The organism is Cellulophaga sp. F20128, from assembly GCF_023015805.1.
Classification (GTDB): Bacteria; Bacteroidota; Bacteroidia; order Flavobacteriales; family Flavobacteriaceae; genus Cellulophaga.
The window spans coordinates 1-57671 of the sequence record NZ_JALKBA010000021.1 but is presented as its reverse complement, the minus strand read 5'-3'; the positions used below and the strand labels follow the sequence as shown (position 1 = coordinate 57671).

The window sequence follows — 57671 nt, the reverse complement described above, 5'->3', positions numbered from 1 at the left end:
TTGTCTGTAGTCGAAAATGGACTCATTGCTTCTCCAATTTTTAAGAGCGTTGCTATTTCTTCCGTTGTAAAATCATAGGACGTTGGCTTTGCAATACCTAAAGTACCATACAATTGACCCTGTAGCAGCATAGGAACAGCAATAGAGCCTTCTACCTTAGTTTCTTTGGCAGCCGGACGGGCAACGCCAGAGTTATCTGTTTGCAGGTTACACATCTCTACAGCTTGTTTGCGTTCGGCAGCGATACCCGCCATTCCTTTTCCTACGGGTATTTCTGATAGTTTTGGAAGTAAAAAATCGGGGATACCTACCTGTGCTTGAAGCTTTAAAAGCGTAGTTCCTGCTTCTAAAAAATGAATCGTGCCTGTAGTACAATCAAAAGAAGAAATAATTGTTTCTAATAGGTGTTGCCAATTTATGGTTGGTGCATTTAAAAGTTTAGCAACGGCTTCTAATTGTAATTTGTTTATGTTTTCCATAGTATAATTTCTAATTGCGTAAAGCTATTAATTTACTGACGTATTTTCCAATAACATCAAACTCTAGGTTTACCACACTGCCTTTTTTGTAGGTGTTAAACACAGTATGTTCAAAAGTATAGGGTATTATGGCAACGCTAAAGGTGTTTTTTCCAGAATTCACCACGGTTAAACTGGTGCCGTCTATAGTTATTGATCCTTTTTCAATGGTGATATTGTTGTATGCGGCATCGTACTCAAAACTAAAGATAAAACTCCCATCCCTTGTATCAACAGAAGTACATACCGCAGTTTGGTCTACATGGCCTTGTACTATATGTCCGTCTAATCGGGTTCCTAGGACCATGGCTCGTTCTAAATTAACAGGACTGCCTTCTTTTAAAAGTGAAAGATTCGTTTTTTGCAAGGTTTCGTCTATAGCTGTAACCGTATAGCTAGTATCATCTAAGGCAATCACAGTTAAACAAACGCCATTGTGGGCAACGCTTTGGTCTATCTTTAATTCAGAAGAAAGTGAAGATAGTATGGTAATATGTAAGTTGCTATCTTCTTTACGTAATGTAGTTACTTTCCCTAAAGTTTCTATAATCCCAGTAAACATATCGTTTTTATTAAGTAGTTTTGTGCTGTAAATTTAGACATTATACAGTTGAATTATGCAAGAAGGCAAAAAAATTAAAGTAGGTATTTCCATTGGCGATTTAAACGGAATTGGCTGCGAAGTTGTGTTAAAGACTTTTGAAGACATTCGCATGTTAGATTTTTGTACGCCTGTAATTTTTGCATCGAATAAGACGATTTCCTTTCAGAAGAATGCATTGAATTTAGAGTTGAATTACAATGGCGTGAATGATGCGGAAAACGCATTGGAGAATAAGATAAACGTTGTTAATGTTTGGAAAGAAGTGCCAAGAACAAATTTTGGTGAAGCTACCAAGGAATGTGGCAGTTATGCCTTAAAATCTTTACAGGCAGCGACTCAGGCGTTAAAGGAAAACAAAATAGATGTTTTGGTTACAGCCCCAATTAATAAAAACAACATACAGTCTGAAGAATTTAATTTCCCAGGTCATACGGATTATCTGGCGAAGGAGTTAAACGGAAAAAGTTTAATGTTTATGATAACAAACAGCCTAAAGGTTGGGTTGTTAACAGATCATATTGCGGTTAAGGATGTTGCCGCAGCAATAACGCCGGCGCTTATAAAAGAGAAAGTGGCCACCATAGAAAAATCCTTGATAGAAGATTTTGGAATATCGAAACCTAAAATCGCCTTATTGGGTATAAACCCGCATAGCGGAGATAATGGTGTTATTGGCAAAGAGGATGATGTGGTTTTAAAGCCAACAATAACAGAACTGGCTAGCAAAGGTAAATTGGTTTTTGGCCCCTATTCCGCAGATAGTTTTTTTGGTTCAGATGCCCATTCTAATTTTGATGCTGTTTTGGCAGCCTATCACGATCAAGGTTTAATTCCATTTAAGACCTTGTCTTTTGGAAAGGGGGTGAATTATACAGCTGGATTAAGCAAAGTACGTACATCACCAGATCACGGAACAGCTTATGAAATAGCAGGGATGGGAAAAGCAGACCATAGTTCGTTTAAAGAAGCCGTTTTTACGGCAATAGAAATCTATAGAAATAGGGAGGAATACAAAGAACTTACTCAAAATCCGTTAAAAAAGCAACGAATTAAGAGAAAGGAATAACGTTAAAAGTCTTGTTTTTATTAATAAATACCAGTAATTTAAGGCAAAATTGAAGCTTAATTTTAATGATGTAATATATTTATCATTAATAGTTGGGTTTTAGTAAAATAATAATATCTTTGCACCCGCCTTTGAGTAGGCTGGTACTTTTAAATTTAGTGTTGTTATGATGAAGCTAAAGGAGTTTTCCATTCCTTTTTCGGGATTAAAACAAGGAAAACACAATTTTGAGTATAAAATTGATAATACGTTCTTTGAATCTTTTGAGTACTATGAGTTTAATGCTGCTGCTATTGATATAACGGTAGAATTAAATAAAATGAGTACTTTGTTGGAGTTTGGAATGAAAGCAAAAGGCATTGTAAATGTAATTTGTGATATTTCTAGCGAACCTTATGACCAAGGCATCAATTCTAGTTTAGAGTTAATGGTAAAGTTTGGGGAAGAATTTAATGACGAGAATGAAGAAATATTGATAATTCCCAATGGAGAATTTCAAGTAAATATTTCGCAATACCTTTATGAAATGTTGGTGTTGGCCGTTCCGTTAAAAAGAGTACATCCAGGAGTTTTGGATGGCACTTTAAAATCGAAAGCTGTAGATAAGTTAGAAGAACTACAACCAAAAGAAGAAAAAGAAAACAAAGAAGATAATGATCCCAGGTGGGACGCATTAAAAAAGTTAATAACGGATAAATAAAGTTTCATAATGGCACATCCTAAGAGAAAAATTTCAAAAACCAGAAGAGACAAGAGAAGAACGCACTATAAAGCGGTTGCTCCTACAATTGCAAAAGATTCTACAACAGGAGAAATTCACTTGTATCACAGAGCACATTGGCACGAAGGTAAATTATACTACCGTGGACAAATTTTAATTGACAAGACAGAAGAAGCTGTAGCATAATTCTGTTTTTATATAATATTTGAAACTCTCACTTGATAAGTGAGAGTTTTTTTATTTTTTATCAAATTTTATCAAAAACATCAAATTTTGACAAAAAGTCGTAAAAAATGACTAATTTTCCATTACATTTAGACTTTTTTCTAACTTTTTGATTCAAAAATCAAATGTAGTATGAGTAAGATATCAGCGGCAATTACCGCAGTAGGTAAATATGTTCCTGACTTTGTTTTAACCAACAAGGATTTGGAAAAAATGGTAGAGACTAATGATGAGTGGATTACGTCAAGAACGGGAATTAAGGAGCGCCGAATATTAAAAGAAGAGGGTAAAGGAACCTCTTTTATGGCAATAAAGGCCGCGGAAGATTTACTGCAAAAAAGCGGTACAGATCCCAAAGAAATAGATCTTATTATAGTAGGAACAGCAACACCAGACATACAAGTTGCGGCTACGGCCGCCTATGTAGCATCAGAAATAGGAGCAAGTAATGCTTTTGCCTATGATTTGGAAGCGGCATGTTCTAGCTTTTTATACGGGATTTCTACGGCTAGTAGTTATATAGAGTGTGGAAGGTATAAAAAAGTACTATTAATTGGTGCAGATAAAATGTCTTCCATTTTAGATTATACAGATAGAACTACATGCATCATTTTTGGGGATGGTGCTGGAGCGGCACTTTTTGAACCAAATGAAGAAGGATTAGGATTTCAAGACGAATACCTTAGATCAGATGGTATTGGACGAAATTTTCTAAAAATAGATGCCGGTGGATCTCAGTTGCCAGCTTCGGAAGAAACGGTTAAAAACAAACAACATTTTGTGTATCAAGATGGTAAAACCGTATTTAAGTTTGCAGTTTCTAATATGGCAGATGCTGCTGCAAAAATAATGGAACGGAATAACTTGGAAGAAAAGGACGTAGATTGGTTGGTGCCTCATCAAGCCAATAAACGTATTATAGATGCTACCGCTAAGAGAATGGGCGTGAATCCATCTAAAGTTATGATGAACATTCAGAAATATGGAAATACAACATCAGCTACCTTGCCCTTATTATTGGCTGATTATGAAAAGGAATTAAAAAAAGGAGATAATCTTGTATTCGCCGCTTTTGGAGGTGGTTTTACTTGGGGTTCTATTTATTTAAAATGGGCCTATAACTCTTAAAATTATATAACTACAATTAAACAAAATCTAATTTTTATGGATATTAAAGAAATTCAGAATTTAATTAAGTTTGTTGCCAAATCTGGGGCTAGCGAAGTTAAATTGGAAATGGAAGACATTAAAATTACCATCAGAACAGGTGCATTAGGTTCTTCTAGCGGCGAGACAACCATTTTACAACAAATTCCTATGGGGCAACCTCAAATGGGGCAACAACCTGCGGCAGCGGCACCTACTGAGGCGGCACCTGCTAAAAAGGAAAGTGAAGATGATAAATACATAACTATAAAATCACCTATTATTGGAACATTTTATAGAAAACCATCTCCAGACAAACCATCTTTTGTAGAAGTAGGAGACACTATTAACCAAGGCGATGTACTTTGTGTAATAGAAGCAATGAAACTTTTTAATGATATCGAATCTGAAGTTTCAGGGAAGATTGTAAAAGTGTTGGTTGATGATTCTTCTCCGGTAGAATTTGATCAACCTTTGTTTTTAGTAGACCCATCATAAGAAGTTTTAAGCGCTAAATACAATGAAGGTATTTAGAAATTAGAATTTTAATTTTAAATTTCATTAGATGTTTAAGAAAATACTTATTGCAAATAGGGGAGAAATAGCGTTGCGTATTATTAGGACCTGTAAAGAAATGGGGATTAAAACTGTAGCGGTATATTCAAAGGCAGACGAAGAAAGTTTGCACGTTAGATTTGCGGACGAAGCCGTTTGTATTGGCCCTCCTCCAAGTAGCGAATCTTATTTAAAAATACCGAATATTATTGCTGCAGCAGAAATTACCAATGCCGATGCAATACACCCAGGATATGGATTTTTATCTGAAAATTCAAAATTTTCAAAGATCTGTGCAGAGCACGAAATTAAGTTTATTGGAGCCTCTGGCGAACATATAGACCGAATGGGAGATAAAGCCAGCGCAAGAGAGACTATGAAAAAAGCAGGGGTGCCAACCATTCCTGGTTCTAAAGGCTTGTTAAAGGATGTGGCTGAGGCTAAAAAAGTAGCTGCAAAAATGGGATATCCTGTTATGGTAAAAGCTACTGCTGGTGGTGGAGGTAAAGGAATGCGTGCTGTTTGGTCTGAAGATAAAATGGAATCCCTTTATGAAAGTGCTGTAAAAGAAGCAACAGCAGCCTTTGGTAATGGAGGAATGTATATGGAAAAACTCATCGAAGAGCCTAGACATATCGAAATTCAAATCGTTGGTGATCAATACGGGAAAGCCTGTCATTTGTCAGAAAGAGACTGCTCTATTCAACGACGCCATCAAAAGTTAACAGAAGAAACTCCTTCTCCATTTATGACAGATCAGCTGCGTAAAGATATGGGAGAAGCGGCAGTTAAAGCAGCGGAATTCATCCAATATGAAGGAGCTGGAACCATAGAATTTTTGGTTGATAAACATCGAAACTTCTATTTTATGGAGATGAATACCAGAATCCAGGTAGAGCATCCTATAACTGAACAAGTGGTAGATTACGATCTAATTCGTGAGCAAATATTAGTTGCTGCTGGTGTTCCAATCTCTGGAAAAAATTATTTTCCAAAATTACATTCAATAGAGTGTAGAATTAATGCGGAAGATCCTTATAACGATTTTAGACCCTCACCAGGTAAAATTACGACTTTGCATACGCCAGGCGGACATGGAATACGTTTAGATACTAATGTATATAGTGGGTATACCATTCCTCCGTATTACGATTCTATGATTGCGAAGTTAATTACTACGGCACAAACCAGGGAAGAAGCGATAAATAAAATGAGACGTGCCTTGGATGAATTTGTAATTGAAGGTGTAAAAACTACCATTCCTTTTCACAGGCAATTAATGGACCATCCTGATTATTTAGCAGGAAACTATACAACTGCTTTTATGGAAACCTTTGAAATGAAACCAAAACCGGTAGAATAGGTTTATAAAACGCTTAAAAAAATCCATTTTTGTGTCCTATTAAGGTACAAAAATGGACTTTTTGATTTTAGGAGGAGGAACTACTAGTTCTTGGCAATATAGATGGTAATATAGTTATAAGCTGGTAACCCAATTTGAAATGCATAGGGTAAGGTGGTGTTGGGAACCGAAAGAATCTTTTAATTTCTTTTCCTGGAAATTGAATTCAACGGATTAGTCCCTATTTTAGTAGTATGAATTTTAGTTATTGGGAATATAAAACCTGGTTGTCGGCTATAGATTTTACTATTGTTGGTAGCGGTATTGTAGGGCTACACTGTGCTTTGTACCTAAAGGAACGTTTTCCTAAGGCCAAGGTTTTAGTACTAGAAAAGGGAATGTTACCACAAGGAGCTAGCACTAAAAATGCCGGATTTGCTTGTTTTGGGAGTCTTTCAGAGATCTTATCAGATTTAGAAACCCATTCAGAAGCATCAGTTGTTGCCTTGGTGAAAAGGAGATTAAATGGCATTGATTTGTTGCGTGACAACCTAGGCGATGCTGCAATTGGCTATAAAAATTACGGAGGTCACGAGCTGTTTTTAGAACATAGGACTGATTTGTACGAGCATTGCTTGGATCAAATGGGGCGTGTAAATAAGATGTTACAAGTTGTTTTTAAAAATGCACCTTTTAGTACAAACGCCAATAGTTTCAATTTTAAAAAAATACAAGATAATTATATTACCCATGCCTTTGAGTCGCAAATTGACTCAGGTAAAATGATGCAAAATTTATTGTATAAAGTACAACAACAAGGCATATTTATTTTAAACAATATTCAGGTACAGGCGTTTACAACCCTAAATAATAGTGTAGCAATACAAACGGATGCCTTTACCTTACAGACAAAAAAGTTACTGGTTGCCACTAATGGTTTTGCAGCGCAATTATTAGAAGAAAATGTGAAACCGGCACGTGCACAAGTTTTAATAACAAAGCCTATAAAAAATTTACATATTAAGGGGACTTTTCACTTGGATGAAGGTTATTATTATTTCAGAAATATAAATAATAGAATACTACTAGGAGGCGGAAGAAATTTAGACTTTGAAGCAGAAGAAACGGTAGAATTTGCACAAACTAAAGTAGTGCAAAATAAACTTGAAGAACTGCTTAAAAATACGATTTTGCCCAATACAACTTTCGAAATAGATCATAGGTGGAGTGGAATAATGGGTGTTGGAAAACAAAAAGATCCGATTGTAAAACAAATTGACCCTCATGTTTATTGTGGAGTTCGGTTAGGAGGTATGGGTATTGCCATAGGGAGTTTAGTAGGTAAAGAATTAGCAGCGATAGTAGAATGGTAGATAAAAGAGCACTTTTACAGTTTTGTGAAAGTTTTATAAACAATAGGGTTTCTAGAATTCAATTAAATATTTCAGGAATACAAGAGTCCCTTACTTCGGAAACAAAAAGTAGTGCTGGCGACAAGCATGAGACGGGTAGAGCTATGCTACAGTTAGAACGCGAAAAATTGGGGCAACAGTTGCTAGAAGCGGAAAAGATTAAGCAAAACTTATCTAAAGTAGTTTTAAAAGTAACAACTGAAACAATTGGTTTGGGCAGTTTGGTTGCAACCGCAAAAAGTAATTATTTTTTAGCCATATCTGCAGGAGAATGTAAGGTGGGAAACTCAAAAGTTTACTGCATTTCTCCAGACACTCCAATTGGCAAATTAATCCGTGGTAAACGCAAGGGAGATCATTTTATTTTCAATGGTGAAAGTATTGGCATTACCGCTGTTCATTAATGTAAAAACCCCTACTTACCAATGAGGTTAGTAGAAGATCTTTACAAAAAAGAGGAACCATTAATTTACAGAAATTGTGTTGTTGGTAGCTGTAGGATTTAAAGGGCAAAAGTAAACATAGTCTCCTTTTTCTAAAACAGTAGCCTTAGATTTTTCAGATGTACCAGTAGCAACTGCTTTTGTAACATAGGCTGTTTTAATATGGTTCTCTGGTTTACTAATATCTTCTCCCTTTTTCACCAATACAAAACCAACATCATGGCCTACGTTTTTGTTTGTAATTTCAAATACATATGTACCTTGTTTAAGGGTTAATTTTTTCTGAATAAACTCACCTTTAACTTGCGCTAAAGAAACTACTTTAGAAGTGCTTTGGTCTATTTTTGCTTGCGCATTACTTGTAAATACAGTGCCCAGTACTAATGCTACTACGATTGCTATTTTATTTTTTAAATTTTTCATCTTTTTTTTATTTAATTGTATGTTGGTATCTATTAAGCTTCTATTGTATTTAATGGCTGTGCTAATGGAAAATCTATAGGTACTTGGGTAGTACTGTGAACATAATTAGAGATGGTTTTATCGCCAACTAAAACGATGGTATCTATTAGGTTTTCTTTGGTGTAACCCGCATTTAAAAAATTTTCTAAAACTGTAGCATCTGTTGCTCCTCTTTTTTCTGTAATGTTTTTAGCGAATGCTGCTAAACCATTTAACTTGGTGTTAAAAGAAGCTTTGCCTGCCCTAAGTTCTAATATTTCTTCATCTGTAAACCCATTCATTTTAGCTATTGCTGTATGTGCAGACAAACAGTAAAAACACTGGTTAACTTCGCTAACTGCTAAGTTTACTGCTTCTTTTTCTTTAGCAGATAAAGTGGTTTTTGCACCACTTAAATTGAGGTAGTTTTCTAATGCATTATTAGAATGTGCGTACGCCGCGTAGAGGTTTGGCACAAAACCTACTTTCTTCTCTAGGGAGTCAAAAATATTTTGATTTTTTTCACTTACTTCTGCTCTTGTTAATACGTTGAATTTGCTCATAATTTTTGATTTAATGTCATTTTAAAGAATGACGTTTTGTATTATTTTTAGTTATTGAAATCTTGAATAAAGGATTCTTCCGTATCACAATAGAAATCATGATGGAATTTTTTTTCACAATGATCTGTGGCTAACACAGCTTGTTGTTGGCTTTTTTTCTCTGACCGAAATATTTCGATTAGGTTAAATAAAGAAGTATGTATCGAATTCATCTTTGCGTTGTTTTTAATTACAATGCAAAGATGCGTCCTATTACAAAGTTTTTGTTAATAGTAATTTCCCGACGGCTTGTAGAAATTTCCCGAAGCTTAGTTTTTTTGTAATTCGCGATACTGAGTAGGTGAATAGGTAGTCATTTTTTTAAAGAAAGAACTAAAATGAGCTGGGTCATTAAAGCCTAAATCATATGCAATTTCTTGGTTTTGCTTATCTGTAAAATTCATAAGTCGTTTTGCTTCTAAGGCAATCCTACCTAATATTATTTGTTGCGGTGTGTTTTGTTGGTATAGGGCAAAGATATTAGAAAGTGTTTTAGGGCTTTTAAAGAGTAGTTCTGCGTAATCGCTGACTTTTCGCTTGGTCTTATAATGCTCATCAACCAAAACATTAAATTTACGAACCAGGTCTATTTGTTCGTTGTTTAGGTTCTTTAAGGTAAGTTGGTCTTTAGCCAAACGTGTACAGATAATTATAAGTCTTTTAAGGAGCATTTGAAGCATATCTCCTTGTATCTTATCAGAGGTGCTAAATTCATCTATAAAGATCTCGTATAAGGTGTTAAACTTTCGTTGTTGTTCTTTTGGTATTGTGATTATTGGAAGCTCTTGTGTGCCAAAAAATAAAATCCCGTTACAAGACACTTCACTATCATGATCTCGTATACAGTAAAAAGGTCTGTTAAACATAAAGGCGGTTAATGGCTTTTCTGTTTTTTGATAAGAAATGTAATGTAAATAGGTGGTTGTTATTAATTGGTTGGGTTGTAATGCAATAGGCGTATTGTCTAATTCTATAAATATTGGAGTGTTATTTTTGTTCCATAAAATACTAATAGTGTCTTTATTGGTATTAAAATATGTTTGGTGTTTTTTTATATCGTCCGTCATTCCAAAAACAGAACCAATTTTAGTATCAGTGTATGCAAACTTCATAAGGGTGTATTTATAAATACCATATAAGTTAATAGTCTTATATTTTCTCATAGACTTACATTGCCAACTAAAAACAAAAAAACCCCAGACATAGTCTGGGATTTTATAACCTTGATGGGTTATTAAATATTATAAATCACTAGATTCTATTTCTGTAATTCGCAATGTATTTACCATTCCTTTATTTTTTATTGGCATAGCAGCTAGACTAATCAGCATATCACCAACATCTAGGAATCCTTTTTTACAAGCAATAGCATTTACATCGTCTATAGTTTCATCTGTTGAAACATATTTGTCATAATAGAAAGCTTTAACACCCCATAAAAGGTTTAATTGTGTTAATATTCTTTTATTAGAAGTAAATACTAATATGTGTGCACTTGGTCGCCAAGCAGAAATTTGAAAAGCAGTATACCCACTATTGGTTAAAGTAGAAATTGCCTTGGCTTTAATTTCATTGGCCATTATAGCAGCATGGTAACACACAGATTTTGTGATGTATCTATTTGTTCTAATATGCGGTGGGTTAAGTGGTACGGTAATTAAATCGGAATTTTCTACACTCATTAGAATGCTGCTCATTTTCTCGATTACTTGTACGGGATAATTACCTACAGAAGTTTCGCCAGAAAGCATCACAGCATCTGCACCATCCATTACGGAGTTGGCAACATCATTAACTTCCGCACGAGTGGGAGTAAGACTTGTAATCATTGTTTCCATCATTTGGGTGGCAATAATTACAGGAATACGAGCTTTTTTGGCTTTTAAAACCAATTGCTTTTGTATTAACGGCACTTCATGTGCAGGAACTTCAACACCTAAATCTCCACGAGCAACCATTAAACCGTCGCAATAGGCAATAATTTTATCAATGTTTTCTACAGCTTCAGGCTTTTCAATCTTGGCTATAATAGGAATTTTATATTCTGAATGTTCTTTAATTAAATTTTGCAAATCAATTAAATCTTGACTGAAACGAACAAAAGAAAGAGCTAACCAATCTACATTTTGAGAAATGGCAAAAATGGCATCTTTAATATCTTTTTTGGTTAAAGCAGGCAAGGAAATGTTTGTGTTAGGTAGGTTTACCCCCTTTTTAGATTTTAATGGGCCTCCTTGAACAACTTCTGCTTTTACTTCGTCTTTTCTATTTGTTGTAAGCACTTTAAACATAAGCTTACCATCATCTAAAAGTATATGTTCCCCTGGATTTACATCTTTAGGAAAGCTATCATAGTTCATGTAAACTCTTTCTGCTGTTCCTTCAAAAGGTTTTCCAGTTATAAAAGAAATTTTATCGCCAGGGGCAACTACAACTTCACCAGCCATTACGCCTACTCTAAGTTTTGGCCCTTGTAAATCTGCTAATATAGAAGTGTTAGAGTCTAGCTCATCACTTAATTCACGTATCATTTTTATACGCTCTGTAACGTCAGCATAATCAGCATGAGAGAAATTAATTCGAAATACATTTACCCCAGCATTAATCATGTCTCTTAAAACCTCTTTTGTGCTTGTAGCGGGTCCTAATGTTGCTACTATTTTTGTTTTTTTATTATTTGGCATTCTTAAAAAATTAAGTTGTTTTTAGATTTTAGGTTTTCAACATCAATACTATAAGCAGTTACAACGTTAGGCATGTTTACAATCTGTTTTAAAATAGACTCCAGCTCCTTTTCGTCTTCTTGCTCAATCTTTAAAAAATAATCTACTTCTTTATGTTCTGGTATAAGGTAATGTGTTGTATAGGAAGATTCATTGCTAAACAAACCGTCTTGTTTCTCTAGTTCTTCTAATTTACTATGGTTGCTTATTAATGTCCAGCGAATATCATTTTTAATATCATCCCATTCAAAAAATGGAAAGGAGATATGCTGGTTTACATCCAAATCTGTTTTTGCTCTTTTAAAGTTAGATTTTAGGTGTAAATTAAAAGAGTACCCTATTGCATAATCTTCCAGATTACTATGAAGTGCAATTAATAAAAAAGAATCTTCAAAAAAATCTTCAGAAATTTTATGCGTTGTTGCCATATCCTTATTAATATCTGAAAGGGTAAATATAGGATTAATACAAATACTAGCCTAGTATGTTTAAGGGTTTACGCATGGTATTTAGTACGAAAACGTTTTAGTTTGCACCTTTTCTTTCTAAGCCTTCTTCATTTTTTTCTGTAGTGCAAAAAATGCCCTTTTTGACGCCTGTTCTTCGGCCTTCTTTTTTGAGGTTGCCCTAGCCTTGGAAACCACGATATTGTCTATTGATAATTTTACTGCAAAATGTTTTAGAGTATCATTGCCTGTATCTTCATAGACATTGTAATGAAATTGTTTCTTTTGTTTTTGACACCATTCAATAATTAAGCTTTTATAGCTAATAACTTTACCTTCTAAGAGTTCAATGTCTATATAGGGTTCTATAACCCTTTCGGCTATGAATTTTTCACAATAATGATAACCTCTATCTTGATATATGGCGCCAACCAAGGCTTCAAAAACATTGCCGTGAATATTGTCTCCAAAATGGGACTTAGATATTCTACTTTCAACATATTTGATAAGGTTTAAATCTTTTCCAAGCTCATTTAAATGCTCTCTACTTACAATTTTAGATCGCATTTTAGTAAGGTAACCTTCATCACCTAGGGGCACTTCATTGTATAAATACTTCGAGATAATTGTGCCCAGCATGGAGTCTCCTAAAAACTCTAATCGCTCATAATTCATTGGGTTACCATCTTCGTCTTTCCTATTTGCTGAACGGTGTAGGAACGCTTTTTTGTAGATGTCAATATTCTTTGGCTTAAAGCCTAAGATATGAGATATTCCCAAATAAAAATCCCCACCCTTATTAGAGTGGGAATTAAATATTTTAGAAATCAAACTCATTATTTTAACTAAGTTTTTTAAAGATTACACATGCATTGTGCCCACCAAATCCGAAAGTATTGCTCAGTGCAACATTTACTTCTCTTTTTTGCGCCTTATTGAGCGTAAGATTTAATGAAGGGTCAATATTTTCATCTACTACTTTATGATTAATAGTGGGTGGCACTATGCCGTGTTCCATTGCTAGGATAGATGCAATTGCCTCAATGGCACCTGCAGCACCAAGTAAATGGCCGGTCATGGATTTAGTAGAGTTAATATTTATATTAGGAGCATGATCTCCAAACACTTTAGTAATTGCTTTTAATTCTGCAACATCTCCCAAGGGTGTAGAGGTACCGTGTGTATTAATGGCATCTATATCTTCTGGTTTTAACCCAGCGTCCTTTAGGCAATTTTGCATTACGCGCACAACGCCAATCCCTTCTGGGTGTGGTGCAGTCATGTGGTATGCATCACTAGATAAACCACCACCGGCGACTTCTGCATAAATTTTTGCGCCTCTTGCTATAGCGTGTTCATATTCTTCTAGTATTAGTGTGCCAGCTCCTTCGCCTAAGACAAAGCCATCTCGGGTAGCGTCAAATGGTCTAGAGGCCGTTTCTGGGCTATCATTTCGTGTAGATAATGCGTGCATAGCACCAAAACCACCCATACCTGCAATGGTAACAGCGGCTTCACTTCCACCAGTTACAATAACATCACAATGACCCAAACGAATTGTGTTTAAGGCGTCTATAATGGCATTTGCAGAGGAAGCACAAGCCGATACAGTTGTATAGTTAGGACCCATAAATCCATATTTAATGGAGATATTTCCAGGGGCTATATCAGCAATCATTTTAGGAATAAAGAAAGGGTTAAACCTGGGTGTGCCATCTCCAGCAGCAAAGTTAAGGACTTCGTTTTGGAAAGTTTCTAAACCTCCAATACCAGCGCCCCAAATAACACCAACTCTAAATTTATCTAAAGCCTCTAAATCTAATTTGGAATCCGCAATAGCTTCATCCGCAGAAACCATAGCATATTGCGCAAACTTGTCTAGTTTACGTGCTTCTTTTCTATCAAAAAAATCTTCAGCATTATAATTTTTTAATTCGCAGGCAAATTTTGTTTTAAATTTTTCTGCATCGTAATAAGTTATGGGAGCACAGCCACTTTTACCATTTATTAATCCATCCCAATACTCTTCTATGTTATTGCCTATTGGCGTTAAAGCTCCAAGACCCGTAACTACAACTCGCTTTAATTGCATGAACTTAAATTTTATTAAATCAATTAAGAAATGTGTAAATTATAAAAAAAAATCCATGCAGCAATACTACCACATGGATATTTTATAATCTTGTTCAAGATATAATAAATTACTTCGCTTCTTCTATATAACTTATTGCTTGACCAACTGTCGCAATGTTTTCTGCTTGGTCATCTGGAATTTGAATATCGAATTCTTTTTCGAATTCCATAATTAACTCAACAGTATCCAATGAATCCGCTCCTAGGTCGTTGGTAAAGCTCGCTTCTGTAACAACTTCGTTTTCGTCAACGCCTAACTTGTCAACGATAATAGCTTTTACTCTTGATGCAATGTCTGACATAATAATTTGGTTTTAATAATTTTAATTGATGGCAAAAATAAAAAACTTTGGATTAAATACACCATTTGTGGTTAAAATGTAACAATTTTTAATTTATTTTAATTCATTAGTGTTAATTTTACGCTCTTATTTTATCTTAAATACTAACTTTTTTTGGTCCCTTATGAAACGTATTGTGCTACTTGCTTCTGGTTCTGGTTCTAATGTTGAGAACATTGCAAATTTCTTTAAGGACGACCCAAAGGTTACTATTGCCACTGTGTTTACAAACAAAAGGGATGCCAAAGTAATAGATAGGTGTAATAGATTAGAAATCAGCGTATTATATTTTAATAAACAGTCATTTTCAAAATCAGATTGTTTGCTAGATATCCTTAAATCTATAAATCCTGACCTCATAGTGTTGGCAGGATTTTTATTAAAAATACCCGAAAGTTTTGTACATTCTTTTCCAAATAAGATCATAAATATACATCCTGCTTTATTGCCAAAATATGGAGGAAAAGGGATGTATGGAATGAATGTACATAATGCAGTAAAAAACAATAAAGAAGTAGAAACGGGCATCACAATTCATTATGTTACTAAAAATTATGATGAAGGCGCCGTCATTTTTCAAGCTAAAACAGCAGTTGCTGACACAGATTCTCCTGAAGCTATTGCAGAAAAAGTACATGGTTTAGAATACGAGCATTTTCCAAAGGTAATTCAGCAACTTTTATCAAACTAAATGGCTAAAAAAGGCAAATTTTATACAGTTTGGAGGGGTAAAAAACCTGGAATTTACGATTCTTGGTCCGCCTGTAAGGCTGCTATTTCGGGAGAAAAGGGTGCGCAATATAAGTCTTTTCTCTCCTTTGAGGCTGCAAAAAAAGCCTTTAATGGAAGTTATGACGATTATAAGGGAAAAAAACTCACCAGCACTTTATCTGCACAAGAGCTACAAAGAATAGGAAAACCAAATTACAATTCCATTGCTGTAGATGCAGCTTCTAGTGGAAACCCGGGTGTGATGGAATATAGGGGGGTGGATACACAATCTGGCAAAGAACTTTTTAGGCAGGGGCCATTTAGGCAAGGCACAAATAATATTGGAGAATTTTTAGCCTTGGTTCATGGCTTAGCCTACCTTAAGAAAAATGACAGTGAAAGGATCTTGTACACCGATTCTAGAACAGCTATGAGCTGGATTCGCAAAAAAAAATGCAACAGTAAATTAAAGGAATCTGAAAAAAATAAAGATGTATTTGAGTTGATAGACAGGGCGGTTGATTGGTTGAACACGAATACCTATAAAACGACTGTTGTGAAATGGGAGACCAAAGCATGGGGAGAAATTCCAGCGGATTTTGGACGTAAATAATTCTTTTTCTTTTTTTATAAATTGATGTTCCAATGCTTCGGATTTACTATTTCAAAAACGTATCTTTGCGCCAAATTCTAGGTTTATGAGCAAATTATTAATTGTGGGAACTGTGGCTTTTGATGCTATTGAAACTCCTTTTGGTAAAACAGATGTAATTCTTGGCGGAGCAGCAACCTATATTGCTTTGGCCGCATCACAGTTTAAGGTAGATGCTGCAATTGTTTCTGTAGTAGGAGAAGATTTCCCTAAAGAACATTTAGACTTATTGGCTAGTAAAGGAGTAGACTTGTCTGCTTTAGAGGTAATAAAAGGTGGGAAAACTTTTTTCTGGAAAGGCAAATACCATAACGATTTAAATTCAAGGGATACTTTGGCCACTGAACTTAATGTTTTGGCAGATTTTATTCCTAAAGTTTCTGAAGATTATAAGGATGCCGATGTTTTAATGTTAGGAAATTTACATCCATCCGTCCAAATGAGTGTAATTAATCAAATGACAACAAAGCCAAAGCTAATAGTGTTGGATACGATGAATTTTTGGATGGACAATGCCTTGCCTGAATTACTAGAAGTTATTAAGCATATAGATGTGATTACAATTAATGATGAAGAGGCTAGGCAATTAACCGGAGAATATTCTTTGGTAAAGGCAGCAGCTAAAATACAAACAATGGGACCCAAATATGTGGTCATTAAAAAAGGAGAACACGGCGCATTGTTATTTAATGACGACAATGTTTTCTTTGCGCCTGCGTTACCTTTAGAAGAGGTTTTTGATCCTACTGGGGCAGGAGATACTTTTGCAGGAGGATTTGTAGGGTATTTAACCCAAACGGCTAATGTGTCTTTTAGCAATCTAAAGAATGCCGTTATCCACGGATCTAATTTGGCTTCGTTTTGTGTAGAGCGCTTTGGAACAGAACGCATGGAAAACCTAGAAAAAAAAGAAGTAGATAAGAGACTGCATCAGTTTACTGAATTAACGCAGTTTGATATAGAATTACAATAACCACAAGCCCTTTCATGGGCTTTTTTTAATATCAATTTATAAGCGATGAGTGACGCCATTAAACATGAATGTGGAATTTCCATGATAAGGCTTTTAAAGCCCTTGGAGTATTACAAAGAAAAGTACGGTACAGCATTTTACGGAGTGAATAAAATGTATCTAATGATGGAAAAACAGCACAATCGTGGACAAGATGGTGCCGGGTTTGCTAGTATAAAATTAGATATGGAACAAGGAGAACGCTATATGAGTAGAGTGCGTTCTGCAGAAAGCCAGCCTATTCAAGATATTTTTGCCCAAATCAATGATCGAATAAATTCTACCCTGCAGGAACATCCAGAATATGTAGATGATGTGGCCTTGCAAAAAAAGAACATTCCTTATATAGGGGAGGTTTTATTAGGGCACGTACGCTATGGTACCTTTGGAAAAAATAGCATAGAAAATGTGCACCCGTTCCTAAGACAAAACAACTGGATGCATCGTAATCTTATTGTTGCGGGTAATTTTAACATGACCAATGTTAATGAGCTTTTTGATAATTTAATTCAAATAGGTCAGCACCCTAAAGAAAAGGCAGATACAGTAACCGTAATGGAAAAGATAGGTCATTTTCTAGATGATGCTGTCGCCAAACTGTACAAACAAATAAAGAAAGAGGGTTTTACCAAACTAGAGGCCTCGCCTATTATTGCAGAACGATTAAATGTTGCTAAGATTCTTAGAAAGGCAGCTAAGAACTGGGATGGAGGTTATGCTATGGCCGGACTTTTAGGACATGGTGATGGATTTGTACTTCGGGATCCAGCAGGAATAAGACCCGTGTATTATTATAAAGATGATGAAGTTGTTGTGGTTGCATCGGAAAGACCTGCAATTCAAACGGTATTTAATGTACCATTTGAAGAAGTTAAGGAATTAGATCCGGGCCATGCTCTTATCGTAAAGAAAAGTGGAGAAATGGGAATCAAACAGATTTTGGAGCCCACCGAACGCAAAGCTTGTTCTTTTGAACGCATTTATTTCTCAAGAGGTAGTGATAAGGAAATCTACCAAGAGCGTAAAGAGTTAGGGAAATTACTTTTCCCACAAATTCTAGAGGCCATAGATAATGATATTAAAAACACCGTTTTTTCATACATACCCAATACAGCGGAAACATCATTCTACGGTATGGTTAAGGAGGCTCAGAACCATTTAAACCGCAAAAAAGAAGAGCAAATCCTGTCTATTGGTAGGAAAATTACTTCTGAGGAACTGCATGCCATATTAGAAGTACGACCAAGGATTGAAAAAGTAGCTATAAAAGATGCCAAGCTACGAACCTTTATTACACAAGACAGTAGTAGAGATGACCTTGTAGCCCATGTGTATGATATTTCTTATGGTTCTGTACATAAAGGAGACAACCTAGTAATTATAGATGATAGTATTGTACGTGGTACTACCTTGAAAAAGAGTATCCTAAAAATATTAGATCGCTTATTACCAAAAAAGATCATAGTTGTTTCTTCTGCTCCGCAAATTCGATATCCCGATTGTTATGGTATTGATATGGCAAAGCTGGAAGACTTTATAGCCTTTAGGGCGGCATTGGCGCTTCATGAGGATCGCGGAACGCTTTCTATGGTGGAAGATATTTATAAGAAGTGTTTGAGTCAGGTAAATACAGCCGACAAGGATGTTATTAATTATGTGAAAGAGTTTTATGCTCCTTTTACAGCGGTAGAAATTTCTAAAAAAATTGGGCAACTACTAAGTCCGCCAGAAATGAAAGCTGAGGTAGAGATTATATATCAAACCGTAGAAAGCTTACACGCCGCTTGTCCTAAAAATTTGGGAGATTGGTATTTTACGGGAGATTACCCTACACCAGGAGGAAGACGCGTTGTAAATAAGGCGTTTATTAATTTTTTCGAAGGTAAAAGTGAAAGAGCGTATTAGAAAATAATCGATGAAATGCACCCGCGGGCGTAGTTCATCGACAAAATCAAGGCTTTTAACTTATTTATGTTTTAGAATGGCTATTGTGGAGCTAATTTCGGAATACCATAACATAAGTAGGTTAAGTTCATGGTAAAATTTGGGGCAAAAAGACGGAGGAAACTCCGTCTTTTTATATTTTAGGTAGTTTAACTAATGATACGGGCGTTTATCCAAAAGATTATTGAAATGCATTTATGTGGCATACCTTTGAAGGACCATAGCATAAGTAGGTTAAGTTCATGGTAAGATTTGGGGAAAAAGGCGGAGGAAACTCCGCCTTTTTATTGTTCTAATTTTTCCTGGAACTTAAAAAATTAAAGATTAAAGGTGTATTACAACACTTGGTCTAATAAACGTAGTACTTTGACTGATAATATTTTTACTACCATTACAATACGATACTTTTGGAGGACCATAGCATAAGTAGGTTAAGTTCATGGTAAGATTTGGGGAAAAAGGTGGAGGAGACTCCGCCTTTTTATTTGCTCAAAATCAAGCATTTACCAAAAGGTAAGCAGTGCATTATGAAAATATTAACCGAATTCTCTTAATTTTTTTCATTTTTCATTTTTTTATTAGACACAATACCAGTAATTTAGCATTGCCATAGCATAAGTAGGTTAAGTTTATGGTAAGATTTGGGATGAAAAGGATGGAGATTTCTCCATCCTTTTCTATTTGTAGAAATTTCGTTTTTTAACCATAAAAAAAGCCGCTCTGTAAAGAGCGGCTTTTTTGTTGTAAAAAGAATTTTTTATTTGTGATCAGCATACAGCTTAGAAACCTTATCCCAATTAATGACATTGAAAAAGCCATTAATGTAATCTGGTCTTCTGTTTTGGTAGTTTAGGTAATAGGCATGTTCCCATACATCTAACCCTGCAATAGGAAAACCACCACAACCAACACCTGGCATAAGTGGGTTGTCTTGGTTAGGAGAAGAACATACTTCAACTTTACCGCCTTTGTGTACACATAGCCAAGCCCAACCAGAGCCAAAACGTGTAGCTGCAGCCTTAGAAAAAGTAGCTTTAAACTCAGCAAAAGAACCAAAGGCTTCGTTAATAGCATTAGCTAATTCACCAGTTGGCTCTCCACCTCCATTGGGAGACATAATTTCCCAGAAAAGGGAGTGGTTGTAAAATCCGCCGCCATTGTTACGTACTGCGGCATTGTTCATATCTAAATTGGTTAAGATATCTTCAATAGATTTACTAGCTAAATCCGTGCCTTCAATAGCATTGTTTAAATTTGTTGTATATCCGTTGTGATGTTTTGTATGGTGAATTTCCATAGTTCTAGCATCAATATGTGGTTCTAACGCATCATAAGCGTATGGTAATTTTGGTAAATTAAAAGCCATAATTATATTTATTTAGATGTTAAAAAATACTTGTAGCTCAAATTTACAATTTTCTAGGGCATTTTCCATAAATATTGTGTTAAGAAGATTGTAATATTATGTATTTTGCAGCTAAAAATCAATTGGAAAATTTTCCGTATAAAATATACAGTGCCTCTGCAGGTTCGGGTAAAACCTACATTTTAGCAAAAGAATATCTTAAAATTATTCTTTCCTCCAATGCGGCCAAAAGTTATGGGCAAATTTTAGCCATAACCTTTACAAATAAGGCTGTTAATGAGATGAAACAGCGTATTTTAGATAATTTATACGATTTTAGTACCACTATGGAAGGGGATGAGGCATCCGATCTTTTTTTAGATGTAGCCAAAGAACTGCAATTCACATCCCAAGAGTTACAACGCAAAGCAAAAACTACCCATAAAAGCATCTTACACAATTATGCTTTTTTTGATATTTCTACCATAGATAAATTTACACATCGACTAATACGAACCTTTGCCAAGGATTTAAAAATTCCTCAAAATTTTGAGGTTATTTTAGATACAGAAGTATTGTTGGCAGAAGCTGTAGAAAGGCTAATCAACAGAGCAGGAACAGATCGGCAATTAACAGCTACCTTGTTGGATTTTACTTTTGAAAAAATTGACGATGACAAGAGTTGGGATATTTCTATAGATTTAAATAAAGTGGGTAAAATGCTGTTTAATGAGAACAACATTGCTCCATTAAAAAGTTTCAAAAACAAGGGTATTTCAGATTTTTTGGAATTAAAGAAAACAATTCAAAAAAACATCAAAGTTATTGAAGGAAATGCCCAAAGTACAGCTGCTCGTATTTTAGATACTATTGAAGCCAACGGCCTAGAATTTGGAAATTTTAAAGCGAGCTATTTTCCCAAATTTATTCTAAAAGTAGCGGGGGGGGAATTTAGCACAGATTATTCAGCAGGTTGGAAACAAAATTTTGAAACCGAGGCGTTGTATGCGAAATCATGTAAATCAGAAATTAAATCAATTTTGGATGGGTTACACCCTCAATTTAGTGTTGATTTTGAGCTGATTAAAAAGTATGTTTTTGAAAGAGCTTTTTACAAAAACGTTTATAGCAATATAGTGCCCTTAACGGTATTGAATGAAATACAAAAAGAGATCCAGGCAATTTGTGTAGAGCGAGATCAGCTCACCTTGGCATCTTTTAATAGCATTATTTCTAACGAAATAAAAAATCAGCCAGCTCCTTTTATCTATGAACGATTAGGAGAAAAATACAGACATTATTTTGTAGATGAGTTTCAAGACACCTCAGAATTGCAATGGGATAACCTAGTTCCTTTAATTGGTAATGCCTTAGAAAGTTTAGATGAATATGGTGAAATGGGTTCTCTTTTGTTGGTCGGTGATGCCAAACAAGCTATATATAGATGGCGTGGAGGAAAGGCAGAACAATTTATAGATTTAGCGAACAAAACCACACGGCCTTATGTAATTGAGCCAGTAACGGCAGAACTGCCAAAAAACTATAGGAGCTATTCACAAATAATAAATTTTAACAACGATTTTTTTAAAGTGTCTAGTGATTTGTTGCACAACCAAGTTTACGAACAGTTGTATGTATCTGGGAACAACCAAGAAGTAAATACAAAGGAAGGTGGTTTTGTGGAGTTGTCGTTTATTCCCAATGAAAAGGAAGAAGATGATCATGCGCTTTATAGTGCCAAAGTTTTAGAAACCATACAAGATTTGGTTGATGAAAAAGAATACAGTTATCGTGACATCTGTATTTTGGTACGGTCTAACAATCATAGTTATGTATTGGCAGATTTTTTAACCAAACAAGAGATTCCTATAATTTCATCCGAATCTTTGTTATTAAAGAGTAGTGATAAGGTTAATTTTCTCGTCAATTTACTGAAATACAGTACCCAGCCAAAAGATTTAGATACCGCTTATGAGCTGCTGTATTTTTTAGCAAGGAATGAAGAAAACAAACATGATTTTATACAGTGTCATTTAAGATCATTGGCTGCGCTTTTATTAGCCAACTATGGTTTTGTAGTGGATAAATTGAAGCAATCCTCGGTTTACGATGGCTTGGAAAGGGCCATTCATCAATTTAAATTGGTAGAATCATCCGATGCTTATTTAACGAGTCTCATGGATGAGGTTCTAGATGTGGAACAAAAAGATGGTGTTGGAGTGCAAACTTTTTTATCATTCTGGGAACGAAAAAAGGACAAACTTTCACTAAAAGCACCAGACAATATCAATGCCGTTCAAATTATGACGGTTCACAAGTCTAAAGGATTAGAATTTCCTATTGTTATTTTTCCATTTGCCAATTCACTGATATACAACACAGATCAAAAAATATGGCTACCTGTTGCTCCAGAAAAATTCAATGGTTTTTCAGAAATGCTAGTTTCTAAAAAACAAGAAATGGAAGAGTATGGTGCCGTAGCGGCCCAATTATTTACAGAAGAGCATTGTAAAATGGAACTCGATGCTTTTAATGTGTTATATGTAGCCCTTACAAGAGCTGTAAAAGGATTGTATATTATTAGTAAAAATGAAATAAACAGTAAAGGGGAGCCCAATATGAATAGGTATTCTGGTTTGTTTGTTCATTATCTTAAAAACTTAGGAATCTACAATCCAGAACAATTAACCTATGGTTTTGGTTTATTAGAGAAGGCCATAGCCGGTAAAGAAAAAGAAGTAGTGAACCATATAGCTTACCAATATTCTACCAAGGATAGACCCAGTTTTAAAATTTTAACACGATCTGGAATGCTTTGGGAAAGTAGTAGGGAGGAAGCCCTGGAAAAAGGGAATCTTATCCATTTGCTTCTGGGACATATAGAAACCGCTAAAGATATTGATAAGGCCATTGCCCTTTTGATTCGGGATGGTGACTTAAGTATGGCAGATTCAGTTGAGGTTAAAGAAAAGCTAATGAAGGTAATAGGGCATCCGCAGCTGGCAAAGTACTACCAAGAAGGAAATATTGTTAAGAATGAAAAGGATATAATTACAAAAGATGGCTTACTTTTGCGTCCAGATAGAGTTGTAATTCAGCATAAGCAAGCAACAATAATTGATTATAAGACAGGGACAGAAAATAAAAAATACCATGAACAGTTAAATACTTATGCTTACGCCTTAGAAGCTATGAATTATACGGTAGCTGATAAGATTATAGTCTATATAAATGAACAAATAATTCCACAATTTATACCTTAATTATGTACGGAAAAATTAAAGAACACTTACAAAACGAGTTAGACGCCATAAAAGAAGCGGGTCTTTACAAAACAGAACGTATCATAACATCTCCCCAAGATGCAGTGATCAAAATTAATACAGGAGAAGAAGTGATTAACTTTTGTGCAAATAACTACTTGGGCTTGTCATCGCATCCAGAAGTTATTCAAGCAGCCAAAGATGCTATGGATACGCATGGTTTTGGGATGTCTTCTGTGCGTTTTATATGTGGTACCCAAGATATTCACAAAACCTTAGAGGCTAAAATAGCTCATTTTTATGGGACAGAGGATACTATTTTATACGCTGCGGCCTTTGATGCCAATGGGGGCGTTTTTGAGCCTTTATTAACAGCAGATGACGCCATTATTTCAGATTCTTTAAACCATGCTTCTATTATAGATGGGGTTCGTTTGTGTAAAGCAAAGCGATATAGATATGTCAATAATGATATGGCCGATTTAGAAAAGCAGCTTCAGCAAGCTAATGCAGACGGTGCCAGATTTAAAATTGTTGTAACTGATGGTGTTTTCTCAATGGATGGTCTGTTAGCACCATTGGATAAAATCTGTGACTTGGCAGATAAATACGATGCTATGGTAATGATTGATGAATGCCACGCTACCGGATTTATTGGAGAAACGGGACGTGGAACACTAGAAGAAAAAGGTGTTTTAGACCGTATAGATATTATTACAGGAACCTTAGGAAAAGCCTTAGGTGGTGCAATGGGTGGCTATACCACAGGAAAAAAAGAGATTATAGAAATTTTAAGGCAACGTTCAAGACCTTATTTATTTTCTAATTCTTTGGCACCGGCAATTGTAGGCGCATCTATTAAGGTATTTGAAATGTTAGATACGGATACAAGCTTAAGAGATAGGCTAGCCGAAAATACAGCATACTTTAAAAAAGGAATGAAAGAAGCAGGGTTGGATATTATAGATGGCGATTCTGCCATTGTACCCGTAATGTTGTACGACGCTAAGCTTTCTCAGAAAATGGCGAATATGCTGTTGGAAAAAGGAATTTATGTAATCGGATTTTTCTTTCCTGTAGTTCCTAAGGATAAGGCGAGGATCAGAGTTCAATTATCTGCTGCTCATACTAAAGAACACTTAGATAAAGCCATAAAAGCCTTTACGGAAGTTGGAAAAGAACTGAATATTATATAGTTGGTATAAATATTTTATTGAAAATGTTAAAAAAATGGTTGTTTGATTTTGTTAATAAATCCTAACAACTTACATTTGCAGCTTACAAACACTTAAAACTTAAATTTTAAAGCATGAAAAATCTTAGCAAATTAATGGTTGTTGTCCTACTTATAGTGGGTGTTAACAACATACAAGCGCAAGACGAGAATAATCCTTGGCAGATTACTTTTGGTGCGAACGCAGTTGATATGTGGCCAACTAATGATGACAACGCCGCTTACGTTACTGGAGAAATGTTCGATGAGTACTTTAATGCTACTGATCACTGGAACATTCTTCCTTCTATTTCTTACATAGCAGTTAATAAATATGTAGGTAATGGTTTTTCTGTTGGAGCAAGAGGTTCTTTAAATAGAATTGACAAATTAGGAGATTGGGCTGCTGATGACCTTTCTTACTATGGCTTAGACGGTGCAATTAAATATGCATTCTTACAAAATACAACGATCGATCCTTTTGTTGAAATAGGTGGTGGTTATACTTGGGTAGATGATATAGGAGCAGGAACAGTTAATGCTGGTCTTGGTTTAAACATCTGGTTCTCTGAGAACATAGGTTTAACTTTACAAACTGGTTACAAGCACGGATTTGAAGATTATAGCGTTAAACATTTCCAACACTTAGCTGGTCTTGCTATCAAATTTGGTGGTGCTGATACAGATGGTGATGGTGTTTATGATAAAGATGATGCTTGTCCAGAAGTTGCTGGTTTAGAAGCTTTCAACGGTTGTCCTGATGCTGATGGTGATGGTATTGAAGACAGCAAAGATGCTTGTCCTAACGAAGCTGGTTCTAAAGAAATGAACGGTTGTCCTGATGCTGACGGTGATGGTATCGCTGATAAAGATGACGCTTGTCCTAACGAAGCTGGTTCTAAAGCTTTAAACGGATGTCCTGATGCTGATGGTGACGGTGTAGCTGATAAAGATGACAAATGTCCTTCTGAAGCTGGTCCTGCTGCTAACAATGGTTGTCCTTACGAAGATAAAGATAATGATGGTGTATTAGATAAAGATGACAAATGTCCAGAAGTTGCTGGTACTGTTGCAAACAACGGTTGTCCTGAAGTAACTGAAGCTGTTCAAAAGCAATTGAATGATTATGCTAGAACTATCTTGTTTGATACTGGTAAATCTTCAATTAAAGCTGCATCTACAAGTGTAATGGTAGATATCATTACAATCTTAAAAGAGTATCCTACTGCTAAATTTACAGTAGAAGGTCATACTGATAGTGTAGGTAGTGCTTCTTTAAACCAAAAATTATCTGAGTCTAGAGCACTTTCTGTAAAAGATTTCTTAGTTGCTGAAGGTATTGATGCTTTTAGATTATCTGCTGTAGGTTACGGTGAAGATAAGCCAATGGCTACTAACAATACTAGAGCTGGTAGAACTCAAAACAGAAGAGTTGAGATCAACTTAGTAAAATAATAAGAGTTTAATACTCTAATTTTATAGAAAAAGCTCCGCAATTGCGGGGCTTTTTTTATTTTTACCCTATGCAAAGTTTTTTAGAGGAAACACTCCTTTCAGTTATTAAAAAAGAAGGCTCCTTAGAGAACCTAATTTTTGTATTACCCAGCAAGCGTGCAGGCGCTTTTCTTAGAAATTCTATTTCTAAACATATAGATGCTACCATATTTGCTCCAGAAATAGTAAGTGTTGAAGATTTTGTAGAAAACATATCTGGCCTAGCCTATGCTTCTACTACCCAACAATTGTTTGAGTTGTATAAAGCCTACGTCAATGTGGTTCAAGGAGAGAAGGACGGTTTTTACGCTTTTTCAAAATGGGGAAATACGCTGTTGCAAGATTTTAACGAGATTGACCGATATCTTGTAGATACTTCAAAAATATTTTCACACCTAAATGCCATACAAGAAATTAACCACTGGTCTTTAGAAAAGGAACACAGTGCCATTATTCGCAATTATATTGCTTTTTGGGATTCACTAGAAGCCTTGTACGGCTCTTTTAACACTTCTTTAATGGATAAGGGTCTAGGACACCAAGGCTTGGTATATAGGCAAGCTTGTGCAAATTTAGATCCCTATATTGAAGATACGAAGCAAAGCAAACATTTGTTTATTGGGTTTAATGCCTTGAATACGGCAGAAGAACTTATTATCCAAACAATTCTAGAAAAGACCAATTCAGAAATATATTGGGATATAGATCCTTATTTCTATAAAGACCCTGTGCATGATGCCGGTTTTTTTATGCGTCAGTTTAAGAGTAAATGGGGGTTGTATAAAGACAAACCCTTAGTTAGCTCTACAATACAATATCAGAATCCTAAACTTATTGAAATAACTGGAGTCCCTAAAAATGTTTCTCAGGCTAAATACGTAGGTGGTTTATTAGGGGATTTACAAGAAAATAACAGTGTACAGTTAGCAAATACCGCCATAGTATTAGGTGATGAATCGCTTTTAAACCCTTTGATAAATGCAATTCCAGAATCAATTTCTAATATAAATATTACCATGGGTTTTCCGCTAACCCAAACTCCCTTAGAAAGTTTGTTTTCACAAATGTTCGATATTTATACTAGGGAGGATTCCCAGGGGTGGTACTACCAGCAAATCACTACACTTTTAAATCACCCTTATTTACAAATCTTATTTTCTGGAAGTGATGGAAATATAGCAGATGTTATTTGTGAACAGATTAAAACCAAAAATTGGATCTATGTAGATGCTGCAAAGATTAAATCTTTAGTCAAGGATAAAAGCGACTACTTAGGGCTTTTGTTTTTTGAAGATAAATTAACACCTAAGCTGTTTTTAGAGCAATGTTTGGCGCTTATTTTAGCAATTAAAGAGGCTATAAATAGTACTGAAAATGGGTTAGAGTTAGAATATTTGTATCGTTTTCATCAATTGTTTAATCAATTGCATGAGTTGGTTGCTACCTATCCTTTTATCAATGATATACAATCCCTTTTTGGTCTGTATAAGGAACTTTTATCTAAGGAGACTCTGGATTTTAAGGGAGAGCCATTAAAAGGGCTTCAAATTATGGGAATGTTAGAAAGCAGGAACCTAGATTTTGAAACGGTGATCATAACTTCAGTGAATGAAGGAATTCTGCCTTCTGGAAAATCGAATAATTCCTTTATTCCATTTGATATAAAGAAAATGTACGGTTTGCCCACCTACAAGGAAAAGGATGCGGTATACACCTATCATTTTTACCGATTGTTACAACGGGCCAAAAACATTTATATAGTATATAATACCGAACCAGATGTGTTAGAAGGTGGGGAAGTTAGTAGGTTAGTAAGGCAACTTCTGGCTGATGAAAATATGGCGAAGTATATACAGCAAAAGATTGCGTATTCTGCTATAAAATCGCCTAAGAAAAAAATGGGTTCCATAACCAAAGATGATCACCTACTGCAGTTACTAAAGGAAAAAGCAAGCAATGGTTTTTCGCCAACCTCATTGTCAAATTATATTAGAAATCCGTTGGACTTCTATAAAAAAAACATTTTGAGAATTAATGATGTGGAAGAGGTAGAAGAAACCGTAGCAGCCAACACCTTTGGGACCATAGTACATGAGACATTAGACGAACTTTACGCTCCTTTTTTGAACACTTTCTTAGAACCAGAAAAATTAGCAAAACTAGTACCCGCTATAGAAGGAGTAGTTAAAAAACATTTTGCTTTAAATTATGCCAATGTTAGTTTAGATCAAGGCAAAAACCTAATTGCCTACCATGTAGTTTTAAAATATGTAGCTACCTTTATTAAACTAGAGATTGAAGCCGCTAAAAAGTATCGGATTAAAATATTGGGCTTAGAAATGGCCTTAAGTACCACCATAAATTTACCAGAATTAGGGTTCCCGGTATTAATCAAAGGAAAGCTAGATAGGATAGATGAGGTAGACGGAATGTTGCGTGTTATAGATTATAAAACGGGGAAAGTAGAACAGAAGAACTTGAATGTAACTTCTTGGGATGACCTTATAGTTAATTATGATAAAAGCAAGGCATTTCAGTTGTTGTGTTATGCCTATATGTTTCATAAAAACACCCCAATAACAAATGTAGAAGCAGGGATATTTTCTTTTAAAAACTTAAAGGCGGGTATTTTAAAATTTAAGAACGATAAATCTACAAATATAACCGCAGATACAATTGCATTGTTTGAAAAAGAGTTACATGCACTAGTTTTGGAAATTTGTGACCCTTCAATACCCTTTGTGGAAAAAGAGATAAAATAAAAACCCTTGTCTTATAAAAAAGGCAAGGGATACTAGGAAAAAAGAGGAATTATTAGCTAATAATTTGTGCAAGAGAGGCTAATGAATCAATAATATAAGTAGGATTCTCTTTTTCAATTTGTGCTCTGGTTTGTGCTCCAGATAAAACACCAACGGTAATTCCACAATTTGCATTTTTACCTTCTTCAATATCTATGGCAGAATCACCAGCTTTTAAAACAGTTGCTGCTTCTACTATACCCATTAATTTCATAGCTTTAAAAATCATATCAGGGTGTGGGCGCCCATTTACGACATCATCAGCTGTTATTAAGGCGTCGTAATGTGTGCCTTTTTTCCAATGTAGCTTCTCTAATAATAGGTTTGCTATTTTACTATTGTAACCCGTATTTAAGACTACTTTAATATTGTCCCTTTTTAATTGCAACATAACGGTTTCAACACCGTTGATTGGCTTTACATCTAGCACTTTGTATTCCTCATCTAGCATTGTTTTGAAATTTTCAAAAATGGCCTGTGCATCCGCGGTTTTGTTGCCTAATGCTATTAAAACATCTTGTATAGCCTTGAACTTTTCTTTTCCTGCACCATATTCAAAAACAGTATCCAAGTCTACGGAAACGCCACTTTTGTTAATTGCTTTGTGTAAGGTTTTGTATACTACATTGTCTTCATTTACTGTGGTTCCGGCCATATCAAAAACCACCATTTTTATCTTTGTCATGCTTATTTATTTATAATCCGTGTTAAACTATTTTTAGCAAATCCGGCACTTGCAGTCATTCCTTTACCTCCAATACCGGTTACTATATGTACATTGTTGCTTACTTTATGTTCAAAAACATCTGTTGTTTTACATTGCGAATAAAAACCAGCCCAACGATTTTGAATAGTATAGGTGGGTAGATTAATTATTTTTTTAGCTTCTTCAATCATAAAATTATCAATGTCCATATTAAGGTCATACCCTAATTGGTCACTGTGTTTGGCACTAGCGTATTCATGAGAATCTCCTATAATGACAGAACCATCTAGAGCTTGTTTAAAAAGAATATGAACTCCGTATTTTTTCTCTAAACTGTTTGGATTTTCTTGGGCTTTTATAGTTTTATACGAAGGACATTCTTCAAAAGATTCATACCTTCTAATGGTTAATCCTGTTAGGATGGAGCCATCTAATGTATAGTTTTTTTGCGGTTTTGTTTGTAGCATCTGTAATTTGGAAACAACCAAATCGCTATCATTATACACCTCAGGGTACAATGCCTTAAAATCACTTCCATTACAGATAATTACCTTAGAAGCATAAAACGCTTTACCTGAAGATGCAGTAATAAGAACTTTATCGTTTAATTCTGTGGTGTTGGTTACCGTAGTATTGCTAAAAAATGCTAGACCAAAGTCTTTAACCATATATTCACGCAATTTGTGGATCATAGTTCTAGGTTCTACCGTCACTTCTTGCGGGAAAAACAATCCCGCTTTGCAATACTCATTTTTAAGTCCAGCATATTTTGTTAAACACGCTTCTTTTGTCAACAATGCGGACTCATAGTTATTTTTCTTATTAATGGTATGTAACTCTTCAATTAGTTGAAGTTCTTCTTCATTGGATGCAATATAAACGGTTCCATTTTGCCGAATACTAATGTCAAATTTAGCTTGAATGGATTTGTATATTTTTAGACTTTCCCTACCATAGTTTTGCCATTTCAAATTCATTCCAGACGGCACAACTTGCCCAAAATTTCGAACAGTAGCTCCTTGTGGATGTGTGTCTTTTTCTATCAAGGCTACAGATAAGCCTTGAATAAGTGCGTGGTATGCGTGGAAAGTACCTAAGGCCCCCCCGCCTACGATTACGAGGTCGTATGTATTAGTATTCATATAATAAATTACTGGATTCTAATGCTGGTTTATGTTTATTTTTAAAAAAGAGGAATGAAATGAGCGTTGCCAAAATACCAACAAATGCAACACTGTACAAGCAGTAAACAAAGAAATCTAACCACGACAATTCTGCCCGACCAATATTTTTGTACAATAAGATGGATACGCTCCCCAAATAACCAAAGGCATCAGCAATATAGATTAGAAATCCAACGTTTCCTTTAATTTTAAAGGTGGCTATCATCCTATCAAAATAGAGCCCATTAAAAGGCACATAACAGATATACATTCCAAACCCGGAGATGACCATCCATATGGCTGGCTCAATGATTTGTAATTGAAAAGCCAAAGTAGATGCTACAATGGCAACACAGCCAAAAATTAAAATATAATGATAATAAGCAAATGCTTTTTTATTCTTTTTAATGGCACCAATTCCTCCTAAAATAAGTAAAACAGTAATAGCAATTGGAATTTCTGATAAGGCGTATATTGAGGTGCTGCCTTCATAACCTAAAGCATCCCATAATTCTCTAGCAAAGTTGTCTCTAAAATCTCGTATGGCAGTTAGGAATATATAAAACACAATGATAAGGGTGAGCGGTAGTGCAAATTGTTTAAATAATTGAACACGCCCCGTTTTGTTTAGTGGTTTTCTTTCAGATTTTTCTAAAATATCTTCCTGTGTTGGAGCGGGAATTTTTTCTAGTAAAATTGAAAAAAGTAATAAAGGAATAATAAAGAATAGGCCCGTAAAAAAGGGCATCCAAAACTCACCAATATGTAATGTATCCATTACATATTTACCTACAGATTTTACGACTCCAGAGGAGACAATAAAACTAGAGCATAATACTACACCTAAAATTTCTGTCGCTTTCCTACCCTCGATATAAGAGAAAACAAGACCCCAAATCATTCCTAAAGGGATACCATTTAAAAATAAGAAAACAATGTTATATGGAGCCGGGATTAAGGCAAAACCTAATAGTGCTAGCTCCGCAAGTAGAATAAAACCAATTAAATAAAAAGTACGTTTTGAAGATTTCATTTCAGAAATGATCTTAATACCTAAAAATTTAGATAATGTATAACCTAAGACTTGCGCAATTATTAAAAGAATTTTATAATCTATTCCCATATACGCCAAGCCTTCAAAAGTAGCTACAGAAAAGGGTTTTCTAAATGCATACATACAAAAATAAGTACCAAATGCAGCAAAAGAAGCCTTTAGGATAAAACTAATTTTAGCACTATTTCGTAGCATTAATAAATTAAAATTTTTGATTAATAGCCTGTTTTAGACAGTGACAAATAAATGCTAATTTTAACTTATTAGAAGATTTACAGTGTTATGAAATTTTTATTAAAAAGCAGCTTAATTGTAAGGATATCGTTAATGAGAAGTCGTTTTTTTATCGCTTTAATCCATTTTTATATTCAATTTTGTCCATCATGATTATTATTAATTCGCTATGGTAAATGTCTTTAACATATTTTTACGAATTGTATTAGGTACTTCTGACACAAGTGCATACTTACCAGGTTTTAAATTAACCGTAAAATATCCTGTACTTCCTGTGGGCATATCGTTAACCCCGCCTAAAAAAGTAAGCCCTTTTGGCACGGGTGTAATTAACCCTTTAGGGTGAGACCAATCCATCCAAGCTTCTAAGGTTTCTTCAGTGACAGCATCTTCTAGTTTTACTAAATTGACATCATGCCATATAAAATTTTCATGTGGTTTTTGATCTTTTACCAAAATAGAAAAAACCTGTTTCCCTGTTGTAATAGGTTTGTCATAAGATATTCCAGTTTCACCAGAAAGTGTAATATTTACTGTGGCCTCTGGTGGGGTGTTACCACTATCTTCCTCTGTTACAATGACGGGTTTCGCCATTCCCATTAAAGTGTGAAACTTCCCATTTGGCATTTTAACATAGCATTCCATAATATAATAGCCAGGATCTAATTTAACGGTTGTAGTTGCCGTATGTTTAGGAGCAATCAGTCCTACACCACCATAAAAAACGATTTCAAAATACCACGGTGGTAACTTATTAAATACCGCAAAGCCCTCTTGAGATTTTCCATTGTTAATCAAATCCATCCCTTCTGCAAAAACGGGAGCTACATCGGTTAGGGTATTTTCAATAGTTTTCTCTTCAGGGTATTTATCCAACAAAAAGAAATGCGTTTCATTCGATTCGTTTTTATACACAAAGGTGTTCCAACCAGAAGGGATGGTATCTACCATTTGAAACTCCATGTTTTGTGTCACCACCGTAATTACATTTTCATTTACAAGTGGTATTTTTTTCTGTAGTTCATCTGATTTTTTTTCTGTTTTACAGCTGATAAAAAAAAAGCTGATCAAGAAAATTTTAATTCCTAAATGGTTAAAAATTGTTTTCATAGTGAAAGGTTTAGTCTTAAATAATGGTGCGGCTATATTAGTTATCCTAAAAAAGGCATACAAGTACTATATGAGATGTATTATAAACTTAATCAAGTATTTCAAATTTTATCCAAGCAGCAGCACGCAAACCATTATTATCAGATGTGTTACCTAAAGAAATAGGGCCTTCTAAGGTTTTGCCTACTTGTCTTACCCATAACTTTGCATTAGGACCACTATCGTAAGTTTTAAACAAGCCATATTTAGCTTTCATTATTTCTGGGTCGTGAAAGGGTACCGTAAAGCCTTCTAAATTTTTACTTTCTTTTGCTAATATTAAATCTGTTAAAATGTGATAGATATCAACTTCGATGTATGAGTTGTATAGATTCTTAACATCAGAGAATAAACTTCCTGAACCATAGTCGTTTAAACAACTTTTAATTAAAAATTTTGCAGATGTATCAGAAATCTCTTGTGGTGATATTTCAAAAATTAAAGCATTCATAATATTACTTTCCTTTTTGCCTGTTTGAGATAGGGCTATTTGTTGAGAGTCACCAGAACCTTTTGGATGTGCTAGTGTATTGTCTTTAAATTGAATACATATTGATCCTACATCTTCAATGCAATGATTTTTTATTTTTTTGTTACCATATAATTTTTCTATTGCAATTTTATCAGTATCATTTGTTGTATAATTAATGGATTGAAAAAATTCATATTCAACATCTTTAGACCCTCGCTTTTTTATACACACCAAATCAGTAAGCGTCACTTTTAACTTAATTGGTTTTTCTATGGGTTTTGTTGGTATAATTTGAGGTATGATAGAAGTATCAATAGGTCCTACCAGCTCAGGAACTTCAATGGTTGCGTCCATTATTTCATCTTCGTGGGTTTTAGTTGGGTCAAATACAGTGTTAGAAGTGTTATCTGTTGTATCCTCTTTTGGATCCGGAAATCGGTCAGTATTTTTATTAACGGTCTTTTCAGGAAGTTTAGTTACACTATAGCCAGACGATGGATTAGATGACGCCGATTTAAAAAATACCATACCATTATTGTTTTGTAGTATTTTGGTGTTGATGGAACCAAAATTAAATGTATCACCGGCAATGAATTGGTCACCTGGAATGAATTGGTCCCCTGGAATGAATTGATTTCCCAACATAAAACTTTTGGCCCCTTTTAATGGAAGAAATTCAAAGTTTTTAGTGAATTGTGCGCTAGGAATGAAAGTATCGCCTGGAATAAAATTCTCATTAGTATTGAATGCTAAAACGGCATCACTATTAGGAACTAAGGTATAATTGCCATATAACATTCCTTGATGCAAGATGCTATTTGGGTATTTTTCAGCCACCAGTACAGGATCTTTCATAGTTTCAAACAATTCTATGTTCTGTACTTTTTTAGTCGTTTTATCAACGATGATGATAATTTTTGTGCCATTTTGTAAGTTTTTTTCTGTTTCTCCTATTTGTGCTTCGCCTAAGTCCGTTATAATAACATTTTTAATCCCCACTTTTGCAGGATTTTGAGAGTCATTAATACCGCCACCAATGGAAATCATAGAAGGTTGCATTTTAAACCTTGAGATGTTTAGCAACAAATTTTGATCAACATATATCTTAAGTTTTCCAGCATTATGTTCTATTTTCACATGACGCCAAATAGGTTCTAAAGTGTATAGTTCTTTTAAGTAGTTTTTGGCAGCACCTGATTGTGGATCAGCCCAATTAGTTTCCAACCCATCACGTTTTAAAGTTATTGGCTGATAAGAAATGTCACCCTCTCGATACCCACGTGAACCTTCCCAAAGTCTTATTAAAATACGTTGACCATAAATGGATGAAGTTTTTCCAAAAAACATATCAAACTCTACAGTAAAATCATCACCCAGATAGTTGTTCGTTTGGTCATTAACTATTGGCATAATTATACCTCCATGCATAATACTTATAGCATTAGTACCACCTAATTGATCTACAGTAGCCATCCCAGCAACCACATCCCATTTGCTGGGAAATTCTCCCATTGGTTCATTAGTAATATTGTCTTGGAACGTTTGTGCCTCAACAATAGTGCTCATCAAAAGGCACAGTAGTATTGTAATAAAATGTAGTGTTCTCATTTTTTTTCTTTTTTTGCTGTTTATTATCAATCATTGACGTCAACCCTCTTAATGTGCTTATTTATGCCTTTTTGATGGTTTTAAATGAATAAAACTAATTACAACTAGTTCGTTCTGCATTTAATAGCAGAGTTCTTATTAGCTATTTCTAAGGTTTTTTTAATGAGAAACTCAGGGTTGAACATATTGCCTACAAAATCAACAATAAGTTGTTCAGAACTCGTACTTATTAATCCTAATTGATGATTAGCTTTTAAAAATTTGTTGAACAGCTGTAAATGAGGGTCTTTCGCTACAAAATCTTCCAATTCATCATCTACAAGAGCTTCCACATAGTTTTTGACTGAAATTTGTGCTTCTTCTGTTAAGTCTTTCCACATTTTTCCGTTATGTTTTCTAGCAAACTCATTGTATATTTCAGGCATGATTTCTTCCTTTTGATTATTGAATTTTTTATAGTTCTCAAGAAAGTAGTTCCCAAAAAAGTAGTTCCCAATCTTTTTTTCATATTCCATCATACTATCGTAATCTACACTTCCATCATTAGACATCCCATAAAATTCTTGAGGGCAGTAATTAATAGAAGTACCCGCAAAAAGAACCAAGGATTCTATACCCAACCAATCCTTACGTTTACATGGGTTTGGTTCAGTTTCGGCCTTCATATCACAGTATGCTAACATTTCAACATAAGCCCCCATTATTTGTAAACACTTGCCTGTCTGTGACTCCTCTGAAAATTTAGCTAGGGCTTCGGAAAAATCAGACGCCAATTTTTTAAACTCTGGATCTTCAATTTTTTTTTCTATTTCTTTCATAGTAGTATCCCAATTTGCATCTGTGTCTGCTTGCTCTTTTGCAGCGACTTTAGATTCTCCAAAAGCATCTTTTGCTGCATTCAATATATCCCCAAAATCTTGCGCCAATAAAGTGGAAGAAAAAAGTAGGAATGCAATTGTTCTGAAAGCTATTTTTCTCATGATGTTAAATTTTAAAATTGTTTTATAATACTTATAAACCTGTTTTATAATCTTTGCGTTCTATAGCAAAATTCTTCTCTTCAATTCCGGTACAAAGCATGCGCATATTATCTTTTTTCTTTTTGTTTGAGGTGTATTCCATTTCCAACATCATTGATTTTGGTCCAAATGGGATCATAGCACCATCTAGGTTTTTAGGCATTTTATCTGCACTAGCAAACATCCCTACAAAGCTTACCGGAGCTTCATTAGTAAACCAAATTTTACTTACACCATCCTTATCGGCAATTTGATATCCTTTACAGTTAAATCCCAATATTGTTTTATCCGGAAGCGGTATAATATTGCCATTCTTCATAGTATCATCTGCTTCTTTTTTTAGCATAACCTGCATTTTTTTGTCAGAAAAGGGCAGACGCATAGTCATCGCCATTTTTTGTTTGCCATCGTCCATGAAAGTAACCATAGCTTCATTTTCCATATCGTATACTACTACACTATTTACATGGTCTTGTGGTATGGCATTGCCAAAATAAGTGGCATTGGGCGCTACATAATAGTGCAATGTTGTTTCATCCTTATTTGATGTTATTTGCATGTTTATGATGTAGCTAAACGAATAGGTTTCTGGTAGGCCTTCCATACCACCACCAAAAATGTTCATGACTTTTTCGTCCATGCCTTTATTTTTGGCCTTTGAAGTATCTGGTTCTTTTTTATCCTTTTTACCAACGGCCTTTACTAATTCTTTAAAAATTTGTGCTTCAGCATTCCCGCTTATAAATGAACCAATAAGTAACAGTAGTATAATTTTTGTTTTCATTTTATTTAAAAATTAATTGTTCTTAATTTAAACGTGCTCTTCTTGGGTGACTAAAATGAGAATAGGGATAATAATATCATACTTAACCCCAATACGGCCATACCGGTAAGTACCAATTCCAATAATTCCTTACTGTGAACCTTGACAAATTCATTCTTATTTTCTTTGGTAGTAATAAATGCAATAAAGAGTCCTATTATAGCGGTTTGGGCCATAATTTCCAGAACTGTTCCATCCGTTTTTACCGGATTCTCTAGGTTCTTTCTCGTTTGTTCTAGTTCCTTTTTCATAGTATTTTCATTTTTAGTAATCATTAATTATAGGTAATTATGACATTTATTGATTTGGGAAAATTATTTCCCTTATCCCTTATCCCTTATCCCTTCACCTTCAAAAGTCCTTTGTTGTTTACACTTCGTAGGCTGTTTATGGGTCTCTTTTGAAAATGAGATTTTCATTTTATCAGTGTAATTGTTTTTACGATTTTATTATTCAATAGTATTTTGAATTTGTACCTCCCTTTTTTTAGATGGTCAATGTTGATGTAAATATTTTCAACCTTTGGCTTTGGCGTGTTTGTCATCTTAAAATGAGGTTATAAATAGACTATTGCGTTTAACTGTAGTGTGAAATTATAGGAAAGTGAACAAGAAGGATGCAAGGCATGTTTCAAAGTATGCAAGATATGTTGCATGGAAATTAAGGCGCTGAAATAGGTATATTAACTTTCTATTGTAGTAAGTATTCTGCTGGAGTACACTTATAGGTTTCTTTAAAACACTTTATAAAATACGAGGGCGTATTAAAACCTACAGCATAGGCAATTTCGGAAATGGAGGCATCTGATTTTTCTAACCATTGTGTTGCCAATAATAAGCGTTGCGTACGAATAAATTCAGAAGAAGACATACCAACTATGGCTTTTAGTTTTCGGTGCAATTGCGTTCTACTCATATGCATTTCTGTAGCAAATTCTTCACTCGTAAAAGTTGAATTTATGATATTACCATCCATAACTGTTTTTAGCCGATTTAAAAATTGAACCTCTGTTGTAGAAGTTTCAAAATGGGGATTAATGGTAAAATCTTTACTAAAATGTTTACGGAGTAGTTCCCTACTTTCAATGAGTTTACGCACCTGTAATTTTAGTTTTTCAGTACTAAATGGTTTCGTTAAATAGGCATCTGCTCCTGTTTTTAAACCCGTAATTTCGTTTTTATTTCCACTTTTAGCCGTTAACAAAATGATGGGGATATGGCTTGTGAGTTCATTGTGTTTTAGGGAATTGCATAATGCTATACCATCGGTGATTGGCATCATAATGTCACTTATAATGAGGTTTGGAATAATTTTTTTGGCTTTGATAATTCCTTGTGCCCCATTGATAGCTTCATGAATTTGGTAGTGACTTTTAAAAATGGATTTTATAAAATAGCGAAGTTCTTTGTCATCCTCAACGATGAGTAATACCGGCAATTGTCCATTGTTGGTTGTTTCGTTTTCGGTGGTAACCACCTCATCAACATCTTGCATTATTAAACTGTCTTCTAGTATCTCAGAAGCATTAAAGTAAGAGCGCTCAATGGGTAAAGTGACAATAAACTGTATATCATCATCATTCATTTTATGTGCTACAATAGTCCCGTGATTTAAAATGGTAAGTTCTTTTACTAAGGAGAGGCCAATGCCAGACCCTTCTTTGGTTGTTTCATCCCGATAATAACGTTGAAATAGTTTGCCAATTTTATCATTGCTTAATACACACCCATTATTTAGGATAGTGATTATAATTTGGCCTTGTTTTACGGTTGATTCAAAATGTATTTTGCCATTCTCAGGGGTATATTTTACAGCATTACTTAAAAGGTTGGTTACTATTTTCTCCATCACATCTTTGTCGTACCACGCTTCAGTCATCTGCTGTATTTTAAAAGAAAAAGTAATATTTTTTTCTTCAGATTTGTACTTAAAAGCGGTAAGGAGTTGCTTTAATAAAACGTTTAAATTGTCTTTTTTTATCGATAAATTTAAATTCCCAGTTTCCAATAATGATAAATCGAGCAATTGATTCACCAAATTTAAAAGGCGGTTAGAATTGCGCTGCGCTAGTGCTAATTCATTCCTGTCCTCATTAGAAATTTTAGGATTCTTTAGTTGGTTTTCTAAAGGACCTTTAATCAGTGTAAGCGGGGTTTTAAACTCATGGGAAACATTGGTGTAAAAATTAGTTTTAAAGGCATCGAGTTGTTTTAATCGTTCCACTTCCTTAAGTTCATATTGGAGTTGCATTTTCATATGCCAACGCCATTTTAAATAGGTATATATCAATGAAATACTGGTTAAAAATAAAAGAACATAAGCTATAATGGCTACTGTACTTAGATACCATGGTTGTTTAATGGTAAAAGAATAGGTAGCAGGGGTGTTGTTCCAAACCCCATCATAATTACTAGAAATTACATTAAAAGTATAATCGCTTGGGGGTAAATTTGTGTAACGAACTCTGTTTGTGTTGCCGGCATCAACCCAATTTGAATTGTAATTTACCAATTGATATTTGTATTGGTTTCGTGCAGGTTGCGAATAGTGTAAACTAGAAAAAGTGAAGGTAACCGTGTTTTCGTTAAACTTAAAAGCTTTGTTTGGGATTAGGGGTTGCTCTGTGGCATAAACTTCAAAGTTTGTAATTATCGTTTTTGGTGCTATAGGGTTAAAGGTTAGCTGGTTTGGATTAAACCAATTAAGGCCCTCTAGGCCTCCAAAATAAAGGTTTCCATGGCTATCCTTGTGATAGGCCCCTGTATTAAACTCAGGCGCTTGTAAACCATCATATTTACTGTAATTTTCAACATGATTATTTTGTGGGCTAAACTTACTAATGCCAAAGTTTGTACTTAGCCACAAATCTTCTTGATTGCCTGGTAATATGCCATATATTACATTGTTGGGTAAACCATGAGCCTTGGTAAAAATTTGGATGCTGTTGTTTGTTGTATTGTATTTTTCAAGTCCTTTTCCATTGGTGCCAATCCAAAGAATGTGGTTGTTGTAATACAAGGATTTTATTTTCTCATTAATCGTTTCTATCTTGGTGACCGCATCTGTTTTTGTGTTTAATTTGTACAAACCATTATCTTCGGTCCCTAGCCATAAAATATCTTTTTCTCCTTTGGTCAAGGTTTTAATGTCATTTGTTTGAAGGGATGAATTATTGGTGTTGTATTGTTTTATTACTCCCTTGGCTAAATCAAATAAAATAACGCCATTTTGCTCTGTACACAACCAACTTTGATGATCGTTTTCTTTAATAATTCTCCAAATGGTTAGGTCAGAAATTTCAGAAAATGTTTGAAAATTTCCAGAATTATCAAGGATATTTAAACCAAAACCTTGATGTCCAATCCATAATTTATTAGTGTTGTGTAAAAGGCTAATAATCCTATTACTAGATAGTGAGGAATTTTTAGTAGTAAAAGTTTTAAAGTCGTTGGTTTTAAAATTGATACGGGTTAGCCCTTTTCCAGAAGTGCCTATCCATAAATTGTTTGTATGATCCGTACTAATACTGCGTACCACATCCACGTTGACGTTTTTGGGAATTTGATTATTAGTAATCACATTAAACTTTATAAGATGTGTATCAAAATAATTAGCGCCGGCGCCATCAGATCCTAACCAAATGATACCGGTAACATCTTCATACAAACACAGTAAATCATTATACTGAAGCGCAAACGGATTGTTTTTATCAGCTTTGTAATTGGCAAGCGTATTGTTTTGTAGGTCTACCACATAGGCACCATTGCCGTAGGTAGCAATCCATAATCTATTATTTTTGTCAATTAAGAGATCTTGAATACTTAAATCTTCCGGTAAGCCGTCATGTTGGTATTTTACAAAAGACGATTCATTTTCAGGTTTATAATACAATCCTTTTCCAAAAGTACCAAGCCATATAGTGTTGTTTTTGTCTCTTTCTAAGGTACTAAAGTTTGCATTATTACGATTGGTAATACGGAGTGGGTTGTAGGAGTGAGTGTGATCAAATTCAAAAATAGAACTGGAAGTTACAACAATTAAGGAGCTATTGGTTTCAATAAAGTCATAGACCGTTTTCTCCTTGTCTTTCGCCCTAAAGAGCTGTAGGGTATCTTTAGAAGTGGCATCAATTCTATACAATCCATTGTCATAGGTGCCCACATACATATTTAAATTGCTGTCCTGAAATATAGTGCTAACATTGTTAAAGGTTTTTATAGGCAGAAAAGTATCCGATTTTAGATGATATCGCTCTAGTTTTCCTGAGCTGCTGATTATCCATAACTGTTTTTCTTTATCCACATAAATTTTACCTAGTTTACTAAAGGTTGGTCTCGTAATATCTTCAAATTGTTTGTCGTAATAGGTAAAGCTTTTACCGTTATACTTGTTTAATCCGTCTTGGGTTGCAAGCCATAAATGGCCTATACTATCTTGGGCAATACTAATAACACTATTTTGGGATAGTCCATCGTTAATGGTTAACCTATTAAATGAAAAAGGTTTTTCGTTGGCCGACTCTTGTGCTTTTGCTAAAAATGAAGACAACACAATAAAGCAAAAAAGAAGGGTGTGATAAATTATTTTGCAATAGGATGAAACCATAAACTGATTTATAGATACTACAGTTGAATATAAGGTGTTTACCTTTTACTAATATACTAAAATTTAGATTGTACGCTACATAGGAAATTCTCCGATTCAATGAGTTGCACTATAAATTACAAGAGCATATACTAGATAATTCTTATGCTATGGTTAACTATTTTGGATCTGGTTTTGATGTTACTGTATGGAAATCTGTCAGAATTTACTTTTTCTTAGTTCGCTTTTATATTTTAGTATTCTTAGCTCTAATATGGGTAATACCCACACTTCAAAAGTTATAATAATGGGATAATATAGATCCATTTTGAGCAAATGGGAGCAGCAGAAGTTACTTAAACTACGACAATTCCTCCGTTTACAACATTTATTGGCCCTTATACATCTTTGAACTTTAAATATACAAGTTGGTGTACGTATAATACTACTTTTGACGCTGTAGGAAAATAAAATAATTGCAATTGCAACTTCACTACCCAGAATAGGAAATTTATTACAAGCGTATAACCAATCAATTAAAATTACCATAAAGAATGAAAAAGAACACTGTTTTAACTTATTTAATTGCCCTTTTATGTTTTTCGGCATCTTGGGCGCAAACTACTGCCACGGTAACTTCGCTTACGGATGATGGCACTTCGGGCACCTTGCGTTGGGCAATGACTACCGCCAATGCCGATATCAATATCAATGAAATTATTTTTGATGCTGGGTTAACAGGTACAATTACTTTGACCTCCAACCTTCCCAATGTGTCTAGTAATATGGTGATAACAGGTCCAGGAGCTACTGATATTACTATTTCTGGAGACAATCAGTATAAAATGTTTGTTGTCAATACTGGCTTCGTTCTGGATATCTCTGGGTTTACTTTCACGAATAGCGCAAGTGGTTCCTCTAGTGCTGGAAGTATTTTACATGTATCTAGATCAATTGTAAATGCAAGTGATATAGTATTTACAGGTATAACCAATAGCACACCATTTGTGTCTAGGGAAGGTACTTCTGCATTAAATATTTCCAATTCTACATTTAGTAACAATTCAGCAACTTTGTTTAGAAGTGATTATGGTTCTACACCTAGTACAACCTCCGATATTGAAACTGACTATACTAATAAAATCACTGTAACGGGATCTACCTTTAGTTCCAATACTGGTATCATATTTTATACAGAGCGATATGTAAAAATAGATGATTGTATTTTTACGGATAATACCAATCAAATAGGAAACTTTAGAGGACTTAATAGGTATCAGGTTTTAAACTCTACGTTTACAAATAATACAGGCTATCAATTATTTTCTTTTTATAGTGCGATAAATAACGGTTGGGGCGCAAGTACCTTAGGAACCAATAACACGCTTTTTGACGGGAATACCTTTACTGGGAATACGGGAACCATTATTAACCCAGGTTGGAGTACTAACAATTACAATAAAACAACAATTTCCAATAATTCTTTTGAAAATAATGGAACTAACTATTTAGGGAATCCCATTGTAGTTTCTGGAAATTCTTTGTCAAATTTTATAACATCTATAACCCATTCACCCAATGATGGGACGGTGTCGGTAACTATGAGCAGGCCCGTTTTTAATTCAGATTTAGGGTCTGGTGCATTGGAGGCCAATGACTTTCAATTTGCACTTTCTGGTGGCAATGCTACCTTGGGCTCTTCATCACCGGCTAGTATATCTATTAGTGGCAATACCTATGTTTTAGGAATAGATATTGTGGGTATTATTTACGGAACGGAGGAGCTAACTATATCCCCATTTGATGAGAACTCTATTTATGATGTAGATGTGAATAGAGCAAGTATTGCACAGAATAATGGTACCATCAATTTAAATTTTTTGGATGATGACGAGGATGGGGTTGCCAATTACGAGGATGTTTGTCCTGAAACACCAGCTGGAGAGATTGTGGAAGAAGATGGTTGTACCGATGTTACAGAGCCACTTACTCCCATTGGATTCACAAGTACTGCTGGTCCTTATAAAATTCATCTAGAATGGGATTCCAATACAGAAGATACAGTAGGGTATCATTTATACGGAGGTACCGATGAAAACTCCTTGGTTTTGATTACAGACCTTTCCCACATTAGCTATTATGAATTTAACCATACAGGTTTAACTGCTAATACTACTTACTATTACAGTTTAACGGCCTACGATTTAGCGGGGAATGAAAGTGATTCCAGTCCAATAATTAACAATGTACCCACATTGCCATTTATCTGGGATGGGCCAAAACTCATTGTAGAAAAAACATCCAATACTGATTGGACCGATGCTGAGAATCAGGATTTTTTAACGGATAATGTAATATTTACAAGAGATAATAATGGCAGCTTGTTCAATATTGCCAAAGAAGCAAGTTACGATGATTTTAATTACCAATCTCCTATAGATACCGAATGGGCACAGGGTACCACTGCAGATTTTGGAGCACTTAATTTTTTACCTTGGGCATATGATATGTCGTTTATAGATTGGTGTCCACCTTGTTTTGAAAATAGAGATTTTGTAGTTCATCTTATTACAGATGACATCTATATTGATGTTAAAATTTTATCATGGGATGATCGTGGTATGGGTGGTGGTTTTCGTTATGAAAGAAGTACGCCTAGCCCTGATGAAGATGGAGATCGAATAAAAGATAGTTTAGATAACTGCTTGGGTACTCCTGAAGGAGAAACGGTAGATGCCAATGGATGTTCCGATTCTCAAAAAGATGCAGATAACGATGGTGTTTCCGACGCTATTGATAGCTGTGCTGATACTCCAACAGGAGAAACAGTAGATTCCAATGGATGTTCAGATAGTCAGAAGGATGCAGATAATGATGGTGTTTCTGATGCTGATGATATTTGTGCTAATACTCCAACAGGAGAAACAGTAGATGCCAACGGATGTTCAGACTCTCAAAAGGATACAGATAACGATGGTGTTTCAGACGCTATTGACACCTGTGCCGATACTCCAACAGGAGAAAGAGTAGATGCCAACGGATGTTCAGACTCTCAAAAGGATACAGATAACGATGGTGTTTCAGACGCTGATGATATTTGTGCTGCTACGCCAACAGGAGAAACAGTAGATGCCAACGGATGTTCCGATTCTCAAAAAGATGCGGATAACGATGGTGTTTCTGATGCTATTGATACCTGTGCTGCTACTCCAACAGGAGAAACAGTAGATGCCAACGGATGTTCAGATTCTCAAAAAGATGCAGATAACGATGGTGTTTCCGACGCTATTGATAGCTGTGCAGATACGCCAACAGGAGAAACGGTAGATGCTAACGGATGTTCAGATTCTCAAAAGGATGCAGATAACGATGGTGTTTCAGACGCTATTGATACCTGTGCTGCTACGCCAACAGGAGAAACGGTAGATGCCAACGGATGTTCAGATTCTCAAAAAGATGCGGATAACGATGGTGTTTCCGACGCTATTGATAGCTGTGCAGATACGCCAACAGGAGAAACGGTAGATGTTAACGGTTGTTCAGACTCTCAAAAGGATGCAGATAATGATGGTGTTTCAGACGCTATTGATACCTGTGCTGCTACTCCAACAGGAGAAACGGTAGATGCAAACGGTTGTTCAGATAGTCAAAAAGATGCAGATAAGGATGGTGTTTCAGACGCTATTGATATTTGTGCTGCTACGCCAACAGGAGAAACAGTAGATGTTAACGGTTGTTCAGATAGTCAGAAGGATGCAGATAACGATGGTGTTTCCGATGCTATTGATATGTGTATAAATACTCCAACAGGAGAAACGGTAGATGCTAACGGTTGTTCAGACAGTCAGAAAGATACTGATTTTGATGGGGTTAATGATGCGGATGACCAATGTCCAGATTCTCCCGAAGATGAGGCTGTTGATGCCAATGGTTGTGCAGATTCTCAGAAAGATGCGGACGATGATGGGGTTCAGGATTCTTTAGACAACTGTCCAGCAATATACAACCCTGGGCAGGAAGACCGTGATAATGATGGTTTGGGAGATGTATGTGATACCGTAGAATTAAATGTTTCGCAATCTTTTACGCCTAATGGAGACGGAATTAATGATACTTGGACAATCTATAATATAGAAAATTATCCAAATTCTTTGGTTAGGGTATTTAATTCTTGGGGTAAGGAAGTCTTTTCTGCGCGGAACTACCAAAATACTTGGGATGGTCGTTATAAAGATTTTGGCGCTAAACTACCAGATGCTGGATCCTATTATTTTCAGATCGATTTTGAAGGGGATGGCAAGGTAGACCAAGAAGGATGGCTTTATATCACCTCACGTTAACCAATCAATTAAATACAATTAAGAAAACAATACTATGCAGATTTTAAATAAAATTATTTTAGGCACACTTTTAGTCGTGAGCGGAAGTTTGTTTGCCCAACAAGAAGGGGTAATCACCAATTACATGTACCATATGAACAGCTACAACCCTGCTTATGTTGGAGTTGACGGCGAAACAACGGTTGTTGCGAGTTTTAGACAGCAATGGACGGGTATTCAAGATGCTCCAAGTGCAGAGGCGGTGTCTTTTGGAACAACCTTGGGCAAAAATTTGGGAATGGGAATATCCATTTACAACAGCAATACCTTTGTGGAGAGTCAGACCTTTACAGGAATCGATTTTTCCTATAAGTTACAACTAACTTCAGCAACAGATCTTTATTTAGGAATAAAGGCTGGTGGCAATTCGTATAGTGTAAATACGGCTGGATTAGAAACTTATAATGTAAATGCAGACCCAAGTATCTCGTCCATCTCTCAATTTAATCCTAATGTAGGTGTTGGGGCTTTGTTAAAAAGTGAGAAATGGTATGCTTCCTTGGCGGCACCCAGATTGTTGTCTACCGAACGTGCAGATAACGACAATGGTATAGCCACTGCAGTTATGGCCAAACCACATCTTTATGCTACGGCAGGCTATGCATTTTTATTAAACCCTGGCACCAACCTTATGCTAAAGCCATCGGTTATGGGGCGTTATGTAGGAGGAGCTCCGGTATCTATAGACATTAACACTATGCTTTCTTTTGATGATAATGTAGCTTGTGGTGCTTCGTATAGAACAGATGGAGCCTTTGCTGGCTTGATTAATTTTAGCATCAAAAAAAGATTGCTCTTGGGGTATGCTTATGAGGTAAGTACCCGAAACGAATTGGCTAGTGCCAAGAATACCAATGAAGTCTTATTGAAGTTTTTATTTTAAACGAAGACAGACAATTGAAATTATAAAATAGAATGAATTATTAAAGGGGTGTATACAACACCCCTTTTTTGTTTCTTATTAGATTGGAAAAATAAGGTTTCGGTTTTGTTGAAAAAGGAATGTCTATTAGTACAAACTCAAATGTTTTCAAATGCATTTTGTTTGGTTCAGGAAGTACAAAAGGTTCCACTTTTTAGTAGCATTTATTAATTAGCTAATTTAAATTTGCTTGCTCTTGAATTGTCTCGGCCAAGGGCAATATCCACGCTTTAACTACCATCCATGGAACAAAAAACAAGGAGATGAGTGTTCCAATTAATAACACTACTCTAATAATTCGTCTTGTTTTTTCTCTTTGTTATGAGTATTTCTTATTGCTTTTCATAGGGTTAGCTAAAGGTGTGTTGCTGTGATTTGTCTAACGTCCTATAGCTTCTGTAGCCGAAACTAAGGATAGTTTTTGTAGCGTTATTACCATTTTGGTAATCAGCAAACGATGAACTTTAGGAATTGTTCGGGTATGTTTTTCTATTCAAATACGCGGTCTTTAAACAAGGTTTTTAACCTGCCAAATGACTGCTTTGGTTTTTTGCAAATAAAAATGTGCTGATGTACTTCTTCTTCATTCTCCGCATAAGGGTTGTAGATTGTTTTTACTTTAGTAACTTCTTCAAAATATTCGTTAAAAAAGCCACCTATATTGTAACCCAAACATAATGTTGTTTCAGGCATTTCTCCTTCTGGAACCCAATTGTAGAAACTTCCGTGTAAAGAAAATGCCTTTGGTAAATCATAGTGCTTTTGAAACAGATTAATTGCGCCAGCTTGTGCGTAATGTTTTCCCCAAATTATAGTATTGTTTTTTTCTGAATTGGGAAGGCTGTCGTACACATTTTGCAATTCCTTGAGCGTAGCTGTCCATTTTTCTTTTGTATACCTTTCATCATATTTTACATTGAAAAGGCCACCCTTTACGGGTTCTCTATTTTCATAAGGATAGTCGTGTTTTAAATAGTTTTCCAATGCAAATACAGGCATTCCAAATGGTATCAATAAAACTCCGATGAATAAAATAAACCCGATTGGATAAATCAACCATTTCCTTTTTGGTAGTATAAAGTGTTCCCAAAAAACACCACCAAAAGGTAAAACCGTTAGAGCAATAGGGTAAAAGTAGTACCCTTTTCCTTGGCTGAATGCTAAAAAAATACAGGATAGTAGCATTGAAATTATTAGGGGCCTATAGGCTTTCATTGAATGATGGGCCATAGAAATAATTGCGGCAATAGTAATGAGCAAGCTTAAAGGGTTTAAAGCCATTAAAAGGCCTTGTAAAACGGCTAATGGGGTTTGCTCAACTAGCTGAGTTTCATAAAGACGATGAAACATTTTCAGCACTGGAAAATCATGAACTATTTGCCATATTATATTTGGACTTATCAAAAGGATAAAAACGATAATATGCCACCAAAATTTGTGTTTTATTAAGGCTACCCTGGTCGATGTAAAAAAAAGTAAAGATGAAACTCCGAAAATAAAAAACACAGCATCGTATTTCGTCAAAAAAGCCAGGGCAGCGCCAAAGGTCAACAGCCATAAATAGTTTCGGTCAAGATTTTTAACATATTTAGTCAGTAAAAAGAAGTTCAGGACCCAAAACAATTGACTAAAAACTACGGGTTGAAACAGCTGTTGTGAACGGCCAAAGGCCGGGGCAATGATGATACACAATAAAACCAAAAAAACAGCTTTGGTTTTTCCTCCTAATTCGATTGTGATTTTGGAAACAAAAATGAGAATTAGAAGTGCGGCAATATGAGAAAAAATGTGATGTATAAAAACAGATTCTGATTGGAACAAGTTTTGGATAAAGGCTAACAATCCAATTATAGGAGGAAACTCCATAAATCCAAACGCAAGATTATTTCCAGCTTCTATATGAAGCAGTTCGTCTCCTTGAAAACCTGAGTTGCTGTCAGCGATTAAATGAAGCGCTAATTTGAGGAAGCAAAAAAACCATATTACAAGTTTCGTTTGTCTATTCATTTATTTTTCAATACTACTCTAAACCTAGCTTTGCCATTTTCAAGGTGTTCAATTGCTTCATTTACTTTTTCCATTGGAAATTCTTCAACATCTGGATAAATCTTGTGTCTAACACAAAATTCAAGCATAGTTTTGGTTAATGCAGGACTACCAATTGGACTTCCTCCTACCGATTTTTCTCCCATAATTAAACTGAATGCAGGAATTGCCATCGGCTCCAAAACAGCTCCTACCGTATGAAATCTTCCTTTGGGTGCCAATGCGGTCAAATAAGAATTCCAATCTAATGATACATTTGTAGTATTCAATATAAAATTCAGTTTTCCGGTGATACTTTCTAATTCTTCGGGCGATGTAGAATCAATCACCTGACTTGCACCCATATTTAAAATGGCCTTCTTTTTATTTGGATTGGAGCTAAAAGCAATTACTTCGCATCCCCAGTGTTTTAAAAACTTAAGGGCCATATGTCCTAAGCCTCCAATTCCAATAACACCAACCTTATCCGTGGGTTTTACTCCAGCCAGTATTATAGGATTAAAAACGGTAATCCCTCCACATAATAAAGGTCCTGCTTTACTCATATCAATACCTTCCGGTAGCGGAATAGCCCATGACCAATGTCCACGAACCTTGTCTGCAAATCCTCCATTTCTACCTACAATAGTAGCCTCCCCCTTTGAGCAAAGATGGTGTTCACCATCCATACATTGTTCACAGCTCATACATGATGCCGACATCCAGCCCAATCCCACTTTGTCTCCAACCCTAACATTTTTAACAGCATTCCCTATTGCTATTACCTCCCCAATTATTTCATGACCAGGAACAATTGGATATTGGGTCATTCCCCAATCATTATTAATCATACTCAAATCAGAATGACATATTCCACAATAAAAAACTTTAATATCAACTTGTTCAGAACCTATTGCTCCTAAGTCATATGAGTAAGGAGTTAGTCTTGCTTTTTGCTCAGTGGCAGCATATCCATTTACTTTCATAATATATTATTTTAAGTTTATATTTTAATATGAATTAGTCATAATGCAGGGCTAAATGGGGTTCTATCGATATTTCTGGGTTTAATTTTTTTTAGAGTTGTGTATCTAAGATACGTAAAAGAAAAAAGCCAATTAGCGTTTGATCAAATTACTTTTAGCTGATGATTGGGTACGTTCTCTCTCGATCAGTATCAAAAGCGCAATGACCTTTGTTTAAGCCCAAAGTCAGGATTACATATTGCTTTTTTGAAAACAGTGTTTTAAGCGTAGTTATACATTTTTAAATAATGCAATGGCCTTATTATAGTCCGTTGAAGTATTAATTTCATAGAAATAGTCTAGCTGCCATTTTTGAGCTTGTTCCGCTTGTTTATTTTTGGTAATATTCCATTTAGGATAAACTCGAAAAGCTCTTTTTCCTTCTTTTTTGTGCGTTGAGATTATCCCTTTATTAATTAGTACAGATTTTGGAAAAACAAATTGGCCGAACTCTTTTTCCGTCCGTACTATCACAACATAAAAGTTAACTGGGTCATTTTCCTCAAACGGTTCAATTGATCCGTTGCCATTCCGTTTCCAGCATGTTACGAATTGGCCAATTTTTTTAGGAGTGATTTTAGCATTACGACATATAATTTGTAGTCCATTTAATTTAAATCTACAGGCATTATATGCTTTACTTTCGGGTTCAACTTGGAAGTCCGAAATCTTCAGATCACATTTTTTGTAAACTTCTGTATTTATTTGGTTCAAATTATTGTTCATTTGCTGTATTTAATCTTGAGTTTTAATAGGGAATCATTTAATGTAGCAGTATTCTCAGCGTTCTCATACAAGAATAGTTGTGTGGTAAGGTACGTAATTTAGCAAAAAAGACATTTAGCGCTTTATCAAATTACTTTGTCTACGATGATGGTGAACCGTTTTCAATTGATGCGCCACGAAAGGTCGCTTCTGGCTTAAAGTTACTCAGTTTTTAAGACAGCTTTAGTTGGCTTTTGTATTTTCGCGTTTGTTCCAATAGATTATTTTCTAACGATATTCTGGATTTTCAAACTCCCAACGTTCTCCATTATCCCATTCTTTTCGGGAGTTTCCATAATTTGGATAGCCATTGTTATCTTTGAGCATCAATGCTAAATGAAGCAGATTATAGGTCATAAATGTGGTATTTCTATTTGTGAAATCACTATCAAAACCAACAGGTTTGTCTAATTTTTCTCCTTTCCATTCTTTATCTCCATAACTAGGACCTGGACCAACTTTTCCAATCCACCCACAATCTGCTTGTGGTGGTACGGAATAACCTACATGTTGTAGCGCATATAATATTCCCATAGCACAATGTTTTATTCCATCTTCATTACCAGTAACTATGCAACCCCCAACTTTACCATAATAAACATATTGGCCTTTTTCATTAGTTTGACTACTCATCGCATAAAGCCGTTCAATTAATTTTTGAGCTTCAGATGATTTTTCGCCCAGCCAAATGGGTGTGCCTATAATAAGAATATCTGCACCCAAAATTCTCTTAGATAATGATGGCCATTCATCCGTATCCCAACCGTATTCTGTCATATCAGGATAAACACCACTCGCAACTTTGTGGTCAATGAATCGGATTTCATCAATCGCTACGTTTTCTTTAGTCATTATCGCTTTGGAAACGTCCATTAAAGATTGAGTATGGCTATTTTTTGGTGATTTCTTTAAAGTACAGTTTACGTAAACTACCTTTAATTTACTAAAATCTATTTTTTTCATAATGTCAAATTTTATTTCCTTTTAGCTATGGTCTTGAGTTACTAGGTTACTTTTCTAAGTGCTTTTCTCAAATTAATATATGAAATTTGTGCGTATGTTTTATACAATAGGTAGATTCATTTATAGCAAGCACATTTGCAACTAGTATCCTAATTCCTCCAAGGAATTCAACTTAATATGCGCTGTAATCTAACTCAATTTCAATAGTTAGTTTTCTATTCATTTTAAATTCTGTAAACTTGATTCTAAATAAGGAGTATTATACTTTTCTGAAACCCCACTTGTTTTAGTTTACTAAATAAATTTTAACACCTATAAACACGATTAAAGCTGATACTACTAAAAATATTCTTTGCTTAAATTTATTTGTATTATTTATTTCGTCAAATTTTAAAAGTCTTTTTGATTCAAAAAATGCTATTGAAATAATTGCGATAAAGCAAATAATTTCATACCATATACTTTCTGTAAATCCTTTTATTTTTAGCAATTTTGGTAAAAAAAAAATAATAAAACTACTATCGCATATATTTTAAATTTATTTTTCATATCTGTATGTTAATTAAGGCAATTTTCATAATCTTCCTGAGCATCATTCACACAATTTTGATGTGTGATTGCAACAAGTACAGTACCCAATGCACATGTCCAAGGACCTGAAAAACATCCAATAATTGCGAAGGTTCCATTTAGATTTAGGTCTCTTTCACAACGTGATTTAGCCGTATCTAATTCACTTTTACATGAGTTCTTAGCCATATTAGAATTTTGGGTTTTGACATTAACAAATTACAACTACTGTAATCATTGTAACCAAAAATCTATAAACTAATTTCTTCCCATTTATAGTAATACGGACTACCGCAAGGACAATAACTTTAGGTAGTTTTTTTGTTTTTCAACTGGTTAATGTACCGCCCTGTTGGTTTTAAACTTTTACTTTTTACTAAATTTCATATTTCCTTGAATGAATTCTATTGTATCTTCAAGTGATCTGTCTTTTTTGCACGTTTTTAAAAATTTTCTGCCAACGGTTTTGCAAAAGATTAGTTGCGTGTTTCAGTACCTAATTTAGTAAATAAAAACCGTATAGAAAACCCGCAAGTCCCGACGCTTCGGGGTTCGTAAGTAGGCAAGTACTAGCTATGAATTATACACTTTTGTTGGCTTTAGTTTTTTGCAAATTTAATTAATGGTGCAACGTTTCCATTATCAGCTTTTCTTAAAGCTTTAATATATTCCTTTCTTGTTTCGTTAGCTTTAACCATATTTGATTGCTGCCACGAGAATATTTCTTTCCCAAATATTGATTCCATAATTATGTCCGCCATCATTCTTGAATGCCTTCCATTTCCATTTGGGAAACAATGAATAGATACTATTCTATGTTTGAATCTAATAGCTATTTCTTCAGGTTGAAAAGTTTTGTTTTCAATCCAAAATTTAGTGTCGTCCAGTAAATTCTTAACTTCAATCCCAATTTGTTTCCAGCTTATTCCAATGTTTTTATCAGTTTTTCTAAATTCACCTGCCCATTTCCAGACATCACCGTACAGTTTTTTGTGTAAATCTTTTATGAACTTTTCGGTCAATATTTTTTCAAGTTTTAAATTAGCTCTAATTGTCCATTCTACCGCTTTTTCAATATTTAACTGTTCAAATTCATCTAGCTCTCCTTGTGTTGTTATTGACTTTATTTTGAGACCTTCTTTTTCTTCTTCATCCAAAGGTGTTTGGCCATGTTTATAATCGAATTTTAATCCCATAATGATTTTCTCATCTCTCGTTTTATTTCGTTAGCAAGCTCCTTAATAGTTTTAGATATCTTTTCATCTCCAATTCCTTGGTCCTCTAACTTCATATTTTGATTGGTCCTCAATACTATTTTTTGGGCCAGTTTTTCTGCTTTTATTTGTATTAAATCGTCGATGGTCCCATCTTTTGGGACCAGTGCATAGACCAATTTTAATTCTATAGCTGTGGCAACTTCCTTTAAGGCGTTTAGTGTTATGGTCCCATTTCCTTCACTTTCTTCAATCTTTCTAACTCCTTGACGAGTTATATTCAGTTTGGTGCCGAGTTGGGCCATTGTCATATTTAGAGTATTACGAATAGTTTTTATCCACCCTCTTTCTGGGACCAGGACCATTTTTGTTTTAAGAAATGGCTTTAGTTTTTGGTCCAATTGTTCAATCATTAATTTTTGCTTATTTCTCACTTTTTAAAATGGTTTAAGTTTAAAACTTATTATAAATGTAACCCATTAGGTTTACAAATATATAAAAAAGTAAACTATTAGGTTTACAAAAATTCTCAAAAGTAAACAATTAGGTTTACTTTTGAGGGTGAAGTGAAATTAAAGCCAACGTGTTTGTATGTGGAACGTAGACGATTTAGAAGCACTATACTTTCGGTTAAATACAAAGTTTGATACGAGCCAAAACCTTTGATTTTACTACTGTTTCGCCTATTCTTTTATATAAATTGTTAACTGCTGGCTTTCCTATTTTAAATTCAAGTAATATTCTCTCGTTTGCTTGTCCAATTTTTCAATTGCATACCGAAGTGTAACTCTTGGCATTTTAGTTGCGTGTTTGTCAAGGAATTTTTTTAATCTTTCTTTATTTTTCTTTCCTGCTTCTCTAATCCAACTGCCAACAGCCTTTTGGACATATTCATCTTTGTCATTTACAAGAATTCCTGCAATCTTAAATGTGTCTTCTATTTCATTTTTTCTTATAAAATAGTAAGTACTCACAATTGCAGTTCTTCGTTCCATTGGACTTTTTGATTTTGCTAAATCATACAATGGTTTTTTATCCTTGTTGTGCAAATAACCTCCAACTACATAGGGTGCACTTCTATCTACTAAACCCCAATTATCAATCCAATTATGATTATCAATGTACGCTCTGTATATGCTTTCTCGTTCTTCTTTAGAAGATTTCTTATTTCGTGCTTTCCAATCTAAAATTGATACTGCTCCAAGTCGATGATTGTCACTTTTATCTTTTAGCAATTTTACAACCTCAAATACTGGCATTTGTTGATATTCTTTAGCTAAAGAAAATATTTCTCTTTTCGGAATTTCTCCCGAATAATCTTGACCGATTATTTTTAAAGTTTCAATAAATTCTTTAGCTTTCATAGTCAGCAATTACACTCCAAACTGTCTTAAATGATGGTCAGTATGTTTATAAACTAACACACCTATTTGCTCTTTTGTCATTTTGCCAAAGAAGTCGTGAACAAAATTCGGGTTGCTATAATTCTCATATTCTTTAATCAGAGAAATCCATTTCGTTTTTTCAGATTCCAAATCTCCTTTTAATTCTTTAACTTTGAATTGGGCAGAAGTTGGAATGTTTTTGTCAAAAGGTTTTTCGTTTTTTATCATTTTTCTTAATGCCATTTTTCCAAAGATTTTTCCAATAAATTCTTGTTTGTAAGTATGGTCATCTTTCCCAAGAATCCAACTGTTCCAAAAAGTATTATGATTAAGCATTTGAAAGGTATTCATTTTTCCCCATTGAGCTTTATCGTTTTGATTGATTTGTCCAATTCTTTCGGATAGTTTCACTCTTATATTTTTGTCGAAAATTGTTTTCATTTTTTGGTCCTGTTGATTGTTTCAAAAATTGTTCTTTGGTAAGCAATGTCCTTTTTTCAGCTTGCTGCCAACGGTGCGGTTCTGATTTCGGTCTGGGAAATCCGTTAGGATTTTTCAGGATCGGAATCAAGCCAGATTAAAAGTACTAAATTTTCTCTTTTGAAACAGTAAGACTGAATTATAGGTATTGTTACCCATAGGTTTTATTATTTTAGTTGAAAATGAATATGATCATCGTGTCTAACTGCTTGACATCCATGAAACCTTACTTTGCTACTGGTTAAATTCAGTCGATTTTTTAAATGAGGTTCAATAAACATTTTTCCAATTTCATTTTGTTTAACAATCAGATTTGCCAATTTCCGAGTTCCGTTTTTTGAGAATGCAATATCCTTATTGATTTTACCTAAAGTCATATACTTAGGAAAGTCGTATTGCCAATTTCCTTTATTCTTACAGACTGAAATTTGGTCATATTCCTTCTGTGTCGGACTTTCATAAACTCCGTATCCACTAATTGATGGTTTTTCGTTTGTGAGTAGCCCTTTTTGGTTTTCGTAAATAAGTGATACATCAATTTTTTTCCCATCGTTATGGCTCAGATGTGGAAGAAGTGGAAACTTGTCTAAAAAAGGAAAATTAGCGTCAAGATAAATCATTTTAATTCCGACGTTTTGATTTTCAAATGCACTGGCTATTTTTCCGATTGCCTTATTTAATTCTGGTCGAACATAATTCCGATTGGCAAGCTTGTAAAAGAATGAATGAGCTTTAACAAATTCTGTTTCTTTTATTTTTTCACGTCCGAAAATAGGAGCGAGGTTTGGAATAATCAGAAATGTCGCGAATAAGTATAAAGAAGCGAAAATTCCAATGCGTTTTAACCTTTTTCTTACGAGGAGAATTGAAATCAGGTATAGCAATCCACCAACTTGAGTAAGAGCTGTTAAAAAGATAATGATTAAAATGTGAAGCGCTATTTTCAATGGTTTGGATAACTTATGGGTAACGTCTCGGCTTTGATTTCGGTCTGGGAAATCCGTTAGGATTTTTCTGAATCGGAATCGAGCCAGATTAAAAGTACTAAATTTTCTTTTTAGAAAAAGGCAAGACTGAATTATAGGTATTGTTGACTGTAGTTATTTTCAGTCCACCGTTTCCGTATATCGTATTGGAAATATTTGTCTTATCTCTCTCCATTTTAAAATGTCCTCTTCCTCGTTCGACTTTAGTAATTCCGTTAAACTTTTATTGAATTTTGAGAGCGAGAATTCATTTTGAATCTCGTTATAAGCTAAATAAAATCTATTCCTGATTTCGCGATATTTTTCATAGTTCAATTCTTTATTATATCTCGCAAGTATGATTATATTTTTATGTTTATTGACTTTTCCTGAGTATTGAAAGTTCTCTTCAATCGTCATTGGCATTTCCTCGTCTGTTGGGTTTGGAGTTATATATTTTTTGAATTCAGATATTATTAAACTGTCTGGAACGAAATTGTCTTCAATTATCGTTTTACCATTTTGGTCAACGTCAATTATAACAATATTTCTCTGCTTAATTATAATTTGTTCGGATTTATCCATGATATTTTTCCTGTAGTTATCAAATCCATATTCCAATTCAATCACCTTGTAATCTGCTTCTAACTCTAGCATTTTTTCCAGTTCATTTTTACAAGATATTGAAACTAATATTAGAGTCAGAAATAATAATTGCATCGATATTTTTTTCATAATTACAGGTAACGGTCTCGGCTATGAGTAGTTGCGTGGGTTAGCACGAAACTTCGCAAGTACACACCAAGTTGGGAATTCCGCAGGAATTTCCAAAGTAGGAGAGAACAAGCAATTACTTATAGCCATTGTGTGTGCCCAGCATGGGCATCTTTATCATATCTAAGATATGGTATTAATCTGGAGGGTGCAAGTCCCTTATGGGCTGGGGTAACGCCTAGAACCATTAGTAAGCCGCAAGGTCGTTGTCCGCGAGGGCTGGACTGAAGGAAGCGGGA

General features: G+C 34.8%; 49 protein-coding genes (1 of these 49 running past the window's edge). 18 read left to right on the top strand and 31 right to left on the bottom strand.

Annotation, left to right across the window (positions count from 1 at the left end; translation table 11 throughout):
- Positions 1-479, bottom strand: partial view of a GAF domain-containing protein gene (locus tag MWU65_RS15505; RefSeq protein ID WP_247079410.1) — the 5' portion only. Its footprint begins 7 nt before the window's first position; 479 of the gene's 486 nt are visible here — the first part of the coding sequence; it begins with the start codon at positions 477-479; the stop codon falls past the left edge of the window.
- Positions 480-489: 10 nt separating this feature from the next.
- Positions 490-1080 (bottom strand): riboflavin synthase, encoded by a 591-nt coding sequence (locus MWU65_RS15500; RefSeq protein WP_247079409.1) that lies wholly within the window; start codon positions 1078-1080, stop codon positions 490-492.
- Positions 1081-1135: 55 nt separating this feature from the next.
- Between MWU65_RS15500 and pdxA the strand changes: the two genes are divergently transcribed.
- From pdxA to MWU65_RS15460, 8 genes are all read left to right on the top strand, one after another.
- A complete protein-coding gene (gene pdxA, locus MWU65_RS15495; RefSeq protein WP_247079408.1) occupies positions 1136-2188 on the top strand; it encodes a 4-hydroxythreonine-4-phosphate dehydrogenase PdxA in 1053 nt (350 codons plus the stop codon).
- A gap of 166 nt (positions 2189-2354) precedes the next feature.
- On the top strand, positions 2355-2888 hold the full coding sequence (locus MWU65_RS15490; RefSeq protein ID WP_247079407.1) for a DUF177 domain-containing protein: 534 nt from the start codon (positions 2355-2357) through the stop codon (positions 2886-2888).
- A gap of 9 nt (positions 2889-2897) precedes the next feature.
- The gene (gene rpmF / locus MWU65_RS15485; RefSeq protein WP_247079406.1) at positions 2898-3095 is read left to right on the top strand and encodes a 50S ribosomal protein L32; all 198 of its coding nucleotides are present in this window, start codon (positions 2898-2900) and stop codon (positions 3093-3095) included.
- 171 nt (positions 3096-3266) lie between these two features.
- Positions 3267-4262 (top strand): beta-ketoacyl-ACP synthase III, encoded by a 996-nt coding sequence (locus MWU65_RS15480; RefSeq protein ID WP_247079405.1) that lies wholly within the window; start codon positions 3267-3269, stop codon positions 4260-4262.
- 36 nt (positions 4263-4298) lie between these two features.
- Positions 4299-4778 carry an acetyl-CoA carboxylase biotin carboxyl carrier protein gene (gene accB / locus MWU65_RS15475; protein ID WP_247079404.1) on the top strand — a complete coding sequence of 160 codons (480 nt, stop codon included), beginning with the start codon at positions 4299-4301 and terminating at the stop codon, positions 4776-4778.
- A 67-nt stretch (positions 4779-4845) separates the two neighbouring features.
- Positions 4846-6198, top strand: coding sequence for an acetyl-CoA carboxylase biotin carboxylase subunit (gene accC / locus MWU65_RS15470; RefSeq protein WP_247079403.1), 1353 nt, complete (start codon positions 4846-4848; stop codon positions 6196-6198).
- A gap of 233 nt (positions 6199-6431) precedes the next feature.
- Positions 6432-7550 carry an FAD-dependent oxidoreductase gene (locus MWU65_RS15465; protein ID WP_247079400.1) on the top strand — a complete coding sequence of 373 codons (1119 nt, stop codon included), beginning with the start codon at positions 6432-6434 and terminating at the stop codon, positions 7548-7550.
- On the top strand, positions 7544-7993 hold the full coding sequence (locus MWU65_RS15460; protein WP_247079399.1) for a 3-oxoacyl-ACP synthase: 450 nt from the start codon (positions 7544-7546) through the stop codon (positions 7991-7993). Before MWU65_RS15465 ends, MWU65_RS15460 begins: the two co-directional genes overlap by 7 nt.
- Before the next feature lie 60 nt (positions 7994-8053).
- On the opposite strand, the gene MWU65_RS15455 is transcribed toward MWU65_RS15460, so the two are convergent.
- The 8 genes from MWU65_RS15455 to MWU65_RS15420 all read right to left on the bottom strand — a co-directional run bounded on the left by MWU65_RS15455 (position 8054) and on the right by MWU65_RS15420 (position 14679).
- A complete protein-coding gene (locus tag MWU65_RS15455) occupies positions 8054-8455 on the bottom strand; it encodes a plastocyanin/azurin family copper-binding protein (protein ID WP_247079398.1) in 402 nt (133 codons plus the stop codon).
- 32 nt (positions 8456-8487) lie between these two features.
- Positions 8488-9036 carry a carboxymuconolactone decarboxylase family protein gene (locus MWU65_RS15450; RefSeq protein WP_247079397.1) on the bottom strand — a complete coding sequence of 183 codons (549 nt, stop codon included), beginning with the start codon at positions 9034-9036 and terminating at the stop codon, positions 8488-8490.
- Between the two features lie 308 nt (positions 9037-9344).
- Positions 9345-10187, bottom strand: a complete 843-nt coding sequence (locus MWU65_RS15445; protein ID WP_247079396.1) for a helix-turn-helix domain-containing protein — start codon at positions 10185-10187, stop codon at positions 9345-9347.
- A gap of 129 nt (positions 10188-10316) precedes the next feature.
- Positions 10317-11759, bottom strand: coding sequence for a pyruvate kinase (gene pyk, locus MWU65_RS15440; RefSeq protein WP_247079395.1), 1443 nt, complete (start codon positions 11757-11759; stop codon positions 10317-10319).
- A 2-nt stretch (positions 11760-11761) separates the two neighbouring features.
- Positions 11762-12226: an IPExxxVDY family protein gene (locus tag MWU65_RS15435; protein WP_247079394.1), complete on the bottom strand. Its 465-nt coding sequence runs from the start codon at positions 12224-12226 to the stop codon at positions 11762-11764.
- A gap of 117 nt (positions 12227-12343) precedes the next feature.
- Entirely contained in the window at positions 12344-13081 is a 738-nt protein-coding gene (gene rnc, locus MWU65_RS15430; RefSeq protein ID WP_247079392.1) for a ribonuclease III, read from the bottom strand.
- Between the two features lie 4 nt (positions 13082-13085).
- Entirely contained in the window at positions 13086-14336 is a 1251-nt protein-coding gene (gene fabF / locus MWU65_RS15425) for a beta-ketoacyl-ACP synthase II (protein WP_247079390.1), read from the bottom strand.
- A 109-nt stretch (positions 14337-14445) separates the two neighbouring features.
- Complete coding sequence (locus MWU65_RS15420) at positions 14446-14679, bottom strand: acyl carrier protein (RefSeq protein WP_008269813.1); 234 nt, start codon at positions 14677-14679, stop codon at positions 14446-14448.
- A gap of 163 nt (positions 14680-14842) precedes the next feature.
- Here MWU65_RS15420 and MWU65_RS15415 point away from each other — a divergent pair, with 163 nt between their 5' ends.
- The 4 genes from MWU65_RS15415 to MWU65_RS15400 all read left to right on the top strand — a co-directional run bounded on the left by MWU65_RS15415 (position 14843) and on the right by MWU65_RS15400 (position 18998).
- Positions 14843-15409 (top strand): phosphoribosylglycinamide formyltransferase, encoded by a 567-nt coding sequence (locus MWU65_RS15415; RefSeq protein ID WP_247079388.1) that lies wholly within the window; start codon positions 14843-14845, stop codon positions 15407-15409.
- On the top strand, positions 15410-16042 hold the full coding sequence (locus MWU65_RS15410) for a ribonuclease H family protein (protein WP_247079386.1): 633 nt from the start codon (positions 15410-15412) through the stop codon (positions 16040-16042). It abuts the gene before it with no gap.
- An 85-nt stretch (positions 16043-16127) separates the two neighbouring features.
- Positions 16128-17054 (top strand): PfkB family carbohydrate kinase, encoded by a 927-nt coding sequence (locus MWU65_RS15405; protein ID WP_247079384.1) that lies wholly within the window; start codon positions 16128-16130, stop codon positions 17052-17054.
- Positions 17055-17099: 45 nt separating this feature from the next.
- The gene (locus MWU65_RS15400) at positions 17100-18998 is read left to right on the top strand and encodes an amidophosphoribosyltransferase (protein WP_247079382.1); all 1899 of its coding nucleotides are present in this window, start codon (positions 17100-17102) and stop codon (positions 18996-18998) included.
- Positions 18999-19794: 796 nt separating this feature from the next.
- Here MWU65_RS15400 and MWU65_RS15395 read toward each other — a convergent pair.
- Entirely contained in the window at positions 19795-20403 is a 609-nt protein-coding gene (locus MWU65_RS15395) for a superoxide dismutase (RefSeq protein WP_247079381.1), read from the bottom strand.
- A 98-nt stretch (positions 20404-20501) separates the two neighbouring features.
- Between MWU65_RS15395 and MWU65_RS15390 the strand changes: the two genes are divergently transcribed.
- The 4 genes from MWU65_RS15390 (at position 20502) to MWU65_RS15375 (ending at position 29114) form a co-directional block, all read left to right on the top strand.
- The gene (locus MWU65_RS15390) at positions 20502-23645 is read left to right on the top strand and encodes a UvrD-helicase domain-containing protein (protein ID WP_247079380.1); all 3144 of its coding nucleotides are present in this window, start codon (positions 20502-20504) and stop codon (positions 23643-23645) included.
- A gap of 2 nt (positions 23646-23647) precedes the next feature.
- A complete protein-coding gene (kbl, locus tag MWU65_RS15385; protein ID WP_247079379.1) occupies positions 23648-24841 on the top strand; it encodes a glycine C-acetyltransferase in 1194 nt (397 codons plus the stop codon).
- Between the two features lie 113 nt (positions 24842-24954).
- Positions 24955-26313: an OmpA family protein gene (locus MWU65_RS15380; RefSeq protein ID WP_247079378.1), complete on the top strand. Its 1359-nt coding sequence runs from the start codon at positions 24955-24957 to the stop codon at positions 26311-26313.
- Positions 26314-26381: 68 nt separating this feature from the next.
- A complete protein-coding gene (locus MWU65_RS15375; RefSeq protein WP_247079377.1) occupies positions 26382-29114 on the top strand; it encodes a PD-(D/E)XK nuclease family protein in 2733 nt (910 codons plus the stop codon).
- 52 nt (positions 29115-29166) lie between these two features.
- Here the strand turns inward: MWU65_RS15375 and MWU65_RS15370 are convergent, their stop codons facing one another.
- From MWU65_RS15370 to MWU65_RS15330, 9 genes are all read right to left on the bottom strand, one after another.
- Entirely contained in the window at positions 29167-29838 is a 672-nt protein-coding gene (locus MWU65_RS15370; protein ID WP_247079376.1) for a phosphonatase-like hydrolase, read from the bottom strand.
- A gap of 2 nt (positions 29839-29840) precedes the next feature.
- The gene (locus MWU65_RS15365) at positions 29841-31001 is read right to left on the bottom strand and encodes a TIGR03364 family FAD-dependent oxidoreductase (protein WP_247079375.1); all 1161 of its coding nucleotides are present in this window, start codon (positions 30999-31001) and stop codon (positions 29841-29843) included.
- A complete protein-coding gene (locus MWU65_RS15360) occupies positions 30991-32271 on the bottom strand; it encodes a DUF5690 family protein (protein WP_247079374.1) in 1281 nt (426 codons plus the stop codon). Before MWU65_RS15360 ends, MWU65_RS15365 begins: the two co-directional genes overlap by 11 nt.
- A gap of 198 nt (positions 32272-32469) precedes the next feature.
- Entirely contained in the window at positions 32470-33420 is a 951-nt protein-coding gene (locus tag MWU65_RS15355; RefSeq protein WP_247079372.1) for a hypothetical protein, read from the bottom strand.
- An 88-nt stretch (positions 33421-33508) separates the two neighbouring features.
- Complete coding sequence (locus tag MWU65_RS15350; protein ID WP_247079370.1) at positions 33509-35539, bottom strand: hypothetical protein; 2031 nt, start codon at positions 35537-35539, stop codon at positions 33509-33511.
- Positions 35540-35643: 104 nt separating this feature from the next.
- A complete protein-coding gene (locus tag MWU65_RS15345) occupies positions 35644-36519 on the bottom strand; it encodes a hypothetical protein (RefSeq protein ID WP_247079368.1) in 876 nt (291 codons plus the stop codon).
- Positions 36520-36550: 31 nt separating this feature from the next.
- Positions 36551-37342, bottom strand: a complete 792-nt coding sequence (locus MWU65_RS15340; RefSeq protein WP_247079366.1) for a DUF4412 domain-containing protein — start codon at positions 37340-37342, stop codon at positions 36551-36553.
- A 50-nt stretch (positions 37343-37392) separates the two neighbouring features.
- The gene (locus MWU65_RS15335) at positions 37393-37632 is read right to left on the bottom strand and encodes a hypothetical protein (RefSeq protein WP_247079364.1); all 240 of its coding nucleotides are present in this window, start codon (positions 37630-37632) and stop codon (positions 37393-37395) included.
- Positions 37633-38071: 439 nt separating this feature from the next.
- Positions 38072-41986, bottom strand: coding sequence for a hybrid sensor histidine kinase/response regulator transcription factor (locus MWU65_RS15330; RefSeq protein WP_247079362.1), 3915 nt, complete (start codon positions 41984-41986; stop codon positions 38072-38074).
- A 533-nt stretch (positions 41987-42519) separates the two neighbouring features.
- Between MWU65_RS15330 and MWU65_RS17715 the strand changes: the two genes are divergently transcribed.
- Positions 42520-46305: a thrombospondin type 3 repeat-containing protein gene (locus tag MWU65_RS17715; RefSeq protein WP_281501070.1), complete on the top strand. Its 3786-nt coding sequence runs from the start codon at positions 42520-42522 to the stop codon at positions 46303-46305.
- 34 nt (positions 46306-46339) lie between these two features.
- Positions 46340-47227: a type IX secretion system membrane protein PorP/SprF gene (locus tag MWU65_RS15295; RefSeq protein ID WP_247079360.1), complete on the top strand. Its 888-nt coding sequence runs from the start codon at positions 46340-46342 to the stop codon at positions 47225-47227.
- Between the two features lie 528 nt (positions 47228-47755).
- Here MWU65_RS15295 and MWU65_RS15290 read toward each other — a convergent pair.
- From MWU65_RS15290 to MWU65_RS15240, 11 genes are all read right to left on the bottom strand, one after another.
- Positions 47756-49273, bottom strand: a complete 1518-nt coding sequence (locus MWU65_RS15290; protein ID WP_247079358.1) for a glycosyltransferase family 39 protein — start codon at positions 49271-49273, stop codon at positions 47756-47758.
- Positions 49270-50277, bottom strand: coding sequence for an NAD(P)-dependent alcohol dehydrogenase (locus tag MWU65_RS15285; protein WP_247079356.1), 1008 nt, complete (start codon positions 50275-50277; stop codon positions 49270-49272). Before MWU65_RS15285 ends, MWU65_RS15290 begins: the two co-directional genes overlap by 4 nt.
- 270 nt (positions 50278-50547) lie before the next feature.
- The gene (locus tag MWU65_RS15280) at positions 50548-51042 is read right to left on the bottom strand and encodes a MepB family protein (protein ID WP_247079354.1); all 495 of its coding nucleotides are present in this window, start codon (positions 51040-51042) and stop codon (positions 50548-50550) included.
- A 267-nt stretch (positions 51043-51309) separates the two neighbouring features.
- Entirely contained in the window at positions 51310-52044 is a 735-nt protein-coding gene (locus tag MWU65_RS15275) for an NAD(P)H-dependent oxidoreductase (protein WP_247079353.1), read from the bottom strand.
- A 558-nt stretch (positions 52045-52602) separates the two neighbouring features.
- The gene (locus MWU65_RS15270; protein WP_247079351.1) at positions 52603-52803 is read right to left on the bottom strand and encodes a hypothetical protein; all 201 of its coding nucleotides are present in this window, start codon (positions 52801-52803) and stop codon (positions 52603-52605) included.
- A 410-nt stretch (positions 52804-53213) separates the two neighbouring features.
- Entirely contained in the window at positions 53214-53810 is a 597-nt protein-coding gene (locus tag MWU65_RS15265; protein WP_247079349.1) for a mobile mystery protein B, read from the bottom strand.
- The gene (locus MWU65_RS15260; protein WP_247079347.1) at positions 53801-54262 is read right to left on the bottom strand and encodes a mobile mystery protein A; all 462 of its coding nucleotides are present in this window, start codon (positions 54260-54262) and stop codon (positions 53801-53803) included. The genes MWU65_RS15265 and MWU65_RS15260 overlap by 10 nt, the downstream gene beginning before the upstream one ends.
- 285 nt (positions 54263-54547) lie before the next feature.
- Entirely contained in the window at positions 54548-55192 is a 645-nt protein-coding gene (locus MWU65_RS15255; RefSeq protein ID WP_247079345.1) for a DNA alkylation repair protein, read from the bottom strand.
- 9 nt (positions 55193-55201) lie between these two features.
- Positions 55202-55654, bottom strand: a complete 453-nt coding sequence (locus MWU65_RS15250) for a DUF1569 domain-containing protein (protein ID WP_247079342.1) — start codon at positions 55652-55654, stop codon at positions 55202-55204.
- A 206-nt stretch (positions 55655-55860) separates the two neighbouring features.
- Positions 55861-56640, bottom strand: a complete 780-nt coding sequence (locus MWU65_RS15245; protein ID WP_247079340.1) for a hypothetical protein — start codon at positions 56638-56640, stop codon at positions 55861-55863.
- A 159-nt stretch (positions 56641-56799) separates the two neighbouring features.
- Positions 56800-57393, bottom strand: a complete 594-nt coding sequence (locus tag MWU65_RS15240) for a hypothetical protein (RefSeq protein ID WP_247079338.1) — start codon at positions 57391-57393, stop codon at positions 56800-56802.
- Between the last annotated feature and the right edge of the window lie 278 nt (positions 57394-57671).

Excerpts from the sequence above, each read along its gene's own strand:
- MWU65_RS15500 (WP_247079409.1), bottom strand. The coding sequence starts at position 1,080 with ATGTTTACTGGGATTATAGAAACTTTAGGGAAAGTAACTACATTACGT.
- pdxA (WP_247079408.1), top strand. The coding sequence starts at position 1,136 with ATGCAAGAAGGCAAAAAAATTAAAGTAGGTATTTCCATTGGCGATTTA.
- MWU65_RS15490 (WP_247079407.1), top strand. The coding sequence starts at position 2,355 with ATGATGAAGCTAAAGGAGTTTTCCATTCCTTTTTCGGGATTAAAACAA.
- rpmF (WP_247079406.1), top strand. The coding sequence starts at position 2,898 with ATGGCACATCCTAAGAGAAAAATTTCAAAAACCAGAAGAGACAAGAGA.
- MWU65_RS15480 (WP_247079405.1), top strand. The coding sequence starts at position 3,267 with ATGAGTAAGATATCAGCGGCAATTACCGCAGTAGGTAAATATGTTCCT.
- accB (WP_247079404.1), top strand. The coding sequence starts at position 4,299 with ATGGATATTAAAGAAATTCAGAATTTAATTAAGTTTGTTGCCAAATCT.
- accC (WP_247079403.1), top strand. The coding sequence starts at position 4,846 with ATGTTTAAGAAAATACTTATTGCAAATAGGGGAGAAATAGCGTTGCGT.
- MWU65_RS15465 (WP_247079400.1), top strand. The coding sequence starts at position 6,432 with ATGAATTTTAGTTATTGGGAATATAAAACCTGGTTGTCGGCTATAGAT.
- MWU65_RS15460 (WP_247079399.1), top strand. The coding sequence starts at position 7,544 with ATGGTAGATAAAAGAGCACTTTTACAGTTTTGTGAAAGTTTTATAAAC.
- MWU65_RS15455 (WP_247079398.1), bottom strand. The coding sequence starts at position 8,455 with ATGAAAAATTTAAAAAATAAAATAGCAATCGTAGTAGCATTAGTACTG.
- MWU65_RS15450 (WP_247079397.1), bottom strand. The coding sequence starts at position 9,036 with ATGAGCAAATTCAACGTATTAACAAGAGCAGAAGTAAGTGAAAAAAAT.
- MWU65_RS15445 (WP_247079396.1), bottom strand. The coding sequence starts at position 10,187 with ATGAAGTTTGCATACACTGATACTAAAATTGGTTCTGTTTTTGGAATG.
- pyk (WP_247079395.1), bottom strand. The coding sequence starts at position 11,759 with ATGCCAAATAATAAAAAAACAAAAATAGTAGCAACATTAGGACCCGCT.
- MWU65_RS15435 (WP_247079394.1), bottom strand. The coding sequence starts at position 12,226 with ATGGCAACAACGCATAAAATTTCTGAAGATTTTTTTGAAGATTCTTTT.
- rnc (WP_247079392.1), bottom strand. The coding sequence starts at position 13,081 with ATGAGTTTGATTTCTAAAATATTTAATTCCCACTCTAATAAGGGTGGG.
- fabF (WP_247079390.1), bottom strand. The coding sequence starts at position 14,336 with ATGCAATTAAAGCGAGTTGTAGTTACGGGTCTTGGAGCTTTAACGCCA.
- MWU65_RS15420 (WP_008269813.1), bottom strand. The coding sequence starts at position 14,679 with ATGTCAGACATTGCATCAAGAGTAAAAGCTATTATCGTTGACAAGTTA.
- MWU65_RS15415 (WP_247079388.1), top strand. The coding sequence starts at position 14,843 with ATGAAACGTATTGTGCTACTTGCTTCTGGTTCTGGTTCTAATGTTGAG.
- MWU65_RS15410 (WP_247079386.1), top strand. The coding sequence starts at position 15,410 with ATGGCTAAAAAAGGCAAATTTTATACAGTTTGGAGGGGTAAAAAACCT.
- MWU65_RS15405 (WP_247079384.1), top strand. The coding sequence starts at position 16,128 with ATGAGCAAATTATTAATTGTGGGAACTGTGGCTTTTGATGCTATTGAA.
- MWU65_RS15400 (WP_247079382.1), top strand. The coding sequence starts at position 17,100 with ATGAGTGACGCCATTAAACATGAATGTGGAATTTCCATGATAAGGCTT.
- MWU65_RS15395 (WP_247079381.1), bottom strand. The coding sequence starts at position 20,403 with ATGGCTTTTAATTTACCAAAATTACCATACGCTTATGATGCGTTAGAA.
- MWU65_RS15390 (WP_247079380.1), top strand. The coding sequence starts at position 20,502 with ATGTATTTTGCAGCTAAAAATCAATTGGAAAATTTTCCGTATAAAATA.
- kbl (WP_247079379.1), top strand. The coding sequence starts at position 23,648 with ATGTACGGAAAAATTAAAGAACACTTACAAAACGAGTTAGACGCCATA.
- MWU65_RS15380 (WP_247079378.1), top strand. The coding sequence starts at position 24,955 with ATGAAAAATCTTAGCAAATTAATGGTTGTTGTCCTACTTATAGTGGGT.
- MWU65_RS15375 (WP_247079377.1), top strand. The coding sequence starts at position 26,382 with ATGCAAAGTTTTTTAGAGGAAACACTCCTTTCAGTTATTAAAAAAGAA.
- MWU65_RS15370 (WP_247079376.1), bottom strand. The coding sequence starts at position 29,838 with ATGACAAAGATAAAAATGGTGGTTTTTGATATGGCCGGAACCACAGTA.
- MWU65_RS15365 (WP_247079375.1), bottom strand. The coding sequence starts at position 31,001 with ATGAATACTAATACATACGACCTCGTAATCGTAGGCGGGGGGGCCTTA.
- MWU65_RS15360 (WP_247079374.1), bottom strand. The coding sequence starts at position 32,271 with ATGCTACGAAATAGTGCTAAAATTAGTTTTATCCTAAAGGCTTCTTTT.
- MWU65_RS15355 (WP_247079372.1), bottom strand. The coding sequence starts at position 33,420 with ATGAAAACAATTTTTAACCATTTAGGAATTAAAATTTTCTTGATCAGC.
- MWU65_RS15350 (WP_247079370.1), bottom strand. The coding sequence starts at position 35,539 with ATGAGAACACTACATTTTATTACAATACTACTGTGCCTTTTGATGAGC.
- MWU65_RS15345 (WP_247079368.1), bottom strand. The coding sequence starts at position 36,519 with ATGAGAAAAATAGCTTTCAGAACAATTGCATTCCTACTTTTTTCTTCC.
- MWU65_RS15340 (WP_247079366.1), bottom strand. The coding sequence starts at position 37,342 with ATGAAAACAAAAATTATACTACTGTTACTTATTGGTTCATTTATAAGC.
- MWU65_RS15335 (WP_247079364.1), bottom strand. The coding sequence starts at position 37,632 with ATGAAAAAGGAACTAGAACAAACGAGAAAGAACCTAGAGAATCCGGTA.
- MWU65_RS15330 (WP_247079362.1), bottom strand. The coding sequence starts at position 41,986 with ATGGTTTCATCCTATTGCAAAATAATTTATCACACCCTTCTTTTTTGC.
- MWU65_RS17715 (WP_281501070.1), top strand. The coding sequence starts at position 42,520 with ATGAAAAAGAACACTGTTTTAACTTATTTAATTGCCCTTTTATGTTTT.
- MWU65_RS15295 (WP_247079360.1), top strand. The coding sequence starts at position 46,340 with ATGCAGATTTTAAATAAAATTATTTTAGGCACACTTTTAGTCGTGAGC.
- MWU65_RS15290 (WP_247079358.1), bottom strand. The coding sequence starts at position 49,273 with ATGAATAGACAAACGAAACTTGTAATATGGTTTTTTTGCTTCCTCAAA.
- MWU65_RS15285 (WP_247079356.1), bottom strand. The coding sequence starts at position 50,277 with ATGAAAGTAAATGGATATGCTGCCACTGAGCAAAAAGCAAGACTAACT.
- MWU65_RS15280 (WP_247079354.1), bottom strand. The coding sequence starts at position 51,042 with ATGAACAATAATTTGAACCAAATAAATACAGAAGTTTACAAAAAATGT.
- MWU65_RS15275 (WP_247079353.1), bottom strand. The coding sequence starts at position 52,044 with ATGAAAAAAATAGATTTTAGTAAATTAAAGGTAGTTTACGTAAACTGT.
- MWU65_RS15270 (WP_247079351.1), bottom strand. The coding sequence starts at position 52,803 with ATGGCTAAGAACTCATGTAAAAGTGAATTAGATACGGCTAAATCACGT.
- MWU65_RS15265 (WP_247079349.1), bottom strand. The coding sequence starts at position 53,810 with ATGGGATTAAAATTCGATTATAAACATGGCCAAACACCTTTGGATGAA.
- MWU65_RS15255 (WP_247079345.1), bottom strand. The coding sequence starts at position 55,192 with ATGAAAGCTAAAGAATTTATTGAAACTTTAAAAATAATCGGTCAAGAT.
- MWU65_RS15250 (WP_247079342.1), bottom strand. The coding sequence starts at position 55,654 with ATGAAAACAATTTTCGACAAAAATATAAGAGTGAAACTATCCGAAAGA.
- MWU65_RS15240 (WP_247079338.1), bottom strand. The coding sequence starts at position 57,393 with ATGAAAAAAATATCGATGCAATTATTATTTCTGACTCTAATATTAGTT.